The 56,996-nt window shown below is 69.8% G+C and carries 48 protein-coding genes, 1 tRNA gene and 1 pseudogene (1 of these 50 running past the window's edge); 17 read left to right on the plus strand and 33 right to left on the minus strand.

Going from position 1 to position 56,996, the window contains the following annotated elements; genetic code table 11:
- Positions 1-24: 24 nt before the first annotated feature.
- Positions 25-702 carry a class I SAM-dependent methyltransferase gene (locus ACF08M_RS24800; protein WP_392187470.1) on the minus strand — a complete coding sequence of 226 codons (678 nt, stop codon included), beginning with the start codon at positions 700-702 and terminating at the stop codon, positions 25-27.
- A gap of 217 nt (positions 703-919) precedes the next feature.
- Between ACF08M_RS24800 and ACF08M_RS24805 the strand changes: the two genes are divergently transcribed.
- Positions 920-2,440, plus strand: a complete 1,521-nt coding sequence (locus tag ACF08M_RS24805) for a DUF4157 domain-containing protein (protein WP_392187471.1) — start codon at positions 920-922, stop codon at positions 2,438-2,440.
- 174 nt (positions 2,441-2,614) lie between these two features.
- Here ACF08M_RS24805 and ACF08M_RS24810 read toward each other — a convergent pair whose 3' ends face one another.
- From ACF08M_RS24810 to ACF08M_RS24820, 3 genes are all read right to left on the minus strand, one after another.
- Positions 2,615-2,728: a CoA transferase gene (locus ACF08M_RS24810; RefSeq protein ID WP_392187472.1), complete on the minus strand. Its 114-nt coding sequence runs from the start codon at positions 2,726-2,728 to the stop codon at positions 2,615-2,617.
- Between the two features lie 340 nt (positions 2,729-3,068).
- A complete protein-coding gene (locus tag ACF08M_RS24815; protein ID WP_392187473.1) occupies positions 3,069-4,163 on the minus strand; it encodes a CU044_5270 family protein in 1,095 nt (364 codons plus the stop codon).
- Positions 4,160-4,831 (minus strand): RNA polymerase sigma factor, encoded by a 672-nt coding sequence (locus ACF08M_RS24820; protein ID WP_392187474.1) that lies wholly within the window; start codon positions 4,829-4,831, stop codon positions 4,160-4,162. Before ACF08M_RS24820 ends, ACF08M_RS24815 begins: the two co-directional genes overlap by 4 nt.
- Before the next feature lie 141 nt (positions 4,832-4,972).
- On the opposite strand from ACF08M_RS24820, the gene ACF08M_RS24825 reads away from it, so the two are divergent.
- The 5 genes from ACF08M_RS24825 (at position 4,973) to ACF08M_RS24845 (ending at position 9,263) form a co-directional block, all read left to right on the plus strand.
- Entirely contained in the window at positions 4,973-6,538 is a 1,566-nt protein-coding gene (locus ACF08M_RS24825) for a serine protease (protein WP_392187475.1), read from the plus strand.
- 154 nt (positions 6,539-6,692) lie between these two features.
- Positions 6,693-7,094: a hypothetical protein gene (locus ACF08M_RS24830; protein WP_392187476.1), complete on the plus strand. Its 402-nt coding sequence runs from the start codon at positions 6,693-6,695 to the stop codon at positions 7,092-7,094.
- A gap of 242 nt (positions 7,095-7,336) precedes the next feature.
- Positions 7,337-7,409 (plus strand) — tRNA-Ala (locus tag ACF08M_RS24835).
- A 733-nt stretch (positions 7,410-8,142) separates the two neighbouring features.
- Positions 8,143-8,721: a hypothetical protein gene (locus ACF08M_RS24840; RefSeq protein ID WP_392187477.1), complete on the plus strand. Its 579-nt coding sequence runs from the start codon at positions 8,143-8,145 to the stop codon at positions 8,719-8,721.
- 191 nt (positions 8,722-8,912) lie between these two features.
- On the plus strand, positions 8,913-9,263 hold the full coding sequence (locus ACF08M_RS24845; protein ID WP_392187478.1) for a hypothetical protein: 351 nt from the start codon (positions 8,913-8,915) through the stop codon (positions 9,261-9,263).
- Between the two features lie 569 nt (positions 9,264-9,832).
- On the opposite strand, the gene ACF08M_RS24850 is transcribed toward ACF08M_RS24845, so the two are convergent.
- Entirely contained in the window at positions 9,833-10,348 is a 516-nt protein-coding gene (locus ACF08M_RS24850) for a lytic polysaccharide monooxygenase auxiliary activity family 9 protein (protein WP_392187479.1), read from the minus strand.
- A gap of 471 nt (positions 10,349-10,819) precedes the next feature.
- Positions 10,820-11,461, minus strand: coding sequence for a TetR/AcrR family transcriptional regulator (locus ACF08M_RS24855; protein WP_392187480.1), 642 nt, complete (start codon positions 11,459-11,461; stop codon positions 10,820-10,822).
- 75 nt (positions 11,462-11,536) lie between these two features.
- Between ACF08M_RS24855 and ACF08M_RS24860 the strand changes: the two genes are divergently transcribed.
- Entirely contained in the window at positions 11,537-11,977 is a 441-nt protein-coding gene (locus ACF08M_RS24860; protein WP_392187481.1) for a hypothetical protein, read from the plus strand.
- A gap of 60 nt (positions 11,978-12,037) precedes the next feature.
- Here ACF08M_RS24860 and ACF08M_RS24865 read toward each other — a convergent pair.
- Positions 12,038-12,454: pseudogene (locus ACF08M_RS24865) on the minus strand (tyrosine-protein phosphatase); the annotation flags it as partial.
- Positions 12,455-12,770: 316 nt separating this feature from the next.
- Between ACF08M_RS24865 and ACF08M_RS24870 the strand changes: the two are divergent.
- Positions 12,771-13,400: a YoaK family protein gene (locus ACF08M_RS24870; protein WP_392187482.1), complete on the plus strand. Its 630-nt coding sequence runs from the start codon at positions 12,771-12,773 to the stop codon at positions 13,398-13,400.
- A 419-nt stretch (positions 13,401-13,819) separates the two neighbouring features.
- Here the strand turns inward: ACF08M_RS24870 and rpmG are convergent, their stop codons facing one another.
- The gene (gene rpmG, locus ACF08M_RS24875) at positions 13,820-13,984 is read right to left on the minus strand and encodes a 50S ribosomal protein L33 (RefSeq protein ID WP_392187483.1); all 165 of its coding nucleotides are present in this window, start codon (positions 13,982-13,984) and stop codon (positions 13,820-13,822) included.
- A gap of 422 nt (positions 13,985-14,406) precedes the next feature.
- On the opposite strand from rpmG, the gene ACF08M_RS24880 reads away from it, so the two are divergent.
- Positions 14,407-15,849 (plus strand): PP2C family protein-serine/threonine phosphatase, encoded by a 1,443-nt coding sequence (locus tag ACF08M_RS24880; RefSeq protein WP_392187484.1) that lies wholly within the window; start codon positions 14,407-14,409, stop codon positions 15,847-15,849.
- 157 nt (positions 15,850-16,006) lie between these two features.
- Here the strand turns inward: ACF08M_RS24880 and ACF08M_RS24885 are convergent, their stop codons facing one another.
- Positions 16,007-17,506, minus strand: coding sequence for a hypothetical protein (locus ACF08M_RS24885; protein WP_392187485.1), 1,500 nt, complete (start codon positions 17,504-17,506; stop codon positions 16,007-16,009).
- A gap of 231 nt (positions 17,507-17,737) precedes the next feature.
- Here ACF08M_RS24885 and ACF08M_RS24890 point away from each other — a divergent pair, with 231 nt between their 5' ends.
- A complete protein-coding gene (locus ACF08M_RS24890; protein WP_392187486.1) occupies positions 17,738-18,874 on the plus strand; it encodes an aminoglycoside phosphotransferase family protein in 1,137 nt (378 codons plus the stop codon).
- 69 nt (positions 18,875-18,943) lie between these two features.
- Here the strand turns inward: ACF08M_RS24890 and ACF08M_RS24895 are convergent, their stop codons facing one another.
- The 6 genes from ACF08M_RS24895 to ACF08M_RS24920 all read right to left on the minus strand — a co-directional run bounded on the left by ACF08M_RS24895 (position 18,944) and on the right by ACF08M_RS24920 (position 27,699).
- Positions 18,944-22,039 carry a ThuA domain-containing protein gene (locus ACF08M_RS24895; protein ID WP_392187487.1) on the minus strand — a complete coding sequence of 1,032 codons (3,096 nt, stop codon included), beginning with the start codon at positions 22,037-22,039 and terminating at the stop codon, positions 18,944-18,946.
- A 72-nt stretch (positions 22,040-22,111) separates the two neighbouring features.
- The gene (locus ACF08M_RS24900; protein ID WP_392187541.1) at positions 22,112-22,984 is read right to left on the minus strand and encodes a sugar phosphate isomerase/epimerase family protein; all 873 of its coding nucleotides are present in this window, start codon (positions 22,982-22,984) and stop codon (positions 22,112-22,114) included.
- On the minus strand, positions 22,984-24,201 hold the full coding sequence (locus tag ACF08M_RS24905; protein ID WP_392187488.1) for an ABC transporter substrate-binding protein: 1,218 nt from the start codon (positions 24,199-24,201) through the stop codon (positions 22,984-22,986). Before ACF08M_RS24905 ends, ACF08M_RS24900 begins: the two co-directional genes overlap by 1 nt.
- Positions 24,198-25,202 (minus strand): ABC transporter permease, encoded by a 1,005-nt coding sequence (locus ACF08M_RS24910; protein WP_392187489.1) that lies wholly within the window; start codon positions 25,200-25,202, stop codon positions 24,198-24,200. The genes ACF08M_RS24905 and ACF08M_RS24910 overlap by 4 nt, the downstream gene beginning before the upstream one ends.
- Positions 25,199-26,215 (minus strand): ABC transporter permease, encoded by a 1,017-nt coding sequence (locus tag ACF08M_RS24915; RefSeq protein WP_392187490.1) that lies wholly within the window; start codon positions 26,213-26,215, stop codon positions 25,199-25,201. The genes ACF08M_RS24910 and ACF08M_RS24915 overlap by 4 nt, the downstream gene beginning before the upstream one ends.
- Positions 26,212-27,699 (minus strand): sugar ABC transporter ATP-binding protein, encoded by a 1,488-nt coding sequence (locus tag ACF08M_RS24920; protein ID WP_392187491.1) that lies wholly within the window; start codon positions 27,697-27,699, stop codon positions 26,212-26,214. Before ACF08M_RS24920 ends, ACF08M_RS24915 begins: the two co-directional genes overlap by 4 nt.
- 165 nt (positions 27,700-27,864) lie before the next feature.
- Here ACF08M_RS24920 and ACF08M_RS24925 point away from each other — a divergent pair, with 165 nt between their 5' ends.
- Positions 27,865-29,052 carry an ROK family protein gene (locus tag ACF08M_RS24925; protein ID WP_392187492.1) on the plus strand — a complete coding sequence of 396 codons (1,188 nt, stop codon included), beginning with the start codon at positions 27,865-27,867 and terminating at the stop codon, positions 29,050-29,052.
- Between the two features lie 212 nt (positions 29,053-29,264).
- Here the strand turns inward: ACF08M_RS24925 and ACF08M_RS24930 are convergent, their stop codons facing one another.
- Positions 29,265-30,596, minus strand: a complete 1,332-nt coding sequence (locus ACF08M_RS24930) for an N-acetylmuramoyl-L-alanine amidase (RefSeq protein ID WP_392187493.1) — start codon at positions 30,594-30,596, stop codon at positions 29,265-29,267.
- A gap of 384 nt (positions 30,597-30,980) precedes the next feature.
- Between ACF08M_RS24930 and ACF08M_RS24935 the strand changes: the two genes are divergently transcribed.
- On the plus strand, positions 30,981-33,194 hold the full coding sequence (locus ACF08M_RS24935) for a germacradienol/geosmin synthase (protein ID WP_392187494.1): 2,214 nt from the start codon (positions 30,981-30,983) through the stop codon (positions 33,192-33,194).
- On the opposite strand, the gene ACF08M_RS24940 is transcribed toward ACF08M_RS24935, so the two are convergent.
- The 7 genes from ACF08M_RS24940 to ACF08M_RS24970 all read right to left on the minus strand — a co-directional run bounded on the left by ACF08M_RS24940 (position 33,170) and on the right by ACF08M_RS24970 (position 41,083).
- Entirely contained in the window at positions 33,170-35,572 is a 2,403-nt protein-coding gene (locus ACF08M_RS24940) for a glycoside hydrolase N-terminal domain-containing protein (RefSeq protein WP_392187495.1), read from the minus strand. The genes ACF08M_RS24935 and ACF08M_RS24940 overlap by 25 nt on opposite strands.
- Before the next feature lie 148 nt (positions 35,573-35,720).
- Complete coding sequence (locus ACF08M_RS24945) at positions 35,721-36,221, minus strand: hypothetical protein (protein ID WP_018550733.1); 501 nt, start codon at positions 36,219-36,221, stop codon at positions 35,721-35,723.
- 129 nt (positions 36,222-36,350) lie between these two features.
- The gene (locus ACF08M_RS24950) at positions 36,351-36,758 is read right to left on the minus strand and encodes an ACT domain-containing protein (protein WP_392187496.1); all 408 of its coding nucleotides are present in this window, start codon (positions 36,756-36,758) and stop codon (positions 36,351-36,353) included.
- Between the two features lie 343 nt (positions 36,759-37,101).
- Complete coding sequence (locus tag ACF08M_RS24955; RefSeq protein WP_392187497.1) at positions 37,102-38,268, minus strand: thiolase domain-containing protein; 1,167 nt, start codon at positions 38,266-38,268, stop codon at positions 37,102-37,104.
- Positions 38,261-39,313, minus strand: a complete 1,053-nt coding sequence (locus tag ACF08M_RS24960; protein ID WP_392187498.1) for a thiolase domain-containing protein — start codon at positions 39,311-39,313, stop codon at positions 38,261-38,263. The genes ACF08M_RS24955 and ACF08M_RS24960 overlap by 8 nt, the downstream gene beginning before the upstream one ends.
- Positions 39,314-40,267, minus strand: coding sequence for a Zn-ribbon domain-containing OB-fold protein (locus tag ACF08M_RS24965; protein WP_392187499.1), 954 nt, complete (start codon positions 40,265-40,267; stop codon positions 39,314-39,316).
- A gap of 15 nt (positions 40,268-40,282) precedes the next feature.
- Positions 40,283-41,083, minus strand: coding sequence for a crotonase/enoyl-CoA hydratase family protein (locus ACF08M_RS24970; protein ID WP_392187500.1), 801 nt, complete (start codon positions 41,081-41,083; stop codon positions 40,283-40,285).
- A gap of 167 nt (positions 41,084-41,250) precedes the next feature.
- Here ACF08M_RS24970 and ACF08M_RS24975 point away from each other — a divergent pair, with 167 nt between their 5' ends.
- The 3 genes from ACF08M_RS24975 to ACF08M_RS24985 all read left to right on the plus strand — a co-directional run bounded on the left by ACF08M_RS24975 (position 41,251) and on the right by ACF08M_RS24985 (position 45,316).
- Positions 41,251-42,879 (plus strand): acyl-CoA synthetase, encoded by a 1,629-nt coding sequence (locus ACF08M_RS24975; RefSeq protein ID WP_392187501.1) that lies wholly within the window; start codon positions 41,251-41,253, stop codon positions 42,877-42,879.
- 249 nt (positions 42,880-43,128) lie between these two features.
- Entirely contained in the window at positions 43,129-44,196 is a 1,068-nt protein-coding gene (locus ACF08M_RS24980; RefSeq protein ID WP_392187502.1) for a nitrous oxide reductase family maturation protein NosD, read from the plus strand.
- 34 nt (positions 44,197-44,230) lie between these two features.
- A complete protein-coding gene (locus ACF08M_RS24985; protein ID WP_392187503.1) occupies positions 44,231-45,316 on the plus strand; it encodes a methyltransferase in 1,086 nt (361 codons plus the stop codon).
- Between the two features lie 74 nt (positions 45,317-45,390).
- Here ACF08M_RS24985 and ACF08M_RS24990 read toward each other — a convergent pair whose 3' ends face one another.
- The 7 genes from ACF08M_RS24990 to ACF08M_RS25020 all read right to left on the minus strand — a co-directional run bounded on the left by ACF08M_RS24990 (position 45,391) and on the right by ACF08M_RS25020 (position 50,716).
- Positions 45,391-45,723 (minus strand): TcmI family type II polyketide cyclase, encoded by a 333-nt coding sequence (locus ACF08M_RS24990; protein WP_392187504.1) that lies wholly within the window; start codon positions 45,721-45,723, stop codon positions 45,391-45,393.
- Between the two features lie 76 nt (positions 45,724-45,799).
- The gene (locus ACF08M_RS24995) at positions 45,800-46,279 is read right to left on the minus strand and encodes an SRPBCC family protein (protein WP_392187505.1); all 480 of its coding nucleotides are present in this window, start codon (positions 46,277-46,279) and stop codon (positions 45,800-45,802) included.
- 1 nt (position 46,280) lies between these two features.
- Complete coding sequence (locus tag ACF08M_RS25000) at positions 46,281-46,538, minus strand: acyl carrier protein (protein ID WP_392187506.1); 258 nt, start codon at positions 46,536-46,538, stop codon at positions 46,281-46,283.
- Between the two features lie 15 nt (positions 46,539-46,553).
- A complete protein-coding gene (locus ACF08M_RS25005; RefSeq protein WP_392187507.1) occupies positions 46,554-47,804 on the minus strand; it encodes a beta-ketoacyl synthase N-terminal-like domain-containing protein in 1,251 nt (416 codons plus the stop codon).
- A complete protein-coding gene (locus tag ACF08M_RS25010) occupies positions 47,801-49,069 on the minus strand; it encodes a beta-ketoacyl-[acyl-carrier-protein] synthase family protein (protein ID WP_392187508.1) in 1,269 nt (422 codons plus the stop codon). Before ACF08M_RS25010 ends, ACF08M_RS25005 begins: the two co-directional genes overlap by 4 nt.
- Positions 49,066-49,518, minus strand: a complete 453-nt coding sequence (locus ACF08M_RS25015) for a cupin domain-containing protein (protein ID WP_392187509.1) — start codon at positions 49,516-49,518, stop codon at positions 49,066-49,068. Before ACF08M_RS25015 ends, ACF08M_RS25010 begins: the two co-directional genes overlap by 4 nt.
- A 76-nt stretch (positions 49,519-49,594) precedes the next feature.
- The gene (locus ACF08M_RS25020; protein WP_392187510.1) at positions 49,595-50,716 is read right to left on the minus strand and encodes a SchA/CurD-like domain-containing protein; all 1,122 of its coding nucleotides are present in this window, start codon (positions 50,714-50,716) and stop codon (positions 49,595-49,597) included.
- 266 nt (positions 50,717-50,982) lie between these two features.
- Between ACF08M_RS25020 and ACF08M_RS25025 the strand changes: the two genes are divergently transcribed.
- Both ACF08M_RS25025 and paaK read left to right on the plus strand, forming a co-directional pair.
- The gene (locus ACF08M_RS25025) at positions 50,983-52,620 is read left to right on the plus strand and encodes an FAD-dependent oxidoreductase (RefSeq protein ID WP_392187542.1); all 1,638 of its coding nucleotides are present in this window, start codon (positions 50,983-50,985) and stop codon (positions 52,618-52,620) included.
- Positions 52,621-53,075: 455 nt separating this feature from the next.
- Positions 53,076-54,365 carry a phenylacetate--CoA ligase PaaK gene (paaK, locus tag ACF08M_RS25030; protein ID WP_392187511.1) on the plus strand — a complete coding sequence of 430 codons (1,290 nt, stop codon included), beginning with the start codon at positions 53,076-53,078 and terminating at the stop codon, positions 54,363-54,365.
- A gap of 114 nt (positions 54,366-54,479) precedes the next feature.
- Here paaK and ACF08M_RS25035 read toward each other — a convergent pair whose 3' ends face one another.
- The 3 genes from ACF08M_RS25035 to ACF08M_RS25045 all read right to left on the minus strand — a co-directional run.
- Positions 54,480-55,979, minus strand: a complete 1,500-nt coding sequence (locus ACF08M_RS25035) for an acyl-CoA synthetase (RefSeq protein WP_392187512.1) — start codon at positions 55,977-55,979, stop codon at positions 54,480-54,482.
- A gap of 31 nt (positions 55,980-56,010) precedes the next feature.
- Positions 56,011-56,757 carry an alcohol dehydrogenase catalytic domain-containing protein gene (locus tag ACF08M_RS25040; protein ID WP_392187513.1) on the minus strand — a complete coding sequence of 249 codons (747 nt, stop codon included), beginning with the start codon at positions 56,755-56,757 and terminating at the stop codon, positions 56,011-56,013.
- A gap of 123 nt (positions 56,758-56,880) precedes the next feature.
- Positions 56,881-56,996 carry the end of a DUF3592 domain-containing protein gene (locus ACF08M_RS25045; protein ID WP_392187514.1) on the minus strand. It continues 313 nt past the right edge of the window, so the window shows 116 of its 429 coding nt (coding positions 314-429); its start codon lies off the right edge, out of view; its stop codon occupies positions 56,881-56,883.

Here is a 56,996-nt window from a genome sequence, read left to right on the forward strand (position 1 = left end):
TCGCTCTCTGCCCCGGACTCGAGATCAGCGCGGTCGGGTCTCCGAAACCGCATCCGGCTTGCGGGCCATGAAGGTGGCGATCGTCCTCGTTGCCCCCTGGTCGGGTTCCTCCACCAGTCGCGCGCTGACGGCCAGTCCGGCCCGGCCCAGCATTTCGGCGATCTGGGCAGGTGGCAGCAGGTGGGAGTCGTAGGTCACCGGATGGCCGCCGTAAGCCTGCGCCGGACGCCTGCGCTCGCCGTTTCCCACATGGCCGACCACCATCAGATGGCCACCGGGCGCCAGAGTGCGATGGAACTCGGCGAACACGACCGGGAGCAATTCAGGCGGTGTGTGGTGAGTGGAGTAGTAGGCCAGGATGCCGCCGAGTTGGTCGTCGTCGAGCTCCAGCCCGGTCATTGAGCCCACAGTGAACCGCAGGTCCGGATAGGCCTCTCGGGCCAGGTCGATCATCTTCGGCGACACGTCGATGCCGAAGGCCGGCACCCCCAGCTCGGCCAGGTGTGCTGTCACCTTGCCGGGACCGCAGCCCAGATCCGCGACTGGTCCTCGATCGGAGGTCTCCACGATCTCGGCGAACGCGGCCAGCAGCGCGCGTGACAAGGGATCAAGCTCGGCGGGGGCCGAGACGCGGGCGGCGTAGTCGGCGGCGACGGTGTCGTACGACTCTCGGACCGCGGCCAGGTAGGTGGGTTCAGTCACATCGCAAATCTAGATGGGAGCACTGACAGAGACCGAAGGGGCCCACGATCAATTCGGCGCCCTCCCCGGGAGAGCACAGATCAGCGCTCGACCCTCGATGCGAGGAGGTACCCATTGCCCCGGGGGGACAGTCAACAGTGCCTCGTCCTACCTACCGGGAAGTCCTGATGACAGGGTAATCAGAGGGAGTTGGCCCTACCCAAGGAAAGGCCCGCTCATGCGTGCAACCGACTTCGGCAGAACCTCGGACGAGAAAGCCGGCCCCCGCACCATCGCGCCCGTTGCTCAGTGCCGGCAGGGGCTCCTCCCGCTCCAGAGCGCCGTCGGCAACGAGGTCGTGCTGCGTATGCTCCAGCGCGTCGGCCACCCCTTCGTGCAGCATCAGCACGGCGTCGGCTGCGGCCCTCAGGCGACCCGGGACGCCGGGCGTGCCGAGGCTCCGGCGCCGGTGGTGCAGCGTTCCGCCGTTCACGACGTGGTGACGGGTTCGGGCCGGCCCATGGACGGCCTGCTGCGGGCGGAGATGGAAAGCAGGTTCGGCGCCGACTTCTCCGACGTGCGTCTGCACACCGGGGCAGCCGCTCAGCGCTCCGCGGCCGCGATCGGCGCCCGTGCCTACACCTCGGGGAACAATGTCGTCATCGGCGACGGGGGTGCCGACAAGCACACCCTGGCCCACGAACTCACCCACGTGATCCAACAGCGCCGGGGTCCGGTGGCCGGAACGGAGAACGGCGCGGGCCTGAGCATCAGCGATCCGTCCGACCGGTTCGAACGCGAAGCCGAGGCGGTAGCCACCGAGGTGATGAGGGCTCCAGCACGGGAGGCCGGTGCCTCCGGGCTCACGGGCGCACCAGCCGGCCTCGGTACCGCGGCCGCCGCACCGGTCCAACGGGTCAGCGACAAAATGTCCAGGCAGAAGGAGAAGGACCGTTGGAAGCCCGGCGGCGGAGCAGCGGACACCCCGGCCGGGAGCGGTTCGGTCAGTCTGAACCAGGAGAAGGTCCAGGAGCGGATGGGCTACGTCTGCCAGTTGCTCTACGCGGGCCATCTGAGCGGTGACGCAGCCGCCATCATGGAGGCGTGGCTCGGGCGGCTCAAAGTGGATGGGCTCTGCGGCGGCTGGGTGACGATCCACCAGCACGAGCCGATCTGGCTGGAGCCGTTGTGGGAGGCGCTGGTCGCCTGGGAGCCCGAGGGGAGGCGGGACACGCCCGATGCGAAGGACCTCGAACAGCTTGAAATGCTGCTGCGCCGGGGCGGCGTCGGCAACGTGGGCGAGGAGGTCAAGGAGGTGGTCGTCGCCATCAGCACGGCCTGGAACGTGATGCGCAGGCTCGAACCCGAAGCTGGGTACCTGGACGTGACGGACCTCCTCGGCGATTCGACGGTGGCGCCGAAGAACTACGACGGGTGGGAGTCCGGGGAGATGAAAGTGATCACGTGCAAGACGCAGCAGGCCGGGGAGAGACTGACCTCCCACATCATTTCCGCTACGCGATTCGACCAGGCCAAGGGCGGCAAGCAGTACTACGCGCGGATCGAGACGCCGACCCACCATATGGGTGTGCGGCTGGCGCGCGTCGAGAACTCCCGGCAGGTGAGGGTCTGCGAGACGGAGGCAACCGGCATCGTCCTCTGCACCTCATGGAGTGAGATGCAGACCGCTCTGCAGAACGGCTGTAACGGGCATTCTGAGGAGACGATCAGTCTGGAGGTCACCATCTCCAACTCGTAGCCACAGCCGGCCGATCCGGCCCTGCAAGTCTGTCTGCCCCTGGCAACACCAGCCCTTGTTGCCAGGGCGGAGCATCCCGGGCCGCCTGCCGGCCCTCCTCGTGTTGGTGGCGACCACCGCGGGATGGCCACACGTACCCCGACCCAAGACGCGGGATGGGAGCACGCCAGACGCTCACTCAAGCCTTCTCGGGCCTTCACCGTCGGCGCCGATGTCGGCGAGCAGCGGCGTGGCCCAGGGGCCGGGCAGGAGCCGGGAGAGGTCGAGGATGCGCGTGCCCGTCGGCACCGACCACGCGGGGGCCTTTCGCCAAGGCCGACGCCGGGCTCCCCGCTCAGCTTCCTCGGCCCCCGTGTCCGTCCCTAGGCTTCCGCTGCCGGCGCTCCTTCTGGTGGGCGGGGCCGCGGCCGACCGGTTCTCACGCCGGACCGTCCTGACAGCCGCCCATCTCGGCTCGGCACTCACGCAGGGCGGCGTCGCGGCGCTCCTGCTGTCCGGCCACTACTCACTCGTCCTGGTGGCCGTACTGGAGTTCCTCAACGGCGCACTGGCCGCGTTCATCACTCCGGCCCTGCGCGGGCCCCGGTGGAGCGATGCCGCGGCGCCGCCGGTGCGTATGGCTGCCGCGTTACGCCGTCGTCTGATCGGGGGTCTCGCCGGGGCGGTCGACTGCGGCCCTGGTCAGGATCGCGGAGGTACCGAGAACGGTCCCGGCCGGGCCCGCGTCGCCGGCTTCGGTGAGGACGGTGCGCTCACCGAGGAACTCGTACGTGGTCCGGTCGAAGACCCACTGCGTTTGCTGCCCTTGTGCCGTACGAGCCACGGCAACGCCCTGGCGTCCCGCGGCGTCGGAGGACTCATGGACCACCGTGACGCCGGGGATCTTCGCGGCGGCCCGGTAGAGCGCGGCGCTTACCCGCGGTGGCGCCCAGGTCTCGGCGAGCAGATCACCGATCGCGGTGAATGCGCGCTGGTCCGGGTCCTGGCCTTCGCCGCGGGTCTCGTCCCGGATCAGCTTCAGCAGGGCGTCCGGGTCGGTGGGCAGTGACGCAACGTAGGCGTGGGTCGGGTTGCCGATCGACGGATCCGTCCCGTGCAGGGTGCTCGGCCGGGGCGACGCCCCCCGGCCGTCGAGGTGGTACGCCGGTGCGTCGTCGCCGAGCCTGGAGTCGGGCTCGCCGGCCTCGCGCAGCAGGCCGGAACGGCTGCCGTCGGCAGACAACCACACCTGCCGCGTGTGCGCGGGAGCCACGGTCACCGGGCCTCCCCCGGCGCTCTGCCCGGCGTAGGCGACCTTGCTCTCGATGTACACGAACTGGTCGGCACGGACCGTCGGTTGCTTCGCTGCGGCGGCGGCGAGGGCGACGCGGTCCAGGAGTCGTGTCGCTGCCGGGCCGCTGGTGGCGCCGTGCTTCGTGACCGCGGTGGTGGCTCGCCCGGGTGAGTCCGCGAGGTTCACCGTCACGACGCCGCCGACCACCAGGGCGCAGGCCGCAGCCGGCGCCATGATGCGGACCAGACGTCGTCGCGGGCGTGAAACCCGGGTGGTGGGGTGGCCGGTCGATTCGGCCAGGACGGCCCTGCGCAGGAGCTCCTGCTTCAGCAGCAGTTCACGGTCGTGGCCCAGACCAGGGACCGGCGGCGGGGGCAGCAGACCGGTGAGACCGAGGCGTTCGGTCTCCTCGGAGCGAGGGTGCGTACGGCGCCACGGGGCGGTGTTCATCCGTTGTTCTCCTGGGTCGACGACCGGGCCGCAGGGATGCGGTCCGTTACTGGCGTGCCGGGGGTGGCGGAGGATTCTCTGCTTCCCTCCTCCGGGGGCCGTTCGGCTCCGGCCCGCGTGGGCTCCGAGCGTGCGCCGCGGGCTTCGGCGTCGGTGAGTTCACGCAGCCGGGTACGGGCACGGGACAGGCGCGACCGGACGGTGCCGACCGCCACACCGAGCGCCTCGGCCGCCGCCGCGTAGTCCAGACCGGCCCACACCACGAGGGTGAAGACCTCCCGGTCGCGGTGGCGCAGACGAGCGAGCGCGGCGTGCGCGGCGCGCAGTTGCTCGGCATCTGCGAGGTGCGTGACGAGATCGTCGACGAAGTCCGGGATCGTGCCGCGTTCCGGTACGCGGGCGAGTGCGATCTCGCGGCGTCGGCGTGCGCGTGCGTTGCGGCGCATGATGTTGGTGGCGATTCCCAGCAGCCACGGGCGCAGGCTGTCCCCGTCGGGGCGCAGTTTCTCCCGGCTGCGCCATGCCTCCAGGAAGGTCGCCGATACGACGTCCTCGGCCTCCGCCCAGTCGCCCGTCACCCGCAGTGCATAGCGGTACAGCACCTGGGCGTGCTCGTCGTACAGCTCTCCCAGGGCGTCGCGGTCTCCGCGGCGGAAGCGATTCCTCATGAGTGTTTCCACACTGTGCTCTGCCAGATCCGTTGCGCCGGTTCCGGTGACGTGTGCCACACGGGCCGTCCGTGGCCGCGATCCCATCCCCGTGTGACGCAGCTCACTGGAACGCCGATGCCCGGCAGCGCAGTGCAGGTCATGAACAGTTCTTCCGTAACCCGCCGGAGCGTCCTGCGGACTCTGACCCTCGCCCTGGCGTTGGTCGGCAGCGCGACGCCCGCATGGGACGCCACCGCCTTCGCCGCAGAGCCGGAGACGTATGCCCTCACCATCACTCACCTGGACCGCGCCGGCCACAAGACAGCGGACTACCTCACCCACGTCACCGGCATCTCCGGCCCGGGTGCCGACGAGGCCGTCCAGCCGTACGACGCTTCCGGCACGACGACCGTGCGCCTGCCCAAGGGCCGCTACCTGCTGGACAGTTCCCTGACCGCCGGCAACGGAGCGAGCGGCACGGACTGGATCGTCCAGCCGCGCCTCGACCTCGACCGCGACACCACCATCACCGTCGACGCGCGGACCACCGCCCCCGTCGACGTACGGCCGCCCGACAAGTCCGCGGGCTTCCTGTACAGCGCGGCGGTCGTCGAAGTGACGCACGGCGGCACCACTCGACTCGCCAATGTGATGAACTCCCAGCCGAACCTGCGCGTCGCACACCTGGGCCCGGACGCCGAAGCCGGATCGGTGAAGCAGTGGTTCGACACGTACTGGACGACCGAGAACCGCGGTTACGGGCTCGGCTACGCCTTCACCGGCACCCGCGCGCTGACCGGGCTCACCCGGCATCCCGCCCCGGAGGAGCTGGCCACCCTGCAGATCCGCGGCGCGGCCCGGCCGGGAACCGAAGGGACCGCGACGGTCGACCTGCAACCGAGTGCCGGGCTGACCATCGGCTTCTCGCAGAAGCTGCCGAAACCCGGCACCGCCACGTACCTGGTGACCCCCGAACGCGGCACCTGGGACGTCATGTACCACACCCCCAGCGCGCCCGGGGAGCCGGCCAACCGCTACCCCGCCAACGGCATCGTCGTGCGAGCCGGGCACACCACCACGCACACCTTCGACAACGCAGTCTTCGGCCCCGACCTCACCGGCCGCCCCGGTGTCGTGCGCGACGGCGACAACGTCAGCGTCGACGTCCCACTGCTCGCCGACGGTGATGGTCACGTGCCCTCGTCACCGCCGTACAGCACCGCCTCGACCACTCTGCACCGCGACGGCGTGCTCATCGGAACACGGTCCGGTGCCCCCGGACGAGCCGAGTTCACCGTGCCGCGGGGACGCGCGGCGTACCGGATCACCAGCACGGCGAAGCGGGACGGCGCGCCCGGTACCGCTACCCGTGTGACCGCCTCGTGGACCTTCACCTCGGGTACGACAACCGGCCCGGCCCCGATGCCGGTGAGCGTCGTGCGGTTCTCGCCCGCGCTCAGCCCGAACGGCACCGCGGCGGCGAACGCAAGTATCCGTATCCCCGTCACCGTGCTGGGCGCCGCCTCGGGCGGACGCACACGCTCGCTGGCCGTCTCGGTGTCCGAGGACAGTGGCGCCTCGTGGACCCAGGTCCCGGTGGAACGCGGTGCCGTCACGATCCGCAACCCACAGGCGGGCACTGGAGTCTCCCTGCGCGCGGAGCTGACCGACATCGGCGGGAACACCCTCACCCAGACCATCGTCGACGCCTACCGCACGCAGTGACCCCCACCACTGCCCGGGCCGGGACTCACCGTCGGCGATGAGGCAACGGTGCTGGTCGCAGTCCCGACGGAGCGACTGTGACCAGCACCCAGCGGTTCCTCGTGCCAAACTGCGGGGACAGCCTTCTTCCGCACGGCGTTCACTGGGGCCCACCATGGATCAATTCGTCCTCGGCAACACGGACTTCGCCGTGGACCGATCGGCATCGCCGGTCCAGGTGTCCCCGGACGGCCTCATTACGGTCGTCGTGTGCGGAACCGGCGAGGCCGTAGAAGCGCAGCGGGACACGGACCCGTTCGGCTGGGCGATCCATCCGCCGACGCTCCATCTCACGGCGGCTCCCGCCACGTGGGCCGGCGACGTGGCCACCGCGCGGATCGAGGACGCCACGTCCGATCTGTACGACGTCGGCCTCTACCGTCACGAGCACGGCGACGTCACCGTCGATCTCACACTGGATCCGGCGCGAACCCCGCACATCGGCGGTACGGCCCTGGTCAGCGGCCACGCGGAGCCCATCGGTCGTCAGGTGGGCCGCTCCCTGCTCCCGTCGTAGGGGGAAGGCCGCCCGACCACGGTCGCCGCATCTCCTCTCGGTCCCGGGCGGGCCGTGCCCGTGGCCGAGGCCGCTGTTCCGAGCGATTGCAGCAGCGCTCCACGATGTCGCGGAACCATGCGGACACCGGACTGTGGAGTCCTCTTCTCGGACCCGTCCGCGGCGACGCAGCACCGACCGCGATTCACCGCTGCAGATCATTTGACGACAAGCCACGGGCGGACAAGAATCACGGGCGGAATGGGGCCGTAGCGCAGAGGTCGTCGCGCCTTCACGGCATGTAGGAAGACGCCGGTTCGAATCCGGTCGGCTCCATTTCCCCGACAGATATCTCCGGCCGAGGCCATGGCCGCGCACGGAGATATCTGTCCGGTGGGACGGCACCAGTCCCGGCGGTTCGGACCGTGAACCGGAGGCCAGGCCAAGCCGCTGATTTCGCTCGCAGCCCGGAGAGGGCGGCGAGTCCTTGCGGGGTTTCGGGGAGCCCTGTCCCCGTCGGAGGAGACTCCTTCACAGCTGGACCTTCGCGCCGCTCTGTCCACATCTCTGTCGGATGTGGTTCCGGGCCAATCGCGCGGGCCCCCGCCCCGTTGTGAGCCGTTGGCCGGGACACGAAGCCCTGACCAGCCTCGCCGGAACTCTCCGGAACGCCTCGGCACGACGAAAGCGTGATCCTGATCCCGCCCGTGCCTGCACAGCCCGTCCGAGCAGGCAAAAGAGGGGATTGGGTGGTGATTGACAGGTGCTCAGGGCGGTGCCGTGCGGACGGCTGCTCGGAGTGTGTCAATGAAGGACACGCTGCCGTCGGGGTGAGCGCGTTTCAGGAAGTCGCCTGGACAGGCTAACCGGATTTCAAGACGCCTGAATTCAGAGCTAGTTGACTTTTCTTACGATTATAAGGAAATAGCATATGGCGTACCTTCCATACCCCGATCGGTGGTCCGGCACCTACACCCAATGCGTCCGATATGACAGGTATGGGGACCGTCAGTACGTTCAAGGCACGGGTCGGCTGCTCGGCCGGCCTCTCTGAGACAGGAGAAGTGACATGGCTACCCGTTCCACCATTGTTACGGCCGCTGTCGCGGCCGCCGCGGCCCTGGCCGCCACCGGCATCACCTATGCCTCGGCCGCCACCTCCGAGCCCCCCCAGGCCGCCCCCGTCGTCCAGCAGGCTCCCGCACCCGTCGTCCAGCAGGCCCCCGCCACCGACTCGGCCCTCAACGGCGGCGACTCCGGCAAGGGCAACGAGGGCGGGGGTTACGAGGGCGGGGGCAACGAGGGCGGGGGCAACGAGAGGGGCTTCGAGAAGAAGCGCGGGCACCGCGAGGAGGGCCGCATCCACATCAACGAGCGGACCTACTCCGCCAGGCCGGGCGGCTGCATCACCGTCGTCAGCGGCCTGGGCGCCAAGAGCCTCAACATCCGCAACGACAGCCGCCGCACCGTGGAGGTCTTCCGCGGTGCCACCTGCGACAACGGCGCCCCCATCGCCACCGTCGGCCCGCGCAGCTCCAGCGATGGCGTCTTCCCCGGCCACGTCCGAGGCGGCGTGTTCGTCAAGAACGGAGTGGTGGGCAGCTTCCGGGTGATCAAGCACAACTTCGAGGGCGGCGAGGGCCGGTGACCGAGTCATCCGCCTGACGCAGAACCCCGGCCCGCCGGAATCGGGCCGGGGTTCCGCCCCGGACGCCCAACACCCCGGGCGAAGCGCGCCCAGACCGCACATGCCCGATCAACTCTGTGGCCGAGGCTGCGCAAGTCATTTTGATCTTGTGCGGGTCCCCGGTCCGGTGGGGCATGCGCGATGCTGTAGACATGAACATCGAGATCCTTGTCGTGCCGGACTGCCCGAACACCGAGCCGGCGGCCGGTCTGCTGCGCCGGGTACTCGACGACGTCGGCCTGCACGACATGGCCTTCTCCACCCGGGTGATCGCGGACCAGGCCGGGGCCGAGGCAGCCGCGTTCACCGGCTCCCCCACCTTCCTGATCGACGGCCGCGACCCGTTCGCCGAGCCCGGCCGGATGCCGGGGCTCTCCTGCCGGGTGTACCGGGGCCCGGGCGGCCTGACCGGGCTGCCCGGGGCCGACCAGCTGCGACAAGCCCTGACCAGAGGCCTCCAGGCCGACCGGCGGGGCCCACGCCCGTCGGTGCGTGAGGAATGAGCAGCCGTGACGGACAGCGAGCAGGACCTGGCCGGCGCCCAGCGACGGCACTGGCAGAACACGTACACCGCCCACCCGGACATGTACGGCGAACAGCCCTCCGCACGCGCCGTCCACGCCGCCGGAGTGTTCCACTCCGCCGGAGCGCGGGACGTCCTGGAGCGGGACGTCCTGGAGCGCGGGTCACGGACGCCGGTTCGCCGACCAGGGCGTTCAGCGCGGAGTCGTGAGGTGTACGACCGGCCTCGCTGCGCGGCACGGCGACGTCTTCGCGGGCGTCGCGGGCCCGGGCCGTACCCCCAGCCATCCCCATCCCCATCGCCTCGTCGCGCGGTCAGCATGCTGTGGAAGCCCGCAGCCCCGGTGACGGGTTCCCCTGTGCGGCCCCCCGGCCCGGGCCACCGCGTGCCCCTCGGCAGAGGACCGGCCGTTGCCGCATCGCGCGGGGAAGCGGGTGTATGCCGAAGGCCTCACCGGGCTTGGTGAGGCCTTCGACGTATCACCGGCGGGACGCCGAACCGGGGCGGCCTCGGATCCCCCGGAGAGCGGCGCCGGCCCGGACTCGTCGGTCAGCCGACGTTCACGTCGATGCAGGCGTAGAACGCATTGGCGGTGTCCGCGATGTTCCATACCGCGAGGACCTTCTGCTTGCCCGTCAGGCCTCCGAAATTCACCTGGTGGGTGACGGTCGAACCGGGCTGTGCACCGTTGTCGTTGAACTCGGCGAACTTTTGTCCGCCGGCGAAGTACTGCCAGGTGCTGGTGGCATGCCGGGCTGTCAGGACCCATTGGAAGGACGTGGTCCGGCTCACCGGGGTGACCTTCCACCCCTTGGAGTCGTCGTCGAGTTCGGCGAACCGGCCGTTGCCGCCGCTACAGCTGGTCAGCCCCTTGGGGCCTTCCACACTCTGCGGCTCGTACTTGATGTCCCCGCAGCTCACGGTTCCCGCGGCACACTGAGCCTGGCGGCTCGGAGGCGACGAGATGTATCCGTGGGCGCTCGCGGAACCGGTCGGCAGGCTCAGGGCCAGTACGGGTGCGAGCAAGGCACCCATCGCTGCGGCCGTCTTCCTTTTCGCGTGCATGCTTCTCCTTCACATGAGGCGTCGCTGCACACGCTCGGGCTGTGGGGGCCCGGCGGTGGCAGGCCGGCCTCTCCAGTGTGGGGTCAAGAGGCGCGAAGGGCATGGCAAGTTCCACCACCGCGTACGCCATGAAATCGCAGGCGTCCGGAAGGCGGCCTTGCACTTGGACTAGACCATAACCACCGATCCGCCCGCGTCAAGAGCCCCGGTTCCTTGGAAGTTGACGACAGGAGCGACTTCCGGACACCTCTTGGCGACCGCGCGCCGGACGGTCACCCGGGGCCGGACGGCCAGTCGGACGAGCGGGCGGCCTCCGCGTCGGTCGAGGCCGGGCGCTTCGGCGAACCGCTGCGGCAACTGCGGGGCGCTGACCGCCCTGTTCCGGCCGGACACCATCCCATACGCCACCTTCCGCCTCAAGGCCGCATGGGCCCATCCGTGTCTATCAGCCTCGCGCCCTCGCCACCGCAGTCAATCCGAACCGCCGAGCTCAGGAGTATCCACGTCGTGAGCGACGAGGGTCGCGCCAGATGCCAGGGCGCGGGCGGCGTCGGCGAAGTACTGCTCGTCGGCACCGTGGGCGAGGCCGAGGATGACACCCTGGCTGAGGCCGACGAACAGCGCCCTGAGCGCGGTTGCCAGACGTTGTGCCTGATGCGATGTCAGGTCCCTCCCGTTGTGTGATCTACCAGTGAACAGTGCGATCACGTGGCTCTCCTGGGCCTGGATGGACGCGGCGAGCCGGGAGGCCAGATCGCTGTCGTGCAGGGCCATGTCCAACAGGGTGATCTGCAGCGACAGGCCGGATAGCGCCTCAGGGGTGTCACAGCTGCGCCGGTAGTACCGGGCAAAGGCGTCGACCGCTTCAAGGAGATCCAGTTCGGCGGGAATCGCTTGCTCGATCTCTTCGTAGTGCGGTCGCAGGTAGTCGGTGACCAGTGCGACCACCAGGCCGGCCTTGCTGCCGAACAGCGAGTAGACAGCACCCGTGGTCAGGCCGGCCCGCTCGACGATCTCCTCAAGCCTGGCGCGATACCCGTCTCGGGAGACGACGTCGAACGCGGCGTCCAGCAGTGCGCGGCGGTTGCGCTCCTTGGTCTCTGCTCTGGTCATTCTCATAGTTTCATTATTACCGTAATCTGATTACGGAATGAGGGAGTTGGCCGCAGCGCTCGAAAGGACCCCCACATGCCCCAGACCCAGACTGTGACAGCGACGGCCACAGCGAAACGGTGGACAGCAGGGATCGTCGCCGATGGCGTCTTCAAGGTGCTGCTGGCTGCCGCCTTCATCATCGGTGCCGCCCCGCTCGGTCATCGGCTCGGTGCAGAGACCTGGCTGATGATCACCTGCGGCGTGGCCTTGCTGGTCGGTGGCGGGACAGAGATCAGGTACGTGCGCAGCCGGCCCATGTCCACCTACCTGCGGCTGATGGTTGCCTACGACAGCGGCTGGGTGCTGGCTACGCTTGCCGGCCTGCTGATGGCGTGGCGAGGCAGCAGCGCCGGGGGCGAAGTGTGGATCGGATACCAGACGGCAGCTCCCCTCGCGCTCGTCGCACTGCTGGTGACCGCCACCCCTGTCCAACCGACTTCGGGCGCCCGCACACAACTCCGCACCCCGACGTAGGGCTCCTTTTTCCTGGCTGCCAGTCAAGACAGTGACGCAGTAGCTACCGGATTTACTGCGTCAGGATCGGGAGGGGCGGACGGGGGGGAATCGTACGGGCGGCCGCGCCGGACACCAGGGGCGCGTCGCGGTTCCCCGCACCCGCATCGCGCCCCTGTCCGACCCGCCCGGTCGTGCGCCGCAGCGGTCGGGCGGCACATCGCCGACACGGCCGGACGCGCGGCGGAGCTCGGTGACCCCGTCGTGTGCGACCTCCGCGTACCGGTCGGCCAGGTAGCGTCCGGTCTCCATGTCCGGGCCGAGTGCCGCCTGGTCATAGGGCCGGTGCTCGATGCTGAGGTGGTGGTAGCGCAGCCCCGGGGCGTCGGGCACTCGCCCCTTGGCGGCGATCTCCCAGCCGTAGCGCAGGTCGATAACGGTACGGACGCCGAGGGCCAGGAAGCGGTCCCAGTCCGCGCCCCGGAGCTTGCCCAGCGAGTCCGACCGGTAGAGCCGCCCCGAGCGGACCGCGCGGCCGCCAGGTCCCCGATATCCCCCACATCACGGAAGTTGTGCAGTCGATCGAACGCTACATGTCTGTTCACGTCGCCGAAGTCCAGGACGGCGCCCGCGCACCTATGAGCAAGGGATCAGTGATGCGACCTCGCCCGTCCGTGCCCTGCCGGTGCCGGGTGAGGGCACTCGGCGCGCCGGGCAGACCACGAGTCCGCGCCTTCGACGGGGCTCGGCCGAGAATGCAGGCGTGTGTACTCCTCCCCTCCCCGCCGGGCGCGATCCACGGGGCGCATGGTCCTTGTTGCTTCTGTCGGCGGCTTCCGGCGCGGCCGACGCGTTCGTCTTCATCTGTGTCGGTCAGGTCTTCGCCGGGGTCATGACCGGGAATCTCGTACTGCTGGGCGCTTTCGCCGCCGGTACCGGGGAGCGCGGGGTGGCTCTGCACGTGATCACAGCGCTCGTTTCGTACGCCGTCGGGGTCGCATGCGGTGCGCGGATGAGCGAACGGCTGCGTTGGCCACTGCCGGTGATGCTGCTGATCGAGGTGGCGCTGCTCGCGGCGGGGGCGGTGCTGTGGGCGCTGGGCGGGATCACCTCGGCCGGGGACCGGCTGGGGCTGCTGGTGATCATTGCCGTGGCCATGGGGATTCAGGGCCGTATCCTCGCGACGCCCACCAACTACTTCACCGGCACTCTGACGTCTCTCGTCGGACGCGTGACGCTGCGGTCTTGGAGCCGCGCGGACGTCTGGGTCGCCGGCCGGCTGATCGCTGTCGTGGCGGGCGCGGCCGCGACGGCGCTGGTGCTACGGCTCTGGCCGGGCGCCGCCGCCGTGGTGACCGTGATTCCGGCGGCGGGTGCGCTGCTGAGCGAGACGGTGCCCGGAAGGCCGCTCCGGGGCCGGTCGCACCGTTCCGGAGGTCCCTGACCCGTGTGGAACGCAGGACGGGGCGTCGCGTCGTGGCGCATCGCGGGGCCGGAGCGGATCCGGCCGTCACACATGGGCCGAGGAGAAGCCCCGGCCGGATCGGGGGAATCCAGCCGGGGCGGTCCGGGTGTGGAAGCCATGCACAGCATCCACTCATAGGTGAACGATAAACCATTACGTCCCGTTCCCAGGAACCCGCACCCGCACTGTGATTCACGGCACGCAATCGGGTCTCCCGGCCGCACGGACAGGCGCCCGTCCGGCGGATGCCCGATCGCCGCCGCGCCCGGCGGCCGACCCCCCACCCACGACCGGCCGCGCCGGCACCCGCCCGCACGCGCGGCCGAACAGGCCCGGAAGCCCACCCCCGCGACACCGCCACGGAAGACCGCCGCGCGCGATCGGGGGCGGGCCGGGGGTCAGCGCTCCTCGCGGAAGAGGACGTGCCGCCCCGCAACGGCGTCGAACTTGCGCAGGACCAGCCGGTCGGGGTCGTTCCGGCGATTCTTGCGGGTCACATAACTCTGCCCCGTACCGGCCGTCGACCGAAGCGTCACGACGGGACGGGTCTCACTGCGGGCCATGGGCGCCTCCAGGCTTCCTTCTCGACCCCACACCCCCGATGGGAATGGGTATCGTTTTCGTTCCGATTCCTGCAACGCGAGGGGGCGCCACCGCATTCCCGCCCCCAGGGCACGGGCCGACGCGCACGCCGGAGCATCCACACATGGCAGCGACCTCACATATGTCCCCTCCGACCGGATGCGGAGCGCAGGAACGGCGCACGGGCGCGCAACCACCCGCACGCACCGGGTGACTTTCGTCAACGTCCGTCACCAGCAAGGCTGTTCGACGAATCAATGTCCCGCCCAGCCCGTGGCATATGCCAAAAGCAACAGCGTATCGAGTGTTGCCAAATCCCTTACGGCCCCCCGCAGCCTGTGCAACAGTCGTCTACGGTCCACCTCTCAGACCTGGTCGTGCCGCGCCTGTATCGGAGTACGAGATGCCGTCCCCTCGGTCCGCGGACCGCCCCGCCCCGCAGCCAGCCGAACGCGATGCCGTCGACGCCTTGATCAACAGGGCCCTCCGGCTGCGTGGCGATGTGGATGCCGTACGGCGGGACACGCTGCTGATCGATGAGGAAGACGCGCAGATGCGCTGGCAGCGCGCGCTCTGCGAGCTGGCGGTCCACCACCTCGACGATCTCGGCACACAGCTGGGGCAGCTGAAGGAGGGCCTTCCGCCGGAGACCTCGGAACAGGCCACGGAGGTTTTGGCACCGGGCGTCTCGGACGAGATCTCCGACCCTCCACCCGGTTCGCTCATCGGCAGGGTGGGCAGCGCCGAGTGGAATCTGCTGACCGACGAGGTCACCTGGTCCGAGGAACTGTTCCAGATCTTCGGCAGGTCCCCCGACGCGGGGCCCCTCTCGCTGGACGAACTCCCGTCCATGCTCCTTCCCGAGGACCAGTCCCTGCTCACCGCCCTGGTGACGAGCTGCCTGGTCGACGGACGGCCGATAGACGGCGAATTCCGCATCCTGCGGGCCGACGGCCGGATGCGGACGCTCCACATGATGGGCGAGCCCGTCCTCGACCCGGACGGGTGCACCGCCTCCATGTGGGCGGTCCTGCGCGACGTCAGCGAGCTGCGGCGCAGCCAGCAAGTGGTCCGCCGGAGCCGTGATTCCCTCCGGCGCCGCCGGCACGTGGCACGGACGGAGCACCGGATGGCGGTCGAACTCCAGGAGGCCGTGCTTCCCCCCTGGCGGGGCTCGCTGCAGTTGTCCTCGCGGGGAGCGGGCGCACTGGACGTCGCGGCCCACTATCTTCCGTCGGAGTCGAGTTCCCTGATCGGCGGTGACTGGTACGACGCGCTGGAGCTGCCGGACGGCAGGACCGTGCTCACGGTCGGTGATCTGACCGGCCACGGCATCCAGGCCACGTCGGCCATGGCGATGCTGCTGGGGGCACTGCGCGGGATGGCCGTGGCCGGCATCGAGCCGGGCGCCCTCATGGGGCATCTCAATCAGTTACTGGAATCCTCGGCCCAGCCCGCCCTCGGCAGTGCGGTGTGCTGTCGGTTCGATCCGTCCACCAGGACTCTCGTCTGGGCGCAGGCGGGGCACCCCGCACCGCTGTTGTTCCGCAACGGAGAGGGGCGCCCCCTGCTGCCACCGGACGGGGTGCTGCTCGGCGCGGCCTCCGGTGTCGCGTACGAGCAGGACGACGTGCACCTGATGCCCGGCGATGTGCTCGTGCTGCACACCGACGGACTGAACCGTCACAGCGACCGGGGTGCGGGCCCGGATGTGCTGCTCGCTCTCGCACCGCACTTCGCGCGGGCCCGTACGGCACAGGAGTGCGTACGGACGGTCGTCACGGAGTTCGGCGGCACCGAGCGCCTGGACGACGCGTGCGTGCTGATCGCCCGCATCGGGGCGTAGGACACAGCGAACACGCGTACGGAGGAGCGGTACGCAGGAGGGCAAACCCCTGCGGGTGCGGTGCTCGGACAACCGACGGCCCGAGAGCCGGTACTCCGACGGCAGTCGGTGGTGGGGCGGTTGTTGTTCGGCGCCCCGTCATCGCGGCGCCCTCGTGTCAGATCTCCGACGAGCGCCTGCGCTGCTTGATGATGGAGCTCTGCGGCAGGGAGAGCTGAATCTCCTCGCGCAGGTCCTCGATCTTCGCGTAGCCCGCGAACTGCCCCGTCAGCCGGTACATCTCGCGCAACCGGTCCCAGGTACGGTGTGAGGAGGTCTCCCCCATCGTCACCAGGGCGAGCCGTGCGTAGCGGTCGGCCTGCTCGGGGTCATCGGCGATGAAGCACGCCGAGGCGAGCGAGATGTAGTCGAAGATCTTGGACCGCTGCCGTCCATTGACTCGGAGCTCCAGAGCCTGCTTGGCATGGCGCTGAGCCACGATCGCCGCCGAGGGCTCATGCTCGGCGAGCGTACGGAACGCCAGGGCCTGCATGCCGTGCAGATCCGCCTCGTCGAACATCTGCATCCAACTGGGGGGCGGTACTTCGCTCTTGTCCGAGACGAAGAGTTCCTCGGCCCTGCCGAGCGTGCGCCGCATCGCCTGCCCCCGGCCCATGGACGCCTGTGCCCAGGCCTCGATGGTGTGCAGCATCGCCTGGGTGCGCGGCAGAACCATGTCGCCGAAACCCGACTTGGCGAGCTTCATCAGGTCCAGGGCGTCGTCGGGACGGCCCAGGTGGATCATCTGGCGGGCCGCCCTGGAGAGCGCCTCGCCCGCGCGCGGGCGGTCGCCGCCCTCACGCGCCGCGTGCGCCGCGATGACGAAGTACTTCTGGGCGGTGGGTTCGAGGCCGATGTCGTGGGACATCCACCCCGCGAGGACTGCGAGGTTGGCGGCGACGCCCCAGAGGCGGCGCTGAAGGTGCTCCGGGTGACGGTAGGCGAGCATGCCGCCCACCTCGTTCAGCTGGCCCACCACGGCCTTGCGCTGAAGTCCGCCGCCCCGGGACGCGTCCCAGGCGCGGAACACCTCGACGGACCGTTCGAGCGCCTCGATCTCCTCCGACCCGATGGGCGCGGCCTCGTACCGGTCGAAACCAGCGGGGTCTGCGTGCAACGGGTCATCGATCCGTGGGGCATCGGCCGCCAGCACAGGGTCGGTGTGCAGCCAGTCGTGCATGGGTCCGGTGATGGTCGATCCTGCGGCGAGCGCGGCGCCCGCGCTCACCAAGCCGCGTCGGTTGAGCATGAGGTCCATTCCCGTGAATTCGGTGAGGACCGCTGCCGTCCGTTCGGGCGCCCACGGCAGTCCGTCGGGGTTGTTCTCCGTCCCGACCTCTCGCCGTTTCCCCACACGCCCGCGCCGGCCGAACCCGAGGTCCTCGATGGTCACGACACGACCGAGCCGCTCGGTGAACAGGGCAGCCAGCACCTTGGGCACGGGATCGCGGGGGGACTCCCCCATGTCGATCCAACGCCTCACCCGCGAGGTGTCGGTGGCCAGCTGCGGGTGGCCCAGGGCCGCCGCCTGCCGGTTCACCAGTCTCGCGAGTTCGCCCTTGGACCAGCCGGCGAGGCCGAACAGGTCGGACAGGCGGGTGTTGGGTTCTCCGGTCACGTCAAGCCCCCAGGTTCTCGGCTGTGTTGACAGTAGCCCCCTGTCAGACCCCTTGCGACTATTCGCCAGGGTTCGCCAGGGTGCGCCAGATGGTCTGCCACCCGCGCGCCGATGTCAGGTAGGAAAGCGCCACCCCGTCCGGCAGCCCTAGGTACTCCCCAGGGTGCCGAACGGCCGCCGGCCGGGGCGGTGCACGCAACTTGTCGGCGTGCGAAGGGATCTGTCTCGCCCATGTACACAGCATCGTCCTCCGTGACCGCCCCGCCCCGGCCACTCCGCCCCCTGGGGGCGGGCGGCGGGCCGTACCTCGCTCCGCATGCCGCTCCCCCGGCTCCCGGCACGGTCCGGCCGCGGCGGCCGACGGGGCTGGGCGGCCCCCAGCTCAGCGGACGACTGGACCTCTCCGGCCCGCAGGGCGCTCAGCTGAGGATGGCGATCGCCTCGGTACACCGGATCTGCCCGGAGTTCAACCCGGTGCAGGTGCTGCGCCGCAGCGGCCGTTCCGTGCTCCTCGTCGGCTCCACCGGGCGCGCGACCGCGGTCGCCAAGTGTCTGCTGGACCACTCGCCCGCGTGGTCGGAGCGGTTCCGTCACGAAATAGCTGCATACCGTGCGTTCGTCCGGCACCGCCCGCCCGTGCGGGTGCCTCGGCTCATCGCCGCCGACCCGGAGAACTGCACGCTGGTGATCGAGCGGATGCCCGGACGGGTGGCGGCACTCACCCGCCATCCGTCGGAGGCTCCGCCCCGTGCCGACGTGCGGGCCGCGCTCGGCGCGATCAGCCGGGTCAATGCCTGGAGGCCGGCTCCGGGGCTCTTCGACGCACCGCTGGACTACGCCTCCCGGATCTCCCGGTACCACGAGCTGGGGCTCTTCACCGACCGCGATCTGGGCGATCTGCAGAAGCTGCTGCACGGTCTGGCTCATGCCGGCGGTCGTCAGGCCATGGGGCAGTTCTGTCACGGTGACGCACTGCTCTCGAACATCCTGCTGTCGCCCACGGGTCCGGTGCTGGTGGACTGGGAGCACGCGGGCTGGTACCTGCCGGGCTACGACCTGGCGACGCTGTGGACGGTCCTGGGCGATGCACCGGCGGCGCGGCGTCAGATCAGCCAGCTGGCCCAGGCCAAGGGGCCGGCGCAGCGGGACGCGTTCCTGGTGAACCTGATGCTGGTACTGACCCGGGAGATCCGTACGTACGAGACGGCTGTCCAGCGGGCCATGCGTGAACCGGTGCCCGTGGGCGCCGGCAAGGACCGCCCCGGTGCGCTGTCGTCGAGCGAGGAGCAGCGGCTGCTGCTGCGTCGGCTGCACGACGACTGCGCGATGGCCCGCCGGGCCGTCCGTGCCGCGGTCGGCACTCGCTGACCCTGCCGGGGGGATGCGCGCTGCGGGGCCGGTGCCGACACACCGGTCCCGCAGCGCGCCGATGCGCTGTCAGGGGCTCGCGAAGTCGACCGCGTCCACGTCGAACGAGTTGTCCTGCGGGGACGTGAAGACGAGGTACAGCTGATGGGTGCCCTTCAGCTCCCGGACCGGCACGGCCGGGGTTGCCTGGTAGTTGTCCCAGCCCCCCGTATGAGGAACCGGGGTGGTGGCGAGCAGCGGGCCGTCGGGGGCGTCCGCGCGCAGTTCGATCGCGCCGACGCCGTACGGTGAGGACAGCCGGTATCCGACCGTGCCGATGCCTTCGACGCTCATCGGGTCGAAGGCGACCCAGTCTCCGTTGGACACGTCTCCGATCCGTTTGCCGTTCTCGGCTCCTTCCTGGGCGACGATCCGAGTGCCGGACTGGGCATCGAAGTACTCCGCCTGTTTGTGCTTCGGCTGGAGCACGGCGCGGCCGTATCCGGTGAGGGCCGAGACGCCGTCGCCGCCCCGGTCGGTGTACTTGGCGTTGAGTACGTAGGTCAGGTCCGCGCCTTCGGGGTGACCGCCGAGGTCACCGGTGTCCACGGTTCCTTCGCAGCCGGGGATGTCGGTGGTGGGATGTTCGTGGTCGTCGTGTCCCAGCGCCGGGTTGACGGTGACCTCGGAGCAGTCGACCGGGCCGTCCTCGGGGTCGGTGACCGTGACCTTGTACGGGATCTTGTCGCCGAACTCGATGAGCTTGCCGCTGACCGGGAAATCGATGGTCACCTCGGGTGCGGTGTTCCCGGCGGTGACGGGGATGTTGGCGTAGCCGGACTTGCCGGTGGAGTCGGTGACCTTGAGCTGGGCGGCGAAGTCACCCTTGACCGTGTAGGTGTGGCTGGGGTTCGCTTCGGTGGAGTCGTACGTGCCGTCACCGTCGAAGTCCCAGGCGTAGCTGAGTGTGTCACCATCGGGGTCGTTGCTGCCGTCGCCGGAGAAGTCGACCTTCAGCGGTACGGGTCCGTCGGTGGCGGAGGCTGCGGCCTTGGCGACCGGTGCGCGCTGTCCTTGCGCGTAGTCGATGCGGTAGAGCCCGGAGTCGTTGTTGCCACCGCCGAAGGAGCTGCCCCATTCGAGGACGTAGAGCGAGCCGTCGGGGCCGAACGTCATGTCCATCGGTTTGTTGAACTTCTGGGAGGAGAGGAAGTCATTGATCTTCAGGACCTTCTGGTCCCTGTCGAAGCGGACTTCCTTGACGAAGTCGCGCGTCCACTCGTAGAAGAAGCTCGCGCCCTCGAAGTAGGCGGGGAACTTCGTGGTGGACGGGTTCTTCGCGTCGTAGTGGTAGACGGGGCCGCTCATCGGGCCCGAGCCGCCGCTGCCGACTTCGGGAAACTCCTTCGACTCCCCGTAGCCGTACCAGATCTCCGGCTGCTGGATCGGCGGGAGTTCGGTCAGACCGGTGTTGTTGGGTGAGGGATTGACGGGGTTGGCGCAGTCGAACTTGGGGCCGACTTCCTTGGTGTCGGGGTTGTAGGGGGCGTATGCCTGGTTGTTGCCGTGGCAGAACGGCCAGCCGAAGTTGCCGGCCTTCTTGATGACGTTGTACTCGACGAGGCCTTCCGGCCCGCGGTCGGTGGTGGGCAGTCCGCGGTCGGGGCCGTAGTCGGAGGCGTGGACGTACCCGGTCCTCGGGTCGACGGTGAAGCGGAACGGATTGCGGAATCCCATCGCGTAGATCTCGGGGCGGGTCTTGGCGGTTCCCGGGGCGAAGAGGTTGCCCCGGGGAATCGTGTAGCCGCCGGAGTCCTTCGGTTTGATGCGCAGGATCTTGCCGCGCAGGTCGTTGGTGTTGCCCGCGGTGCGGGCGGCGTCCAGCATCTGCTTGCCCTCGCGCCAGTCGAGCGGGGCGTAGCCCTGCCAGTTCGGGTCGAGGTTGGGCGGGGTGTCGTCGCCGACGCCGAGGTAGAGCGTGCGGCCGGGACCGAACTCGACGGCGCCACCGGTGTGTCCGGGCTCGGGGAAGCTGCGGTCACGGTAGGCGGGGACGTCGAGGAGCTTCGTCTCGCTGGTGCGGTCGAGGGCGTTGCCCTTGACCGTGAAGCGGGAGAGCCGGTTGACGTCCTCGGTGGCGCCCGTGGGGGCGTAGTAGAGGTAGATCCAGTGGTTCTTCCTGAAGTCCGGGTCGAGTTCCATGCCGACCAGGCCGTCCTCGCCGCCGGTGTAGACGTCGAGTTTTCCTGCGGTGGTGGTGGCGTGGGTCGCCGGGTCGTAGATGTTCACTTCGCCACTGCGCTGGATGTAGAAGACGCGGCCGTCCGCGGCGACGTCGAGTTCCATCGGGTCGGCGGTGTTGTCGTCGAGGGTGACCTTCTCGTAACCGCTCCAGACGGTGCCGCCGCAGTCGCCGGGTTTGTTGCCGGCGGCCCATTCGACGCCGCCGAGGACATGGCTGCGGAAGGCGGCTTCGCTGTACGAGGCGGTGTCGTGGCCCATGGCGGTGGCCCAGACCCTGCCGCCCTCGGTGTTGCGGCACCAGGAGATGGGGTGGTCGGCGCCCATGGCGGAGCTGCCGGGGTTGTACGTGGTTTCGTCCGCGGTGACCAGGACGTGGACGTCGCCCCGGGGGTTCCGGTCGAAGTTGTACCACTCCTCGGGGCGCTCCCAGCGTTCCGGGAGTCCTGCGGTGGAGGGGTGGACGCGGTCGGCGACCTTGGCGGTGCCCTGGAGGACTCCGGGTGAGTGGGCGGGCATGTGGACGCCGCCGTTGATGGCCTCGTCCCACCAGGGAAAGGTGTCCTCGATGCCCATGTCGAGAGTGTTGTGGATGGCGACGACGCCACCGCCGCCTCGTACGTAGGCCTGCATCGCTTCGCGCTGGGCGTCGGTGTCCCAGACCATGCCGGAGTTCTGCAGCATGACGATGACGTCGAAGTCCTTGAGCTTCGCCGTGTCGAAGACCGCGGGGTCGGCGGTCTCGACGACGTCGAAGTTGTCGGCGGCCGCCTCCTCCTTGAACATCTGGATGCCGGCGGGGATGGATCCGTGCACATAGCCGACGGCGCGGGTGAAGAGCAGGGCGCGGAAGGCGGGAGCCTTGCCATGGGTGGCCGCGGTCGCGGGCAGCGTGGTCAGCGCGAGCAGCAGTGCGCCGGCCAGTGCGATGAGCATGTGGCGCATGTCGCGAGCATGACAGCGCAATCGTTGACGGCTCACGTGTGGGTCCTCTCTGCGGGTCGTGGACGAACGGGGTCAGGGGGTGGCGCCGAGGGCGCGGCGCAGAAAGGCCAGGCCGTCGGTCGCGATGGTGTCCTGGGTTTCGGCGAGCGGCCGCCAGACCGAGGCCGCGACCGCGATGGCGTCGTTGTGCGCGGTGAACGATTCGATGCAGAGCGGTCCGCGGTAGCCGCTCGTGGTGAGCGCGGCCAGGAAGCCGGGCCAGTCGAGGGCGTCGGCGCCGGGGGTGCCCCGGTCGTTGGCGCACACCTGCACGTGGACGATGCGGCCCGCGGCGCGGCGTACCGCGTCGGGCAGGGAACGTTCCTCGATGTTCTGGTGGTACACGTCGAGCGCGAGGCCGATGGTGTCCTCGGGGAGTCCGGTCAGTGCTTCGAGGGTCTGGTCGACGGTGTTGAGCAGACTCGTCTCGTACCGGTTGAGGGGTTCCACCGCGATGCGCACTCCGTCGGCGTGTGCATGGTCGAGGACCGGGGCGAGGTTCTCCCGTAACTCCTCGTAGGACGCGACGCGTTCGGCGCGGCTCATCCGCCAGGTGCGGCCGACCGCCGTGTAGACGGGTCCGGCTACGGCGCGGGCGTTCAGGACCCTGGCCGCGTCGATACAGCGGTGCAAGTAGTCCTGGGTATCCCGGACGGTGCGTGGATCGGCGCGGATCAGATTGCGGTGGGGCGGCATGACGGCGATCACCGCGGCAGGGAACAGCCCGGACGCGCCGAGGAGCCTGGCGACGGGTGCAGGGGCCCAGTCCCGTTCGTTCTCCAGCGGGATCTCGACGCAGTCGAAGCCCCACCCGGACAGGTGCGGCAGGACGTCCCGGAGCGCTTCGTACGTCACCGGCGAGTGCCAGATCCACGGATTCGCGCCGAGCGGGAATGTGGGGGCGATCACTTCTCGCCTCCCCACTTCTCCGGGAAACCGGGAAGGTTCTCGCACCCGCACATCGCGTAGTGCAGGGGCGGCATGCCGGGTTCGAGATACTGGTCGAGACTGTCCTGGGTGACGGTGGGCTGCGGAAGCTTCCACTCCTTCGGCACCTGCTCGCCCTTCAGGATCTTCAGCGCGGCGATGACGGGCGTTCGCCACTGGAAGGTGGGGTACGACGGGGCGATCGCGGTGAGCTTCTTCTCCTTCCATGCCTGGAGGAAGTCCTGCTGGTCCTCGCCGGTAATGGGCGGTACGTCCTTGCCGGCGTCCTCGAAGGCTTCAACGGCGGCGACGGAGGTCGCTCCGGAGTCCATCCAGACGCCGTCGATGGCGCCGTTGCGGGTGATCGCGTCGGTGACGACCGCCTTCGTCCTGGCGGGGTCGCCGTCGGTGAACTTCACGTCCACGACGTCGAGTTCACTCTTGTCCAGCGCGAGTTTCGCCGCCGACCAGCGGGTCTCCAGCACATCGACGCCGGGGGAGATCCGCAGGGCGAGGATCTTCCCTCCGGGTTTCACCTTCTCCACGAGGAAGTCGGCGGCGACCGCCCCGTATCCGTAACCGCCGATCGGGTTGATGAAGGTGACGGCGCAATCCGTCTCGACGCCCCGGTCGAAAACGATCACGGGCACCTTTCCGCAGGCCTGCTCGACCGCGGGGGTGAGCGTGGCCGTGGTGTTCGGCGAGACGATCAGTGCGTCGCACCCCCGGCCGGAGAGCTCCTGGACGTCGGAGATCTGTTTGTCGTCCTTGCCCTGCGCGTCGAGCACGGTGAAGTCGGTGATCTCCTTGTGGAGTCCGACTTCTGCCCGCATGTTCTTCAGACCGACCTGGCGCCAGGGGTTGAAGACTCCGGCATTGGAGAAACAGAGGTGGATTCCGCCGGAGCCGTTCTTCTTCCTGTACTGCGTGGTGTCGACGAGCCGTGGCCGCAGCATCTGCTCCCACGGCCTACCGGCCGGGCCCTGCGGCGTCTCCTCGGCCAGGGCCAGCTGCCGGTCGTACTCGGCGCGGTCGAAGAACGTCGACTGCTTTCCGGCACCCGGGTCGCCCGCGGTGCCGCTCGCCGCTCCGGTGGGAGCATCGGGCGGGACATCGCTCGTGCAGCCGGCGAGCAGGGCCGCGCCGAGCAGGGCTGCGAGGGGCACGAGGACGTGCCGGATCCTTCGCGTACTCATGAGGTTTTCGCTCCTGGGGGCTCGGTGCCGCGGCGGCGCGGCCGGGACCAGTCGGCTGCGCCGAGGGCGACGGCGGCGATGACAATGACGCCTTGCACGGTCGACTCCAGGGCACCGGAGACGCCCTGGAGGTTGAGCAGGGTGAACAGCGCCTGGAGCGAGAAGGCTCCGGCCATCGCCGCGACGACGGAACCGCGTCCGCCGCCGAGCACCACGCCCCCCAGGACGACGGCGGTGATCGCCTCGAACTCGTAGCCCCGGCCGGCCTGCGCCGAGACTCCGGAGAACCCGCCGACGAGTACGGCGGCGAGCGCGGCCGCAACGCCGGAGAGGACGAAGGCGACGGTGCGGACGCGCACGACCCGGACCCCGGCCAGGGCCGCTGCGCGTGCGCTGTCGCCGGTCGCGAGGAGCGTACGTCCGAAGTCGGAACGCATCAGCCGTACGGCGAGGAAACCCACGAGGACGCAGACGAGGACGGCCCAGGGCAGCCGGCCGAAGGCCGTGCCGCGTCCGAGCCCGCGGAAGGCCGCGGGCAGCGCGCCGTGCGGGGAACCGCCGGTCCAGAAGAAGACGGCACCTTCGAGGATCAGCATCATGCCGAGCGTGGTGATGAACGACGGCACGCGCAGCAGGGTGGTGATCAGCCCGCTGACGAGACCGGTGAGGGCTCCGCCGAGCAGCAGGACCACGGTGACGAGCGGCCAGGGCGCGCCCGGGAACGAGCCGTACAGTTCGGCGGCGACGACCACTCCGGCCGTGACGATCGCTCCGACGGACAGGTCGAACTCGCCGCAGACGATGACCAGGTACTGACCCGCGGCGAGGATGACGAGGGGGGCGGCGCGCTTGACGAAGGCGAGGAAACGGTCGGGCTCGTAGAAGCCCGGATCGGTGAGGGCGAGTGCGGCGAGGAGCACCACGAGCAGGACGTAGACGGGTGTGCCGGTGGTGAGGACGCGAAGGACGCGGCGGCGGGCGGGGGTCTGTGCGGTGGTCATGCGGTCCTCTCCCGCGGGGTGCGGCGGCCTCGCGCGTAGAGGGCGACGGCCGCGATGATGACGACGCCCCGGACGACGTTCTTGAAGAACGGGTCGACGGCGAGCTGGTTGAAGACGCTGTCGAGCACGGCGAGGACGAGGACCCCGCCGAGGGTGCCCGCCACTCCCCCGCGGCCCCCGGCAAGCGCGGTGCCGCCGAGTACGACGGCGGCGATGGACTCCAGGTCGTACCGGGCCTCCGTGCCGGCCCAGGGCGCTCCGGCGCCGAGCCGGGACGCGAGGAAGAGGGCCGCGGCGCCGGCGCAGAGTGAGCACAGGATGTGGGCGGTGACGACGGTGCGCCGGGTACGGACTCCGGAGAGCCGGGCGGCGTGCTCGTCGCCGCCGGTCGCGTACATGTGATGGCCGAGCCGGGTGCGGCGGGTGATCAGCCAGAGGGCGGCGGCGACCGCGAGGAGCAGGAGGAGCGAGACGGGAACGGGCCCGATCCGGTCGTAGCCGAGGTGCTGGAAGGAGGCGGGGACCTTGCCCGCGGGGCCGGTGTAGTTGTCCTCGATCCAGCCCCGCAGGATGAAGGCGGTGCCGAGGGTGGCGATGAACGCGTTGACCTTGAGGCCGGTGACGATCAGTCCGTTGGCGAGTCCGACGGCGGTGCTGAGCGCCAGGACGGCGAGGACCGCCGGGAGGACGCCGTCGCTCTCCATCGTCTCCGCTGCGACGAGGGTGCCCAGGCTGATGAGGTGGGCGACGGACAGATCCAGCGATCCGGTGAGGATGACGGCGGACTGGCCGACGGCAACGAGTCCGAGGGCGACGCAGTTCTGCAGGATCGTCACCACGTTGGTGACGGTGAGGAAGTCCCCGCCGCGGGCCGCGACGACGATCCAGCCGAGAACGGCGACGGCGAGGGCGGCGAGCCAGACTCCGGCCACGGGGCCGGGGCGGCGCAGCCCGGCAGTCCGTCCCGGGCCGGTGCGGGGCCGGGTCCTCGGGCCGGTCCGGAGTGTGGTCATGCGGCTCCCTCCCGCGCGCGGTCGCCGCCGGTGGCGATGTGCATGACGGCCTCTTCCGAGGCGCCGGCGGGGAGTTCGCCGGCCAGGCGTCCTTCCGACATGACGAGCACGCGGTCGCTCATGCCGATCAGCTCGGACAGTTCGGAGGAGACGATGAGCACGGCGAGGCCCTCGCGTGCCAGTTCCCGCACGAGGGTGTGGATGGCAGCCTTGGCGCCGACATCGACGCCGCGGGTCGGTTCGTCGAAGAGGAGCACCCGGGGGCGGGCGGCGAGCCACTTGGCGATGACGACCTTCTGCTGATTGCCGCCGGACAGGTACTGGACCTGCTGGTTGCCGCCGTGCGCGCGGAGGCGTACGCGTTCCAGCAGCGCGGTCACGTCGCGGCCGGTGGGCGGTGTGCCGCGGGAGGGCACGGCCCGGGTCACGAGCAGCGCGTTGTCGGTCACGGACTGGCGCAGGGCGAGGCCCTCGGCCTTGCGGTCCTCGGTGACCAGGGCGATTCCGGCCCGGACCGCGTCGCGAGGGCGGGCCGGGCGCAGGGGTCTTCCGTCGACGGTCATGGTGCCCGTGGTGAAGGGGTCGGCGCCGAAGAGGGCGCGGGCGAGGGAGGTGCGTCCCGATCCCTGGAGACCGGCGAGGCCGACGACCTCGCCGGCCCGCAGGGTCAGGTCGATGCCGGAGATCCGGGCGTTGCCGCCGCCAGTGACGGTGAGCCTCTCGGCACCCGTCTCGCCCGGTCGGGCCCTGGGCGGGTAGTAGGCGCCGAGCTCCCGTCCGACCATGGCGCGTACGACCGTGTCGGCGTCGGTATCACGCGTGGTGAGCGTGGCTACGCGGCGGCCGTCCTTGAGGACTGTGATGCGCCGCGACAGCGCGAAGACCTCGCGGAGCCGGTGCGAGATGTAGAGGATGCCGATCCCGCGGGTGGTCAAGCGACGTATGAGCGAGGCGAGTTGTTCGGCCTCGTGGCCGGCGAGCGCGGCGGTGGGTTCGTCCATCACCAGGATCCGGACATCGGATGCGAGGGCCTTGACGATCTCCACGGTCTGCATGCGTGCGACCGACAGCTCATGGACGGGGGTCCGGGGGGTGATACCGGTCTCGTCGAGCTCGGCGAGGAGTTCGGCGGTGCGCCGTTCCATGACACGCCGGTCGACAAGTCCGTACCGGGTCGGTTCGCGGCCGAGGAAGACGTTCTCGGCGACGGTGCGGTGCGGGAGGAGCGCGAACTCCTGGTGGATGATGCCGATTCCGGCAGCCTGGGCCTGCGCCGGATGGCTGAAGGAGTACGTGGTTCCGTCGATGCTGAGGGTCCCCTCGTCGGGTAAGTGCTCGCCCGCGAGGATCTTCATCAGGGTCGACTTCCCCGCGCCGTTCTCCCCCACCAGCGCGTGCACTTCTCCGGCCTCGAGGTCGAGCCCCACCTCGTGGAGCACACGCACTCCGAAGAAGCTCTTGGACACACCGTGCATCGTCAGCATCGAATGACTCCTCGCTCAGCGGTCTGCAGAGCAGAGTCGTGACACACCTTAGGACTGTCAAGGACTCAAGCACGTTTATTTTCAAGCGACTTGACCTGAACTTATGCCGATGACCGAACGCGGTACGCCTTGTGAGCAGCAAAAGTCGTCCTTAGGGTGACTGTCATGTCTTCGCCGCCGGATCGCACATCCGCTGCCGCCTCGCACTCGCCCGGCGAGGTCCTCGCGTTGATCAGTTCAGGGGCGGTGGCGACCCGTGCCGACATCGCCCGGATCACCGGGATGGCCCGTTCGACGGTCTCCCAGCGGGTGGACGCGCTGATCGCGCACGGTCTCGTCGACGAGGACGCCGACGGCGGTTCCACCGGCGGCCGCCCGCCGCGCCGGCTGGCGCTGCGCACCCGTGAACACACGGTGGCCGGGGTGGATCTGGGGGCCTCGCACTGCCGGGTGGCACTGATGGACATCGGCGGTTCCACCCTGGCGGTGCAGGAGGAGCCGCTGTCGATCGGTGACGGCCCGGACTCCGTGCTGCGGCATGTGGAGCGGACGGTACGCGCCCTGCTCAAGGAGGCGCATCAGGAGCCCGAAACGTTGCGGCGCATCGGCGTGGGCGTGCCGGGCCCGGTGGAGTTCTCCACCGGGCGTCCCGTCGATCCGCCGATCATGCCGGGCTGGCACCAGTACCCGATCCCGGAGTTCTTCGCCGCCCGGTTCGGCGTGCGGGCGCTCGTCGACAATGATGTGAACGTGATGGCGCTGGCCGAGCAGCGCCGCGCCTTCCCGGGCTGTCGTTACCTGTTGTACATCAAGGTCGGCACGGGGATCGGCTGCGGGATCGTCGCCGACGGGCAGCTGCACCGGGGTGCGCAGGGATGCGCGGGCGACATCGGCCACATCCGGGTGGCGGATCTGGACGACCCGTGCCGGTGCGGCAATTCGGGTTGTCTGGAGGCGGTCGCGGGCGGTGCGTCACTGGCGGCGAAGCTGGTCGGCCTGGGCCTGGACGCGGCGTCGGGCAGTGATGTGGTGCGGCTGGTGCAGTCCGGGAACCGGGACGCGGTGCGGATGGTTCGCGAGGCGGGCCGGGCGGTCGGCGAGGTTCTCGCCGGGCTGGTGAATTTCTTCAACCCGGACACGGTGGTGATGGGGGGTGCGCTGGCCGCCGTCCACGACCAGCTGCTCGCGGGGGTACGGGAGGCGGTCTACCGACGCTCGCATCCGCTGGCCACGCAACTGTTGCGGATCGAGCCGAGCCGTACGGGTGAGAACGCGGCCGCGGTGGGGGCGGGCATCCTCGCGATCGAGCACGCGCTCTCTCCCGCACAGGTGAACCGGCAGGTGGCGGGCTGATCCCGGGTGCCCCTGCGCACACGGACGCCGTTGGCGGAGGGGCACGGATCACGCGTTCACACCGTCACGGGTTCGCGCCGGGATCATCAGGCCCCGTCGGGAACGCCATGGCAACGCCCGCGGCAGGTCCTGGTCGGCGTGCGCATGCAGGGCCTTCTCCTGGTCGTACGGACACACGGTCCCGGCGCGGTCCCGACGGCTCGGGTGTGGTCTCAGCGGGTGCGCACGATGTCCACGTCGGATGCCTTCACGAAGGCGACCCGGTGGCCGATCTGCACCGTCACGTATTTCTCCTTGCCGCGGAAATAGGCGTGGTCGAACGGGTACGAGGAGTCGATCGTCGGGGCGTAGAAGTAGCCCGTGGGTGCTTCACCGCCGCCCGGGTAGGACTGGCCGGCCTTGATCGTGTACTGCAGCGGCGAGCCCGCCCGCTGGTCCGCGAAGCCCGCGGGGTACTCGGACTTCTCCGGGTATGCCACCCCGTACACCGGCACGTCCGTACGGCCGGCCTTCGGCCTGACCACGTAGCCGGAGGTGGGCGTGGTGGTGCGGGTGTGGGCCGGGGTCCGGAACCATGCCTTCTGGCCGTACCACCAGATCGCCGTCCAGCCGGGGGCGTGGTCCGCGACGACGGCCTGCTGGGTGGCGCTGATCTTGCTTCCCCAGTCGGCGACGCAGTTCGTGCCGGGCGAGCCGTCGGTGTGGAGGCCGGGGTCGGAGAAGAGCGGTGCGTCGTCGGACGGTGCGGTGTGGAGCGGGACGGCGCTGGATCCCTGGACCGGCAGGTCGACGCCCTTCTCGCAGTCGCGGAACGCCTGCTTGTTCTTCTTGAAGTACGGGCTGACGGTGACGAGTTCGCTGTTCTTCGGGGCGCTGGGCACGGTGGGCTTGCCGAGCAGCGCCATGAAGTGATTCCAGTCCCAGTAGGTGCCCGGGTCCCAGTGCATGTTCTTGGTGCCGGCGGCGCCGGTGGGTGGCACACCGTCGTGGCCGATGATGTGCTGGCGGTCGAGCGGTATGTCGTACTTGGCGGCGAGGTAGCGCACCAGCTCGGCGGTGGAGCGGTACATCTCGGGGGTGTACCACTTGGCGCCGTCGACGGCGACGCCCTCCTGCTCGATGCCTATGGAGTGGCTGTTGATGTACCAGTTGCCGGCCTGCCAGGCGACGTCCTTGCCCTTGACCATCTGGGTGACGTGACCGTCGCCCGAGCGCACCACATAGTGGGCGGAAGTCTGTTTCAGCGGGTTCTGGAAGATCTTCAGGGTGGTGTCGAAGTCTTCCTCGGTGTCGTGCAGAACGATGAATCTGATCTTGTTGGTGTGCGGCCGGTCCGAGGTGTCGTAGTTCCCGTACGTCTCCTTGTCGGCCGGGTCGCCGGTCTGCCGGTAGGCCGCCGGTACCCAGTCGCATACGAGACCGCGCGGGCATTCCGGCCGCACCCCGGCTGCACCGGCCTGCGCCGCGGGACTGAGCAGTGCCATGCTCAGCGCACCGACCGTGGTCAGCGCGAGTGCCAGTCCGGTCTTCTGCTTGGACGTCATGACAACCCTTCTTGGAGCCGTGCGTGATGGAGCCGTGCGTGATCCGATCCCACTGTTCCGCTGTGCGCGCACACTCTCCGACCTGAGGTGATGGTGCGTCAAGGGTCAAGTGGAGCTGATGGGTCGAGCCAGTGGACCAGACCACTGGCACGGTGTCTGACCTGCGGCCGGAAAGAAGCAACCGGCCGCTGACAACACCTCGTGGACCACGCCCCGCGGGCGGTCGGCCGACCGGTGACACGCGCGGACGCGCCACGGACGAGCACACCTTTTGTGTGACTAATCCAGGATGTGCGTGCCCCGCACGGCCAAGGGGTAGTGCTCGCGCGGACACCACCGGTCCGTGCGGCGAACGCATGGAGATCTCGGAAAGGCCGGACGCACATGGCTCAGCCCTTCACCCTGCCGGACTTCTACGTTCCGTATCCGGCGCGGCTCAACGCCCATGTCGAGGAGGCACGGCAGCACACCAAGAAGTGGGCGCGCAGCATAGGAATGCTGGAGGGTTCGGGCATCTGGGAGGAGAAGGACCTCGACTCCCACGACTACGCGCTGCTGTGCGCGTACACCCACCCCGACTGCTCGTCCGAGGCTCTCTCCCTGGTCACCGACTGGTACGTATGGGTCTTCTTCTTCGACGACCACTTCCTGGAGCTGTTCAAGCGCACCCCGGACCGCGAGGGCGGAAAACGGTATCTGGACCGGCTGCCGGCCTTCATGCCGATGGACCGCAACGCCCCGATGCCGGAACCGACGAACCCGGTCGAGGCGGGGCTGGCCGACCTGTGGGCACGGACGGTGCCGAGCATGTCCGAAGCCTGGCTGCTCCGGTTCGCCGAGGCGACGAAGAACCTGCTCAACGAGTCGCTGTGGGAGCTCGCCAACATCAACGAGGGACGCATCGCGAACCCCGTCGAGTACATCGAGATGCGCCGCAAGGTGGGCGGGGCCCCCTGGTCGGCGGGGCTCGTGGAGTACGCGGCGGGTGCGGAGGTCCCCGAGTCGGTGGCCGACGAGCGTGCGCTGCGCGTGCTGCGGGATGCCTTCTCCGACGGCGTACACCTGCGCAATGACCTCTTCTCGTACCAGCGGGAGGTCGAGGACGAGGGCGAGAACAGCAATGGGGTGCTGGTACTTGAGCATTTCCTCGGCTGCTCCACGCAGGAGGCCGCCGACGCGGTGAACGATCTGCTGACGTCGCGGCTCCAGCAGTTCGAGAACACGGCGCTCACCGAACTCGGTCCGCTCTGCGCGGAGAAGGGGCTCGACCCGGCGGACACCGCGGCGGTACTGGCGTACGTCAAGGGGTTGCAGGACTGGCAGTCGGGCGGTCATGAGTGGCACATGCGCTCCAGCCGCTACATGAACGGCGGCGGCGCCGGTGGCACAGGACCCGGTTTCGGCATGTCCGCGGCGTCGATCCGACTGACCCCCCGCTCCGAGTCGGCCCGGCTGCGCAGCCACACCCATGTGCCGTACCAGCATGTCGGCCCGTCCCTGCTGCCCGACTTCGAGCTGCCGTTCGGCACCACCCTCAGCCCGCATCTGGGCGGGGCGCGGGTACGGATCGTCGACTGGGCGAACCGCATGGGGATCCTGGAGGCGCAGCCGGGCGTGCCGGGATCGCACATCTGGGACGAGGCGCGGCTCGTCGCGATCGATCTGCCGCTGTGCGCGGCCGGGCTGCATCCGGATGCGACACCGGAGGAACTGGATCTTTCCTCCCAGTGGCTGACCTGGGGGACGTACGGCGACGACTGGTTCCCGGTGGTGCACGGCAGGCCGCGTGATCTGGCGGGGGCCAGGCTCGCCAATGAGCGGCTTTCGCTGTTCATGCCCCTCGACGGGGCCGGAACGCCCGAGCCGGTCAATGCCCTGGAGCGCGCGCTGGCCGATCTCTGGGCGAAGACCTCGGCCCCGATGGACGCGGGCGGGCGCCGCGCCTTCCGTACGGCGGTCGAGGACATGACCGCGAGCTGGGTGTGGGAGCTGGCGAACCAGGTGCAGAACCGCATCCCCGACCCGGTGGACTACATCGAGATGCGGCGCAAGACCTTCGGTTCCGATCTCACGATGAGTCTGTGCCGTCTTGGGCACGGCAGGAAGGTGCCGCCGGAGATCTACCACAGTGGGCCGCTGCGCTCGCTGGAGAACGCGGCGTCGGACTACGCGTGTCTGCTCAACGACCTGTTCTCGTACCAGAAGGAGATCGAGTACGAGGGCGAGGTGCACAATGGCGTCCTGGTCGTGCAGAACTTCTTCGGGGTGGACTATCCGACCGGGGTGGCGATCGTGCACGACCTGATGAAGTCGCGGCTGCGGCAGTTCCTGCACGTCGCCGAGCAGGAACTCCCGTTGCTGTACGACGACTTCGGGCTGGACGCGGAGGCGAGGAAGATCCTGGCCGGGTACGTGCAGGAGCTCAGGCACTGGCTCGCGGGGATCCTGATCTGGCACCGGGGCTGCCGGCGCTACCGCGAGGAGGACCTGCGGCGGGGCACCGGCACCCCGTGGTACCTCAGCGGTCCCACGGGGCTCGGTGTCTCGGCGGCGCGGGTGACCGCGCTGTTCGCTCAGCCCTCGGCCGTCAGCGTGTAGCGTCCGCCCGCACGCGCCTTGAAGACCTTCTCGCCGCTCGCGAACAGCGAGCTGCGGACGGTCACTTCGCGGCTGCGGCTCGCCGTGATCACCACACGGCGGGCCTGCCCCGCGGCCCATTCGATGTCGACGGTGAAGCCGCCCCGGGCGCGCAGACCGCGTACCGACCCGTCCGGCCAGTTCGCCGGGAGGGCCGGGAGGATCTCGACGGCGTCGTGCTGACTCTGCAGCAGCATTTCGGCGATGCCCGAGGTGGCGCCGAAGTTGCCGTCGATCTGGAACGGCGGGTGGGTGTCCCAGAGGTTGGGCAGGGTGGAATTCTTCAGCTGTTCGGCGAGCATCCTGTGGGCGTGGTCGCCGTCGCGCAGCCGCGCCCAGAAGTTGATCTTCCATGCCTTGGACCAGCCGGTGCCGCCGTCGCCGCGCGCGCCGAGGGAGACCTTGGCCGCTTCGGCCCACGTGCTGCCGGGTTCGATCTGCCGCCCGGGGTGCAGGGCGAAGAGGTGCGAGACATGGCGGTGGTCGTCGGCCGGGTCGTCGCGGTCGGTCTTCCACTCCTGGAGCTGGCCCCAGGAACCGATCCGCAGCCCGGGGTCGAGCCGGTCGAGGGCGGCCTCCAGGCGGCTGCGGAAGGCGGGTGCGTCACCGAGGGTGCGGGCGGCTTCCAGGGTGTTGGTGAGGAGGTCGTGAACGATCTGCTGGGACATCGCGGCACCGGCGGTGAAATCGCCGTGCTCGGGTGAGTAGCTGGGAGTGACGACGAGCAGTCCGTCGCGCGGGTCGGTGTGCAGGTTGGCCAGCCAGAATTCGGCGGCCTCCTTCATCGCGGGGTAGGCGGTGGAGCGCAGATAGCCGGTGGAGCCGCCGAACCGGTAGTGCTCGTACATCTGCTGGGTCAGCCAGGCGGCGGCCTCGGGGAACCAGAAGGCGGTGGACCAGTCGTGGACGCCGGTGAAGCCGTACGGATTGGTCTCGTTGTGCACGATCCAGCCGGCGGTCCCGAACATCTCCTTCGCCGTTCGCCGGCCCGGGGCGCGCATCGCTTCGACGTAGCGGTCGTACGGTGCGGTGGTCTCGGCGAGGTTGGTGGCCTCGGCGAGCCAGTAGTTCATCTGCAGGTTGATGTTGCTGTGGTAGTCGGCGGACCACGGCGGGGTGGTGGAGTTGTTCCAGACGCCCTGGAGGTTGGCGGGCAGCGAACCGGCCCGCGACGAGGCGATCAGCAGGTAGCGGCCGTACTGGAAGAACAACGCTTCCAGGGCCCGGTTCGCGGGGCTCGTACCGTCCGTGTACCGGGCGAGCAGCTGATCGGTGGGCAGGTCCGGCAGTTGCTGGCCGATGTCGAGGGCGACCCGGTCGAAGAGGGACCGGTGGTCGCGTACGTGGGTGCCACGGACTTTCTCGTACGCGGTGCGGGCGGCCGCGTCCACCGCGGCGGTGACCGCTGCGTGCGGGTCGTCGCCGCGGTAGGAGGGGTAGCGGTCGGCGTAGTCGGTGGCCGCGGCGAGGGCGAACCAGGCGCTGTCGGCGCCGGTGACGGTGAGAGTGCCGTCCGCACCGGCGGTGACGGTGCCGCCGCTGGTCCGGACGCGGATCTGGGCCTCGAAGCGCAGGCCGTTGTCCTTCAGCGCACCGCGCACGGTGAGCCGGTCCTGGTCGGCGGTGACGGTGCAGTCGTCGCGGGGTGAGGTGTAGCGCAGGGTGAACGACACCTGTCCCGGATGGTCGGCGGCGAGGCGCCCCACGATGACCCTGTCCGGGTGGGAGACGAAGAACTCCCTTGTGTGGACGGTGCCTTGGTGGGCGTACGCGACGGCGGCGAGGGCGTTGCGCAGATCGAGGGTGCGCCGGTAGGAGGCGTCGGGGGCGGCCGGGGCGTTCGGCAGATCCAGCCGCAGGTCGCCGAAGACCTGGTAGGCGCCGTAGCCGCGGCGTGCCTGGCCGAGCTCGGCGGCGACCATGTCCGGGTCGAGAGCGCCCTGACTGTCGAGGCGTTGTTGTACGCCGGTGAGGGCACCCGGCCTGGGGGTGGTCCAGTTCCCGAAGTCGTAGCCCTCGGCGGAACCGGGGCCGCCGGTCCACAGCGTCTTCTCATTGAAGGTGAGCCGCTCGGAGGCAAGTGTCCCGTACACGCTCGCACCGAGGGCACCGCCGCCGATGGGCAGCGACTCACGCTCCCAGTTCGCGGCCGGGGTGTCGTACCGGAGGGTGAGCCCCGCCGCTTCCTTCGCGTAGGCGGAGCCTGCCGCCATCGTCGATTCATCGGAGGTACCGACGGCCGCCGCCGTGCCGGAGAGAGCAGGAATTCCCAGCGCCAGAGCACCGGTTGCGCCAATCGCTGTCTTCACTGTGGTGCGTCGCGTCATCCCGGATGTCATGCGGCTGACGGTAGAGGTCGGACGACTGGCCCGACAAGGCACACGACGAAGCGGCCTCTTGGACAGAGGCCGCGAGCACTTGGACAGTTGGCTGTGTGTGCGCCCCGCAGCCGCCCGGTGCATACGGGCGGCCGGCGAAGGAACGTTTCTAGCCCTGCTGGAACAGCTCGGCGGGCAGGGGCTTCAGCAGGGTGTACAGATCGTCGGTGATCGGCCGGTCCCAGCTGGCGATGGTGACGAGCACGCCGTCGCTGCGGTCGAACTGGACGCAGGAGATCCGGCTCTCGGAGAGCTTGACGCGGCGGACGATCAGCAGGTTGTCGCCCTGCATCACGGGCATGTCCTCGGTGCCGGTGACCTCGACCGGTTCGTCGTTCTCGAGCGCGAGCAGCAGCTGGGCGACCTCGAACGGGACCTGGCCCTCCTCGGTCTCGCGGGCGGGCGATCCCTCCGGGAGATTGCCGATGATCATCGCGGGGCCGCGGCCGCCGAACAGGTCGTAGCGGAGAAAGACGCCCTGACAGCTCCCGTCGGGCGCGGGCAGCAGACCGGCACCGAGATTTCCGGGCCAGTCGCCCGGGTCCATGGCCAGGACGTCGAAGTCGGGGCCCGCGGGTGTGGCGGCGCTACGGCGGCGGAGGAAGGACATGCAGACATGTTACGTGTCCCGGCTCACGTTGCGGAGCCGGGTCCGCGCAGGGCGGGGCTCCGTCGGGCCCACGGCCCGGGCCCGACGGCCCCACGGACCGGCCGCCGACCGGGTTGCCCGGCCGGTGCCTCAGAGCCTGTCGGATTCCGCGGCCAGCGTCTCCAGCACTCCGACCGCCTCGGCGGCACGGTCATACGGAACGAACAGGTGATCGTGATGGAAGCCCGCCACCACGTTGCAGCTCAGCCCGGCGTCGGTGAGCGCCAGGGACACGGCCGCAGTGAGCCCCACCGCGTCGAGTGCGGAGTGGACACGGAGCGTGATCCAGCCCGCCACGTAGTCGTATCGCAGACCCGCCGAGACGGCTTGCTCCTCCGGCAGCACCAGGGTGAGCCCCTCGGGCTCGGTGACGGTGACGACCGGGTCGACGCCCTCGGGCGCCGCACCGTGGGGCGTGGTGATGAAGACGTAGCGGCCCGGGTTCAGCTCGGGTCGCATGCCGCTCAGCAGGGTTCGCAGATCGTTCTCGCCTGTCACGGTCACCACCGTACGTGGCGCGGCTCCGCTCGCGATGGCGGCCCCGGGCACCATGGCCACGGGACGGCTCGCATCACTCCTGGCGGGGGTGCTCCTCAGCGAAGTACCGCACACGACGCCGGGCGTGACAGGCGCGCAGCGCCGTGCGGTCCGGCCCGTCGAGGACTCCGGGGGCGGCGCGGGCAAGGGCGGCGGGCGACGCCCGATCCGCCGTTGCGCCGACCGGGTGGCGGCGGACGGCGGGTTCGCGGCCCGGTGCCCGGTGCGGGCGCACCCTTGGCCACCGTGAGCGGCCCGGGACAGGCCGCGTGAGGGGCTTCCTCCGGCCCCGGGCCGCCCGCGGTCAGCCGGTGGGGGGTTCGGCTCCGACCAGCCACATGGCGAAGAACTGCGCCCCGCCGCCGTAGGCGTGGCCGAGCGCCCTTCGCGCCCCCGCCACCTGGTGCTCGCCCGCCTGTCCCCGTACCTGCAGCGCGGCCTCGGCGAAGCGGATCATGCCGGAGGCGCCGATGGGGTTGGTGGAGAGCACCCCGCCCGAGGGGTTCACGGGCAGGTCGCCGTCGAGTTCGGTGACGCCGGATTCGGTGAGTTTCCAGCCCTCGCCCTCCTCGGCGAAGCCGAGGTTCTCCAGCCACATGGGCTCGTACCAGGAGAACGGCACATACATCTCGACGGCGTCGATCTCCCGCCGCGGGTCGCTGATTCCCGCCTGCCGGTAGACGTCGGCGGCGCAGTCCTTGCCCGCCCTCGGCGAGACGAAGTCCTTGCCGGCGAAGAGGGTCGGTTCGCTGCGCATCGCGCCGCCGTGCACCCACGCGGGCGGATGCGGCGCGCGGTCCGCTCCGGCACGGTCGGTGAGGATCATCGCGCAGGCCCCGTCGGAGGACGGGCAGGTCTCCGAGTAGCGGATCGGATCCCAGAGCATCGGTGCGGACTGGACCTTCTCCAGGGTGATGTCCGGGTCGTGGATGTGCGCGTACGGGTTTCTGAGCGCGTTGCGCCGGTCCTTGTAGGCGACGAGTGAGCCGATCGTGTCGGGCGCCCCGGTGCGGCGCATGTAGGCCCGGACGTGCGGGGCGAAGAAACCGCCCGCTCCGGCCAGCAGCGGTTGCTGGAACGGGATGGGCAGCGAGAGGCCCCACATGGCGTTGGACTCGGACTGCTTCTCGAAGGCGAGCGTGAGGACGGTGCGGTGCACCCGCGCGGAGACCAGATTCGCGGCGACGAGTGCTGTGGAGCCGCCGACCGAACCCGCGGTGTGCACCCGGAGCATCGGCTTGCCGACCGCGCCGAGGGCGTCGGCGAGGTAGAGCTCCGGCATCATCAGCCCCTCGAAGAAGTCGGGTGCCTTGCCGATGACGACGGCGTCGATGTCCGCCCAGGTCAGTCCGGCGTCCTCCAGCGCGCGGACGGCGGCCTCTCGGACGAGTCCGGCGATGGAGACGTCCCGGCGGGCGGAGACGTGCTTCGTCTGGCCGATGCCGACGACGGCCACGGGCTCCTCAGGCATGAGCACTCTCCCCTTCGAGTACGGCGACCAGGTTCTGTTGCAGGCAGGGACCGGAGGTGGCGTGGGCGAGAGCCCGGTCGGACTCGCCCCGGTGGATCCGGGCCGCGGCCTCGCCGAGACGGATCAGCCCGGCGGCCATGATCGGGTTGGCGGCGAGCGCACCGCCGGACGGGTTGACAGTGACGCCGGCATCGAGCCGCAGCGCCTTGCGCAGCACCACCTCCTGGGAGGTGAAAGGGGCGTGCAACTCCGCGGTGTCCACCGGCCGTTCGAAGACACCGGCACGGGTCGCGGCGAGCCGGGTGGACGGTGATTCGGTCAGCTCGCGGACGCCGAGGCCGTGGGCCTCGATGCGGTGGTCGATCCCGCGGATCCATGCGGGACGGGCGCACAGGGCCCGTGCGGTTTCCCCGGCGGCGAGGATCACGGCTGCGGCGCCGTCGCCGATCGGTGGGCAGTCACCGGTGCGCAGTGGCCGTACGACGTACTCACCGGCCGGGACCGGGCCGGCGAGCTGGACGTGCGGATGGTCCGCGGCGGCGGTGCGGCTGCGGGTGGCGATCGCGGCGAGGGCGGCCTCGTCGGTGTCGCCCGCGTCGATCAGTGCCTGCGCCTGGAGTGCGGCGAGGGCGACGGAGTCCGGCCAGAGCGGGCCGACGTAGTACGGGTCGAGCTGCCGGGTGAGGACGTCACGCACCTCACCGGGCGAGGACTTTCCGTAGGCGTAGACGAGCGCGGTGTCGGCGGCGCCCGTCTGGATCTTCACCCAGGCCTCGTACAGTGCCCAGGCGCCGTCCATCTCCACATGGGACTCGGATATCGGCGGGTACGCGCCGACGCCGTCGAGCGCCATGGTGAAGGAGAAGGCGCGGCCCGCGAGGTAGTCGCTGGAGCCGGAACAGGTGAAGCCGATGTCGCTCGTCCTGAGACCGGTCGTGTCGAGGACCTGATGGAGGATGGGCATCAGCATCTCGACTTCGGAGAGTTCGTCGGTGCGCCTCAGGTGGTCGGTCTGCGCGAAGGCGACGATCGCCACGTCTCGCATCTACAGCAACTCCTTGTACGCGTCGTAGTCGGCGTCCGGCTCGCCGGTCGGCCGGTAGTGATCGGGGTGACGCCCGCCCTCGGTCCAGACGGGTTCGACACGCAGCCCCATGCGCACCTGGTCGTACGGGATGCCGCCGATCCGGGCGTGCAGGGCGAGGTCGGCGCCGTCGAGGGCGATGTGCGCGTAGACGTAGGGCACTTCGATGTCGAGATTCGCCGTGTGAGCAGCCTTGATGTTGACGATGCAGTACGTGGTCACGGTGCCGCGCGGGCCGACCTCGACCTGTTCCGCGGTGGCGACCCCGCACGTGGGGCAGGCGCCGCGGGGCGGCACGTACACCTTGGCGCAGGACGGGCAGCGCTCCCCGACGACGCGCTGTTCGGAGAGTGCGCCGAGGTACGCGCTCTGCGCGCGGCCGGGGGTGTACCGGTAGTCGAGGCGGGCGGGGGTGACGATGCCGGTGACGGGATCGCCGGACTCGCCTCCGTGCGGGGCGGACCGGCCGGTGCCGCCGCCGTCGTACGGTTCGAAGCAGGCGATGTCCGTGATGGCGCCGGTCCGCTCGGGGGCCCAGCGGATCCGTACCCGCAGGCCGGTGCGGACGGCTTCCGGGCCGGGCACGTCCAGGGCGTGCAGCAGAGCGGTGTCGGCGCCGTCGAGCCGGACGAGGACCCAGGCGAAGGGGGTGTCGAGGGGCTGGCCGCGGCGCGGGGCGGGGTTCCACGCCCAGGTGGTGACCGTGCCGGTGACGGCGACCTCGGTCAGTTCGCGGATCTCCTCGGCGGTGACGGGGTCGTACTCGACGGGTGGGACGAGAACCTTTCCCCCGACGGTCCGGACGCCCAGGACGGTGCCTGCGCGCAGCCCGGTCAGGAAGGCGCTCTGGACCGGGCCGAGCGAGCGGGTGAAGGGGAATTCGACCACCAGCGGTGCGCTGAGGATGTCGGGCACGGTTGCCTCCTTGGCTCAGGCGCGCCGGTAGACGGGCGGGCGCTTCTCGGCGAAGGCGCGGGCGCCTTCCTTGGCGTCTTCGGTGGCGAAGACCGGCCAGCCGCGCTTCAGTTCGGCGGCGAGGCCCTCGGTCTCGGTCAGCTCGGCGCTCTCGTACACGGACGCCTTGACGGCCTCGACGGCGAGCGGTCCGCAGGCGTTGATCCGCTCGGCGACCTCGAGGGCCTGTGCCAGCACGGTGCCGTCGGGGACGACCCGGCCGATCAGCCCGATGCCGGCCGCCTCCTCGGCACTGTAGGGACGCCCGGTGAGCAGCATTTCGAGCGCGTGGGTACGGGCGATCTGGCGCGGCAGCCGTACCGTCGACCCTCCGATGGGGAAGAGTCCGCGGGCTACCTCGAAGAGCCCGAAGGTGGCGCTCGCCCCGGCGATGCGGATGTCGGTGCCCTGGAGGATCTCGGTGCCGCCTGCCACGCAGTGGCCCTCGACGGCGGCGACGACCGGTTTGCGAGGGCGGTGGTGGCGCAGCATCGCCTTCCAGTGCAGATCGGGGTCGGCGGTCATCCGGTCGCGGTACTGCTCGCCCTCCATCCCCTTGCCGGCCAGGGCTTTGAGGTCCATGCCGGCACAGAAACAGCCGCCCGCACCGGTGAGGACGACGGAGCGGACCGTGTCGTCCGCGTCCGCCGCCAGCCAGCCGTCGTACAGCCCGACCAGCATCGGCAGCGAGAGGGCGTTCTTCGCCTCCGGCCTGTTCAAGGTGAGCACCAGTGTGGCGCCCTCGCGCCGCACGGTGAGGTGTTCGGTACCACCCATTGCCTGCCTCCCGTCTCAAGACCTAGAACAGGTTGCAGTAGGCGGGGGGCCAGTTCAATAGTTTTCTGACAGTCAGTCAGATTTCTTCGGCGGCCCCTCTTCCCACTTGTGCCTCCCGGCGCTCTAATGACCGCCGGGCCAGTCAGCATCCGGGGTCAGGAGGAACGGTGGAGTACAACCTTGCCGACCTGTTCGAGTCGGTCGTCGACGCGGTCCCGGAACGCGAGGCGCTCGTCTACCTCGACCACCCCGGTACGGGTGCGGAGCGCCGGCTGACGTACGCGGAGCTGGACGCGGCCGCCAACCGTGTCGCCCACCATCTGATCGAGGCGGGCATCGCCCCTGGGGAACACCTGGGGCTGCACCTCTACAACGGGGTCGAGTATCTCCAGACGGCGCTGGCCTGCCTCAAGGCCCGCATCGTCCCCGTCAACGTCAACTATCGCTACGTGGAAGATGAGTTGGCCTACCTCTACCGGGACGCGGATCTGGCGGCGCTGGTCTTCGACGCCGAGTTCGACGAACGGGTCTCGGCCGCCGCCCCGCAGGCACCGACACTCCGTCACCTGGTCCGGGTGGGGGCCCCGGCCGCGGGCACCACCGGTCCGGACGCCGTGGCGTTCACGGACGCCGAAGCGGCCGGGAGTCCGGAGCGCGGCTTCCCCCCGCGCTCGGCCGACGACCAGTTCATCATCTACACCGGGGGCACCACCGGAATGCCCAAGGGCGTGATGTGGCGTCAGGAGGACCTCTTCTTCTCCGGCCTCGGCGGCGGCGCCCCGACCGGTGAGCCGGTGAAGTCGCCGCAGGAGCTGGCCGAGCGGGTGGCCGCCGGCGGTGACGGGATCACCTTCTTCCCCACTCCCCCGCTGATGCACGGCACGTCGACGCTCACCGCGTTCATCGGGTTCAACTTCGGGCAACGGGTGGTGGTCCACCGCAAGTTCGTGCCCCAGGAGGTGCTCCGTACGATCGAGAAGGAGAAGGTCACCAGCGTGTCCCTGGTGGGCGACGCGATGCTGCGGCCGTTGATCGACGCGCTGCGGGGACCGTTGAAGGGCACCGACTGCTCGTCGATGTTCTCCGTATCCAGCTCGGGTGCGATCATGTCGGACTCGGTGCGTGCGGAGTTCCAGGAACTGGTGCCGACGGTGATGCTGCTGAACAACTTCGGCTCGTCGGAGTCCGGATTCAACGGCACGGCGACGGCCGACTCCGGGCCGGAGAAGGGCTTCCGGCTGCGGGTCAACTACCGCACGGCGGTGGTCGATCCGGTGACCCACGCCCCGGTGGCTCCGGGCGAGCCGGGGCGGATCGCCCAGCGCGGCCATGTGCCGCTCGGGTACTACAACGACCCCCGGAAGACGGCGGAGACGTTCTTCCACAGGGACGGTCAGCGCTGGGTCCTGCTCGGCGACATGGCGACCGTCGACGCGGACGGCATCGTCACGGTCCTCGGCCGGGGTTCGCAGTGCATCAACACCGGGGGCGAGAAGGTGTATCCCGAGGAGGTCGAGCAGGCGCTGAAGGCCCATCCGGATGTGTACGACGCACTGGTCGCCGGGGTGCCCGACGAACGGTGGGGAAACCATGTCGCGGCCGTGGTGCAGCTGCGTGAAGGGGCTGCCGCGCCCTCGCTGGACGACCTCCAGGCGCATTGCAGGACACACCTGGCCGGCTACAAGATCCCCCGTCGGCTGGTGATCGCCGGGCAGATCCGGCGTTCGCCGAGCGGCAAGGCCGACTACCGGTGGGCCCGCTCGGTCGTCGCACCTCGGCCCGGGCCCGAGGACTGAGACCGGGCACCGGGGTCCGGGGCCGACGAGACACCCGAACGGCGGCCGGACCGGCTCCCCCGAGGAACACCCGAACGGCGGCCGGACCGGTTCGCCCGCGACAGAGCCGCTCCGGGTCGCCCGGGCGCGCCGTTGCACGTCCTCCCCGGCACCGTGTGGCCCACCCCGGCGTAAGCCATTCGGGCACGCCAGGTCCCCATCCGCTCACCCTATGTGGCAATGGGGGGAAATCGCCCATAGCTTCGGCTCATGAGGAAACGACACATCAAGAGCCTTGTCCCGGTCGCGGTCGTCTCCGCCGCCGGAATCGGCGCGGCAATCCCCGCCGCCTCAGCCACGAGCGCCCACGTGGTGCAGCCCGGTCAGTCGATCCAGAAGGCGGTGGACGCCGCCCGGCCCGGTGACACCGTCGTCGTCATGCCCGGCACGTACCGGGAGACCGTCCTGATCACCAAGCCGAATCTCACCCTGCGTGGCTTCGGAGGCCGGACCGTCATCCAGCCGGCGGCGAAGGCCCCGCGGTCCGCCGACGCCTGCGCGAAGACCGGCAGCGGTGTCTGCGTCCTGGGCCGGTCCGGCGGGACCGTCGACGGCGTGAGCATCGACTCGCTGACCGTCTCCGGATTCAAGAAGAACGGCGTCTGGGCCTCCTGGACGGACCGGCTGTCCGTGCGGCGGGTGACCGCCGAACACAACGGCGTCTGGGGAATCGCCCAGGAGCGCTCGACCCGCGGCATGTTCATGGGCAACACCGCCCGCGCCAATGGCGACGCGGGCATCTTCGTCGCGAACACCGTCGACGAGGAGGGCGGTGCCACCGACACCCGGGGCACCGAGCTCCAGGACAACACGCTGTCGGGCAACCGGATCGGCTTCACGGCCAGGCGCGTCAGAAACCTCTCCGTCCACGACAACACCTTCACCGCCAACTGCAGCGGTGTGTTCGTCGTGGGCGACGAGGGCAAGCCGCAGGCCGGAGCGATGACGATCCGGTCCAACCAGATCACCGACAACAACAAATTCTGTGCCAAGACCGAACGCCTGCCCGCCATCCAGGGCTCCGGCATCGTGCTCACCGGCGCCGCGGACACCCAGGTGCGCTCGAACACGATCAGCAACAACGTGGGCGCCACGCCGCTCTCCGGCGGCGTCGTGCTGTTCAAGAGCTTCGTGGGCACGAAGAACACCGGCCACACCATCAGCGGCAATGTCGTGCTCGGCAACAAGCCGGCCGACCTGGCCAATGGGGACACCGGTAAGGGCAACACCTTCGTCGCCAACGTCTGCACGAAGTCCACGCCGGCCGGGATGTGCTGATCGGCGCACCCCCGCACGAGGAAGGCGAAACAGCATGACCACTGTGAGTCCCACCCCCGCCACCGCCCCATCGACCTCCGTCCACACCGTCGCCCCGCACCCCGTCCCGCCCCCTCAGCCGGCCATGCAACTGCGCGAGATCGTCTTCGGGGCGGCCCGTGCGGCCGCCGTGCGCGCAGTGGCCCGGCTGGGTGTCGCCGATGTCCTGGGCGAGACGCCCGCGACCGCACAGGAGCTCGCGGCGCTGGTGAAGACCGAGCCGGTGCCCCTGCGCCGGCTGCTGCGCGCGCTGTCCTGCTACGGGATCTTCACCGAGACCCCGGACGGGGACTTCGCCCACACGGAGATGTCCCGCCTGCTGCGCGAGGACGACCCGAACAGCCTGCGCAGCATCTCCCTGTGGTGCACCGAGCCCTGGACCTGGGACGTCTGGCCGCGCCTCGACGAGGCGGTACGCACCGGCAAGAGCGTCTTCGCGGACGTGCACGGCAAGGGTTTCTTCGACTACCTCCACCAGGACGCCCACGAGTCGGCCCAGATCTTCAACCGGGCCATGACCACCTCCAGCATGCAGTCCGCACTGGATGTCGCCGAACTCCTCGACCTCACCGGGGTGTCCGTGGTCGCGGACATCGGCGGCGGCCAGGGGCACGTACTGGCGAGTCTGCTGGAGAAGCACCCATCGGTCCGCGGCACCCTGATGGACCTGCCGGGCGTGGTGGCGCGGGCCGACGCCCGGCTGCGGGACGAGGGACCGCTCGTCGGCCGGACTCGTATCGTGGCCGGGGACTGCCGCGAGGCGATCCCCGTCGAGGCCGATCTCTACATCATCAAGAACATCCTGGAGTGGGACGACGACAGCACGCGCCGGACATTGCGCAATGTCGTCGCCGCGGCCCGCCCGGGAGCCAGGGTCGTCATCATCGAGAACCTCGTCGACGACACCCCCTCGATGCGGTTCACCACCGCGATGGACCTGCTGCTGCTCCTCAACGTCGGCGGCGCGAAACACACACGGGAGAGCCTGGTCGCCCGGATCTCGGACGCCGGCCTGCTGATCGGCGAGGTCGTACCGGTCAACGCCTACCTCCACGCCTTCGAATGCGTGGTCCCGGACTGATTCCCCTCCCCCGGGAGCGATGGAGACCGCCCCGGGTCCGGCCGACTGGCCGGACCCGGGGCGGTCTCCATCGCTCAAGCGGTGACGCCGCGTTCCCACCGGTAGAACTCGTGGGCCATGGCGTCCTTCGGGCTGCGCCAGGTCTTCGGGTCGTACGCGCTCACATACGCGGTGAGCTTGTCGCTGATGTCCTTGAACTCCGGGTGCTCCGTCATCTTGGCGATCTCGGGGCCCGGCGGGCGCTCCGATTCGATCAGGTGCAGATAGACGTCGCCGAACTGGAACAGCTTGCGCCCGGTGACGCCGATGAGGTGCGGCAGTTCGGTGCTGTCGGAGGCCGCGAACAGGTCGGCGATGTCCGGCGCCGAACCGGGTGCCATCCGGGCGACGATCAGAGCGTGGTGCATCGTGGGATGCCTTTCTGGTTCCCGGCCCGGCACCCGGCCGGACGGCGGGGTGCCGGACCGTGGGGCGGACGGCGGGTCAGCGGGCCGAAACCGAGGCGGTACGGCGCTCCCGGTCACGCTGTTCGATCTTGTCCCGGATGAGTTCCATCTGGACCTTGGAGTTGCGGTTGATGTTGTCGGTCATCCACGCGTCGTCGACCGGTGCGTCGGGCCGCATCGCGAACTCCTGGGTCCAGCGCATCTTCGTACCGCCGGGGACCTCCGAGTACTCCCAGTGGATGTTCATGTGCTGGAACGGGCCCGGCTCGACCCGGCGGGCGCGGACCGCGCGGCCGGCCCGGTCGACGGTCCGCTCGGAGACCCAGCTCCATACCTTGTCGTTCTCGTCGGGGTGCATGGTCAGGCGGAACTTCGTCCTGTCGCCGTCCCGTTCGATGACCTCGACCGCGGCGTACTCGCTGAACAGCCGCGGCCAGTTCTCCAGATCGTTCGTCACGTCCCAGACGAGATCAAGGGGGGCGGCGATGGTGATCTCGTTCTCGGTGCGTCCAGGCACGTCAGGCTCCTTGCATGAGGGTGTTGTTGACGAGGTCCAGGAATTCCTGGGGGGTCTTGCAGCGGTCGGCGTCGGTCGGCAGCGCCCTGCCGTGCCGGTTCTCCAGCACGCCCACGATGCCGAGCAGGCCCAGCGAGTCGAGGCCGAACTCGTCGAAGGCGGACCCGGGGCGCTTCTCCATGTCGCGCGGGTCCACGGTGAGTCCGGCGCCCTTCTTCATCAGGGAGGCGAGTTCCGCGTAGGTCAGTCGATCGGTCATGAGGACTTCTCCTTCTCACATGTGGGTGTCGGTGGAACGCCGCAGCACCATCGCCGCGTTCGAGCCCATGAGCCCGCGGCTCAGTACCAGCGCCGTGCGCAGGTCGGCGGAGCGCGCACTGCCGGTGACGACATCGAGGTCGTGGCACACCTCGAAGACGTTCGGCGTGGGCGGTATCAGTGCGTTCTCCATGGAGAGCACGGCGGCGGCCACATCCAGCACCGGTGCCCCGCAGTAGGCGCGCCCGATGCCGGTCTTGGGCGCCGTCACCGGTACCCGTCGGCCGTGCGCGCCCAGTGCGTCGGCGATCGCGAGTGCCTCGGCACGGTCGGCCGCCGGTACGCCGAGGGCGTCCGCGAAGACGACATCGATCTCGTCCGGTGCGCAGTCGGCCTCGCGCAGGGCGCCGATGATCGCCTGGGCGAGGCCCTCCCGGGACTCCTCCCATCGGGAGGCTCCGGTGAACGTGGCGGCGTGCCCGGCGACTTCGGCCCGGACACGGGCCCCGCGCCGACGGGCCGACTGCTCCTCCTCGACCACCAGCATGGCGCCGCCCTCGGCCGGCACGAAGCCGTGGGCGTCCGAGGTGAACGGCCGGTAGGCGCGGGCGGGGTCGTCGCCGGTGCTCAGGTCCTCGTACCCGAGCTGGCAGACGACCGAGTAGGGCGCCAACGGGGCCTCGGCCGCACCGACCACCACCGCTTCGGTTCCGCGGCGGATCGACCGGGCGGCGTGCGCCAGCGCGTCCAGGCCGCCGGCCTCGTCGCTGGCCACGACCGCACACGGCCCCTTGAAGCCGCCACGGATCGAGATCTGGCCGGTGCTGGCCGCGTAGAACCAGGCGATGGACTGGTACGGACCCACATAGGTGGATCCCTGTCCCCACAGCCGTTGGAGTTCGCGCTGCCCGAACTCGCCGCCGCCGGATCCGGCCGCGGTCACCACGCCGACGTCGAACGGTGAGTTCTCGTAGTCGGCACGGCCCAGCCGGGCGTCGTCCAGGGCGATGTCCGCTGCGGCCATCGCGAAATGCGTGAACCGGTCGGTCTGGACGATGAAGCGCTCTTCGATCAGCTCGACCGGCTCGAAGCCCCGCACCTCGCCCGCGACCCGCAGCGGAAGGTGCTCGCACCCCTCGCGGGTGACCCGGTCGAGGACACTGTCGCCTTCATGCGTCCTCTTCCAGAATGCCTCCGTGTTGGTTCCGTTGGGGGCGACGACACCGATGCCGGTGACGACGGCGCGCCGGGCTCTACGGGTTCTCATGGTGTCCTCCCACCTGTTCGTGTCAGGGCCACCGCAGACTGGAAGCCGCCGAATCCGCTGCCGACCGAGAGGACGCTGCGCAGCTTCAGGGGACGTGCAGTGCGTGGCACATAGTCGAGGTCGCACTCCGGGTCCGGGCTCTCGTAGTTCGCCGTCGGGGGCACCGTCTGGTGGACCAGGGCGAGTACGCAGGCCGCGATCTCTATGGCCCCGATCGCCCCCAGCGAGTGGCCGACCATGGACTTGATGGAACTCATCGGTACTTTGTAGGCGTGTGCGCCCAGTGCCCGTTTCACGGCGGCCGTCTCGTGCCGGTCGTTCTGCTTGGTGCCCGAGCCGTGTGCGTTGACGTAGTCGATCTGCGAACCGTCCATCCGGGCGTGGTCGAGGGCCCGGTTGATCGCCTCGGCCATCTCCAGTCCTTCGGGGGTCAGCCCGGTCATGTGGTACGCGTTGCCGAAGGTCGCGTAGCCGGCGATCTCGCAGTAGACGGTCGCTCCGCGGGCGCGGGCATGCTCCAGTTCCTCCAGGACGAGCACCGCTCCGCCCTCGCCCATGACGAAGCCGTCGCGGCGGGAGTCGAACGGCCGGGAGGCGTGCTCCGGGTCGTCGTTGTTCGCCGAGGTGGCCTTGATCGCGTCGAAGCACGCCACCGTGATCGGGGTGATGGGTGAGTCGGAGGCCCCGGCGATGCAGACGTCGACGCGGCCCTCCTCGATGGAGTGGAAGGCGTACCCGATCGCGTCCAGGCCGGAGGTGCAGCCCGTGGAGACGGTCTGCACCGGGCCGTGCGCGCCGACCTGTTCGGCCACCGCCGAGGCGAGGGAGCTGGGTGAGAAGGCCCGCTCCAGATGCGGGCCGGCCGGCCGGTGGTCGACATCCCAGCGGGCACCGCTGCCGCTGACGGCGACGTAGTCGTGCTCCAGTCGGGTGGTGCCGCCGACCGCGGTGCCCAACGACACCCCCATGCGCCAGGGGTCCACCTTCTCCGGGTCGAGACCCGCGTCGCCGAGTGCCTCCCTGGCGGCCACCATCGCGAACTGGACGTACCGGTCGGACCTGGCGACCTGGTCCGCGTCCAGTCCGTGCGCCGCCGGGTCGAAGTCGCACTCGGCGGCGATACGGGAGCGGAAGCCGGCCGGATCGAAGAGGGTGATGCCCCGGGTCGCGGTGCGTCCGTTCGCGAGGAGGTCCCAGAACGCCGGTGCGCCGACGCCGCCGGGGGCCACGACACCGACGCCGGTGACCCCCACGCGGCGGGTCATGAGGCGGCCTCCGTTCGTTCCGGCGGCGCGACGCGACCGGCGGACTGCGCGTGCTCGGCGGATTCCGTGTGCTCGGTGTCGACATGGCCGAGTTCCGGGCGCGGGGCGAGCGGGCCGAGGTGGAAGACCATGCGTGCCTCGACGTCGCCGACGTTCCGGAACCGGTGGCGTACATGGGGAGGGATCAGCAGGCCCTGGTCGGGGCACATCCGGTACGGTTCACCATCCAGGTCCACCTCCAGGAGGCCGTTCACCACGTACACGAACTCCTCGGAGTACGGGTGGTAGTGCTCGCCGATGCGGTCGCCGGGCTGAACGATGGCGAGCCCCATGAAACCGCTGGTGGCTCCCACCGCTGTCGGCGTGAGCATGGCGCGGAGATCGCCCCCGCGCCTGCGGTTGGGCTGCGTCTCGCTGAGGTCCACGATGCGTGGCCGGTGCATGGTCATGACTGCTTTCCTCCTGGCGCGTTGCGCGTTGTATTGACGGGTTGAGCGAGAACCCCCCAGGGTGCGGATGCGCGGTTCAGGACTCCATGGACCGCCGATCGGTGATCAGGGTCATCTCGGACTGCGCGAGGAACTGCGCGATCCCCCGGTCGTTCGTGGGCACGGCGCTCGCGCCGCCGTCGAGGAGGCGTCCGAGCCTGGCCAACTTGCCGGGGCCGTCGATGCCGACCGCCTGGGCGGCCTGGGCGTCGATGGGTTCGACCGCTTCGAGGAGGCGGACGACGACGTCGTCGCGCTGGAAGATGGTGCTGCTGTCGATGATGCTCGCGGGATCGTCGGCCGCCTCCTCGTCGTGGCTGGCGAGCAGCCGGGCGAGTGCCATGCCGCAGCCCTCCTTGGCCTGGTAGAAGAGCGCGTGCCGACGGATGTCCTCGGCCTGATGCCGGCCCGCGGTCACATGGTGGACGGTGGGGAGCGCCGCCCGGGTGAAGAACATCCGGGCCGAGTCCGGGTCACTGAGGTCCCGGTCCTGCTCCAGGTACGGATTGATGGCCTCTTCGACAGCTCTGACCTCGGGCTGCCGGGCGACGTGGCGCAGGGCCGCGAGGAGGTCGCCTTCGACCTCGACCGCCCGCACGACGCGGTTTCCGTGCATGAAGAGCGAGGTGCGGCGCAAACGGGTGTCTTCGTCGACACGAGCGTTCGGCGACTCGTAGTCGGCCAGGATCTTCGCCACGATGTCCTCGGTACCGGGCTTGACGGTGAAGGTCAGCGCGTGGCGCACTACTCCGTCACCGAGACGGGGAGAAGACTGGAGCCGGCCCTTGGCCGACTCGACTGCCGACTCGAATGCCTTCCCGGTTTCCCGCAGGACGCTGAACCGAAGCGAACGGGTGTCGCGCACGCAGTTGTGCAGCGGCTGCACCGTTGCGACGTGCTCCTCGCTGTTGACCCAGGCGAGGAAAGGAGGTGCGCTCTCCCATTCACTCGTGATCAGCCACTGCGAGGGGTTCTCGATGGACTGGCACAGTTGGTCGCTGATGTGCCCGGGAACGGATGCCACCTGATTGCGCAGGTGCTCATACGCCTCCAGGAACTGTTTCTGGGCCCCGTCGTACAGGTCCAGCAGCAGGACGACCCGCAGCCTGGAGCCGTCGAAGGCGGACTGGGAAATCCGTTCCGAGAGGGTGGTGGTCATCTTTCGATCTCCTTCGAGACGGTGTTGTGGACAGGCCGGATGGCATGCCGTCAACCGTCGGTTGGCGAGTGGTTCGGAGCGGGGACTCCTCCGGCGGATGTGAGCGGTCCGCCCCCGTTACCGCGGGCATCGTCTCCGTGACCGATCGTGAAACGCTGGTCCGGGCGGCGCGAGATTTATGAACCGTTCAGGTGAGCGGCCGTCCGAACCCCTCCGACAAGGGCATGGAACAAGGCAACAGAACAGCGTCCGAGCTGGAGCAACTGATGAACGAGAACGTCGACACCCGAGACATTCGCGTCCCGGTCCTCATCGTGGGCGGCTCCTTGGTGGGCCTGTCCACCTCACTCTTCCTCGGCCGGCTCGGCATCGAGCATCTGCTGGTCGAGAAGCACCGATCCACCTCGACGCATCCGCGTGGGCGCGGCAACAATGTGCGCACGATGGAGGTGTTCCGTACGGCGGGCGCCGAGCCGGGCATCCGGGAAGCTGCGTCGGTACTCGCCGACAACCACGGCATCCTGCAAGCCGGTTCCCTCACCGGGAACGACCAGGAGTGGCTGTTCAAGGAGATCGACCCGGGTGGCGGGCTCGCCCGTTTCAGCCCGAGCGGCTGGTGCCTGTGCAGCCAGAACGATCTGGAACCCGTGCTGGTGAAGCTGGCCCGCGAACAAGGGGGTGACCTGCGGTTCTCTACCGAATTGCAGAGCTTCGACCAGGACGGGTCGGGGGTGGGGGCGACACTCAAGAACCGGGAGACCGGGGAGCACATCGGTGTGCGCGCGGACTACCTCGTCGCGGCCGACGGGCCGCGCAGCCCCATCCGTGAGCAGTTGTGCATCGGCCGGACGGGGCCCGGCGACCTCTTCCACAACGTGAGCATCACCTTCCGTTCCCATCAGCTCGCCGATGTGCTGGGCGACCGGCGCTTCATCGTCTGCTACCTGACCAACCCCGCCGCGGACGGTGCCCTGTTGCCGGTGGACAACAAGAAGGAGTGGGTGTTCCACGCCCCGTGGCAGCCCCAACTCGGCGAAACTCTTGAGGACTTCACCGACGAGCGGTGCGCCGAGCACATCCGCGCGGCGGTCGGCGCTCCGCACATCGACATCGAGATCACCGGCAAGGCCCCGTGGCATGCCGCGGAGCGCGTCGCGGATCAGTACTCGTCCGGCAGGGTGTTCCTCGCCGGGGACTCGGCCCACGAGATGTCCCCCACCGGGGCGTTCGGTTCCAACACCGGTATTCAGGACGCACACAACCTGGCCTGGAAGCTCGCCGCCGTACTGCGGGGAGAGGCGGGTCCGGGACTGCTGGACACCTACGGGGCGGAGCGAATGCCGGTGGCACAGGTGACGAGTGCGCGGGCTTCGGCGCGTTCCAGCGAGCACAGCCACCCGGGATACGCAGCGGCGCCGGGCGTGGGGGGCGGGAAGCAGGGCGGCATGCTCACCGTGGCACTGGGCTACCGCTACGTCCGCGGTGCCGTGCTGGGCGCCGATCCGGAGCAGCCGGTGGTGCCGCAGGGAATGCAGCTGAACGGTCAACCCGGAAGCAGGGCACCGCATCTGTGGGTCCGTCAGGCCGGTGATCGCAAGTCCACTCTGGATCTCTACGAGCAGACCTTCGTACTGCTCACGGACGGTGAGGACACAGTGTGGCGGCAGGCGGCAGCACGGGTTGCCGACCGACTGTCGGTAAGCCTTCCGGTGTACGGCATCGGCCCGGGGGCGGATCTGGAACCGGAGAACGGGGCCGACTGGGCCGAGGTCCACGGCACGACACCCGAAGGCGCCGTGCTGGTGCGTCCCGACGGATTCGTGGCCTGGCGTTCGACGGGGTCCGTGGCCGATGCGGAGACCACTCTCCAGGAGGTCCTGACCTCGCTGCTGCACCGGATCTGACCTCGCCGCCGACATTCCGGGAGTAGCTCGGGCCGGGCCGAACGCCTTGAGCTCCGCGAGGAATTCGTCCGGCCGCACGGTGTGCACGAGGTGTCCGGCGTCGATGGTGACAAAGCGGCCAGGGGTATCCGTCCCGCCATCCGGACGAGCCCGTCCCGGGCGATCCGACGGGCAGGACCACCGCCGATGACGAGGATCGGGACGGTGATCCCGCCGATCCGTTCCCACCGGGCCGGGCCCGGTTCGTCCAGCTGGGCGTTGGCCGACGGCACCGCCAACCAGCCGAAACCACCAACCGGACCACTCGGCGTTCAGGAAGAGCGCAACCGCGATGCGGTGCGTACGCGAGCAGATACGGTGCGTCACCCCTCTTGCCAGGATGCGGGCCACCTGAATTACTACTACCGAGAGATCGACCGAATGGTCGGTCGTCTGCTCGGGAGAGGAAGATCCGGATGACGGCTCTGCTGGACGCGGCGGAACGACTGGGCCGGGACGAGCTGGAGGCACTCCAGCTGGAGCGGTTGCGGGCCACGCTGCACCACGCGTACGAGAACGTCGGCCACTACCGCGCCGCGTTCGACAAGGCCGGGGTGCGCCCGGACGACTGCCGTTCGCTCGCCGATCTTGCCCGCTTCCCCTTCACGGCCAAGGCGGATCTACGGGACAAATACCCCTTCGGCATGTTCGCCGTCCCCGAGGAGCACGTGCGGAGGATCCACGCGTCCAGCGGGACGACGGGCCGTCCGACCGTCGTCGGCTACACCGAGCGGGACCTCGACACCTGGGCGGACATGGTCGCCCGCTCGATCCGGGCGGCCGGCGGCCGTCCCGGCCAGAAGGTCCATGTGGCGTACGGATACGGGCTGTTCACCGGCGGACTCGGCGCGCACTACGGAGCGGAACGGCTCGGCTGTACGGTCATTCCCGCCTCCGGTGGCATGACGGCCCGTCAGGTCCAGCTGATCCAGGACTTCCGGCCCGAGATCATCATGGTGACTCCGTCCTACATGCTGACGCTCCTCGACGAGTTCGAGCGGCAGGGCGTCGATCCGCGGACGACCTCCCTGAAGGTCGGGATATTCGGTGCCGAGCCCTGGACGGAGGGGATGCGGCGCGAGATCGAGGAGCGGTTCGCGATCGACGCGGTCGACATCTACGGCCTGTCGGAGGTGATGGGGCCCGGTGTCGCGCAGGAGTGCGTGGAGACCAAGGACGGGCTGCACATCTGGGAGGACCACTTCTATCCCGAGGTCGTCGACCCGTTCACCGGTGAGGTGGTGCCGGACGGCGAGGAGGGCGAGCTGGTCTTCACCTCGCTCACCAAGGAGGCCATGCCGGTGATCCGTTACCGGACGAGGGACCTGACCCGGTTGCTGCCGGGCACGGCCCGGGTGTTCCGGCGGATGCAGAAGGTGACCGGGCGCAGCGACGATCTGGTGATTCTGCGCGGGGTGAATCTCTTCCCCACCCAGATCGAGGAGATCGTGCTGCGCACACCGGGGGTGGCGCCACATTTCCAGCTGCGGCTGACCCGCGAGGGCCGTCTCGACGCGCTGACGGTGCGGGTGGAGGCCCGCGCGGGGGCCACCCCGGAGCAGCGGTCGGCCGCCGCGGAGTCGATCACGGCGGCCGTCAAGGACGGGATCGGGGTGTCGGTCGGGGTCGAGATCGTCGCCCCCGGGACACTGGAGAGGTCCGTGGGAAAGTTCAAGCGGATCGTGGACGAGCGCGGCGGCCGATAGAGCCTCTCCCCGCCCGGTTCGTGCCGGGCGGGGCCCGCTCGCTCCTGCCGTGGGCTTCCGAAGGGTCCAAACCATCGCGTCGGCGGGCGCGCACACGGCACCTGCCCGGATCCCCTACGCGAACCGTTCGCGCAGCTCCCGCTTGAGGATCTTCCCGCTCGCGTTGCGGGGCAGTCCGTCCACGAAGAGGACCTGCTTCGGGGCCTTGAAGTGGGCGAGCCGCTCGCGGGCGTGGTCGATGAGTTCGGCCTGTGTCGCCTCGCCGCGCAGGACGACCACGGCGGTGACCGCCTCGATCCAGCGGTCGTCGGGCAGGCCGACGACCGCGGCCTCGGCGACGGCGGGATGGGTGTAGAGGGCGTCCTCGACCTGGCGGGAGGCGACGAGGACGCCGCCGGAGTTGATGACGTCCTTCACCCGGTCGACGACGGTGAGGAATCCCTCCGTGTCGCGCACGGCGAGATCCCCGGAGTGGAACCAGCCGTCGCGGAAGGCCTCCGCGGTCTCCTCGGGCTTGTCCCAGTAGCCCTCGCACAACTGCGGCGAGCGGTAGACCACTTCACCGGCCGTGCCGTCGGGGACCTCGTTGCCGTCCTCGTCGACGACCCGGGCCTCGACGAACAGGACGGGCCTGCCGCAGGAGTCCATCCGGCCCTCGTGTTCGTCCGGCCCGAGGACGGTGGCGAGCGGGCCGATCTCGCTCTGCCCGAAGCAGTTGTAGAAGGCGAGCGCGGGCAGCCGGTCCCGGAGCCGTTCCAGTACGGGCACGGGCATGATCGACGCGCCGTAGTAGGCCTTGCGCATCCCGCCGAGTTCACGGGTGGCGAAGCCGGGGTGCCGGGAGATGCCGATCCAGACGGTCGGCGGAGCGAAGAGGCTGTCGGCCTGCCCCGTCTCGACGAGTTCGAAGATCCGGTTCGCATCGGGTGCGTCGAGGACGATGTTCTGTGCGCCGACCGCGAGACAGGGCAGCAGAAACACGTGCATCTGCGCGGAGTGGTAGAGCGGCAGTGAGTGGACCGGCCGGTCGGTGGAGCGCAGGTCGAGCGCCGTGATCGCGCTGACGTACTCGTGGACGAGCGCGCCGTGGGTCATCATCGCACCCTTGGGGAGTGCGGTGGTGCCCGAGGTGTAGAGCAGCTGGACGAGGTCTCCCGCGGCCGGTTCGCGCTCCGGGACGAAGGGGCGGGGCGTGGCGGTGGCGTCGAGGAGGGAGTCCGGTGCGTCGCGCAGCGGGCGTACGGAGAGCGGGGCCGGAATTCGGCCGGCGAGGTCCGGGTCGGTGAGGACGAGGGTGCTGCCGGACTGTTCGAGGATGTAGGCGAGGTCGTCGCCGGTGAGGTTCTGGTTGACCGGCACATGGACCAGGCCCGCGCGGGCACAGGCGAGGAAGCCGATCAGGTACGCGTCGGAGTTGTGCGCGTAACAGGCGACCCGGTCGCCGGGGCGCAGCCCGTGCTCACTCGTGAGGAACGCCGCCGCGGTGCTGACGGCCGCGTCGAGTTCCGCGTAGGTCCAGGACCTCTCCGCGTACCGCAGGGCGGTGCGCTCGGGGGTGCGCCGGGCGCTTCGGGCCACGACACCGTCGACTGTGCTGCTCCGTACACCGGTCATGGCGTGATCCTGTGCGGCCGGAACCCGGTGGTCAAGAGCTCGGGCACCGGTCGGGAGACCGGCAGGGCTGAGGGGTGCCGCGGGTTCGTTCACGTGCGGCGGGTGCGGGTGGCGAGCAGGGCGGCGAAGGTGCAGGGCACGAGCAGCAGCCCGCAGGCGGAGCCGTAGTCGGCGTGGTCCGTCGCGCCGGCCGCGGGACAGGCGTTCGTCGGCCGCGAGCCGGACGTTGTAGTGGTCGACGATCTGCTCGAAGACCAGAATCCGGACGAACACCAGGAAGTTCTCGACCGCCGCGTCCCGTGGGGTCTCGGGCAGCTTCAGTTTCTTGTCGGGGTAGATCCTGCCGGCGTACTTGAGGCAGAACGTGGCGAAGAACCACATGTGGTCGTTCTCCTCGCCGACGAAGTGGTGGAAGAACTCCGAGGGAGTCTCGAAGCCGGGCGTGTGGATCCGCCGCATGACCTCGATGAGCAGTTCCCTGAAGCGACCGCACCCCGGCGCCCACCTCCTGGACCAGACCCACCGACTCGTGACCGAGCACCACCCCCGGCCTGGCCGGGAAGCGGCCGAGCAGGATCTTGCGGTCGGTCCCGCAGATCCCGGTGCCGACGGCCTTCACCACCACGTCGTCGTCGGCGCCGACGCGTGGCGCCGGGCGCTCCTGAAGCACGATGGAACCGGGGCCCAGGTAGACAAGTGCGCGCACAGGTACCTCCCTATCGGTGTCGCGGCAGCACCTGCTGCCGACGCCGTGCAAGGCAAAGCTGTGTTCGGTCACCGACGTCAACCCAGGGGCATCTGCTGGGAAACAGCGCTTCTGAGCCGTGGACGCACCCTGCCGACGACGCCCGAAGGGGCCGCGGCCGGTACAGCTCCCGGAGAGCCGCGGCCGGGACGACGGTCAGAGAACCAGGGCCAGGACGGTCGCCGTGACCGCCGCCAGCACGCTGCCCACGGCGGCGGTCACCGCCCTGGCGTGACGCGGAAGGAACGACGGGGCGCGGGTGGTCGCGGCCT

Origin of the sequence: Streptomyces sp. NPDC015032, assembly GCF_043080425.1 — a bacterium.
GTDB lineage: Bacteria > Actinomycetota > Actinomycetes > Streptomycetales > Streptomycetaceae > Streptomyces.

Coding starts and splice junctions, on each gene's coding strand:
- ACF08M_RS24805 (WP_392187471.1), top strand. CDS start 920: ATGCGTGCAACCGACTTCGGCAGAACCTCGGACGAGAAAGCCGGCCCC.
- ACF08M_RS24815 (WP_392187473.1), bottom strand. CDS start 4,163: ATGAACACCGCCCCGTGGCGCCGTACGCACCCTCGCTCCGAGGAGACC.
- ACF08M_RS24820 (WP_392187474.1), bottom strand. CDS start 4,831: ATGAGGAATCGCTTCCGCCGCGGAGACCGCGACGCCCTGGGAGAGCTG.
- ACF08M_RS24825 (WP_392187475.1), top strand. CDS start 4,973: ATGAACAGTTCTTCCGTAACCCGCCGGAGCGTCCTGCGGACTCTGACC.
- ACF08M_RS24830 (WP_392187476.1), top strand. CDS start 6,693: ATGGATCAATTCGTCCTCGGCAACACGGACTTCGCCGTGGACCGATCG.
- ACF08M_RS24840 (WP_392187477.1), top strand. CDS start 8,143: ATGGCTACCCGTTCCACCATTGTTACGGCCGCTGTCGCGGCCGCCGCG.
- ACF08M_RS24845 (WP_392187478.1), top strand. CDS start 8,913: ATGAACATCGAGATCCTTGTCGTGCCGGACTGCCCGAACACCGAGCCG.
- ACF08M_RS24850 (WP_392187479.1), bottom strand. CDS start 10,348: ATGCACGCGAAAAGGAAGACGGCCGCAGCGATGGGTGCCTTGCTCGCA.
- ACF08M_RS24855 (WP_392187480.1), bottom strand. CDS start 11,461: ATGACCAGAGCAGAGACCAAGGAGCGCAACCGCCGCGCACTGCTGGAC.
- ACF08M_RS24860 (WP_392187481.1), top strand. CDS start 11,537: ATGCCCCAGACCCAGACTGTGACAGCGACGGCCACAGCGAAACGGTGG.
- rpmG (WP_392187483.1), bottom strand. CDS start 13,984: ATGGCCCGCAGTGAGACCCGTCCCGTCGTGACGCTTCGGTCGACGGCC.
- ACF08M_RS24880 (WP_392187484.1), top strand. CDS start 14,407: ATGCCGTCCCCTCGGTCCGCGGACCGCCCCGCCCCGCAGCCAGCCGAA.
- ACF08M_RS24890 (WP_392187486.1), top strand. CDS start 17,738: ATGTACACAGCATCGTCCTCCGTGACCGCCCCGCCCCGGCCACTCCGC.
- ACF08M_RS24895 (WP_392187487.1), bottom strand. CDS start 22,039: ATGCGCCACATGCTCATCGCACTGGCCGGCGCACTGCTGCTCGCGCTG.
- ACF08M_RS24905 (WP_392187488.1), bottom strand. CDS start 24,201: ATGAGTACGCGAAGGATCCGGCACGTCCTCGTGCCCCTCGCAGCCCTG.
- ACF08M_RS24910 (WP_392187489.1), bottom strand. CDS start 25,202: ATGACCACCGCACAGACCCCCGCCCGCCGCCGCGTCCTTCGCGTCCTC.
- ACF08M_RS24915 (WP_392187490.1), bottom strand. CDS start 26,215: ATGACCACACTCCGGACCGGCCCGAGGACCCGGCCCCGCACCGGCCCG.
- ACF08M_RS24920 (WP_392187491.1), bottom strand. CDS start 27,699: ATGCTGACGATGCACGGTGTGTCCAAGAGCTTCTTCGGAGTGCGTGTG.
- ACF08M_RS24925 (WP_392187492.1), top strand. CDS start 27,865: ATGTCTTCGCCGCCGGATCGCACATCCGCTGCCGCCTCGCACTCGCCC.
- ACF08M_RS24930 (WP_392187493.1), bottom strand. CDS start 30,596: ATGACGTCCAAGCAGAAGACCGGACTGGCACTCGCGCTGACCACGGTC.
- ACF08M_RS24935 (WP_392187494.1), top strand. CDS start 30,981: ATGGCTCAGCCCTTCACCCTGCCGGACTTCTACGTTCCGTATCCGGCG.
- ACF08M_RS24940 (WP_392187495.1), bottom strand. CDS start 35,572: ATGACATCCGGGATGACGCGACGCACCACAGTGAAGACAGCGATTGGC.
- ACF08M_RS24945 (WP_018550733.1), bottom strand. CDS start 36,221: ATGTCCTTCCTCCGCCGCCGTAGCGCCGCCACACCCGCGGGCCCCGAC.
- ACF08M_RS24955 (WP_392187497.1), bottom strand. CDS start 38,268: ATGCCTGAGGAGCCCGTGGCCGTCGTCGGCATCGGCCAGACGAAGCAC.
- ACF08M_RS24960 (WP_392187498.1), bottom strand. CDS start 39,313: ATGCGAGACGTGGCGATCGTCGCCTTCGCGCAGACCGACCACCTGAGG.
- ACF08M_RS24970 (WP_392187500.1), bottom strand. CDS start 41,083: ATGGGTGGTACCGAACACCTCACCGTGCGGCGCGAGGGCGCCACACTG.
- ACF08M_RS24980 (WP_392187502.1), top strand. CDS start 43,129: ATGAGGAAACGACACATCAAGAGCCTTGTCCCGGTCGCGGTCGTCTCC.
- ACF08M_RS24985 (WP_392187503.1), top strand. CDS start 44,231: ATGACCACTGTGAGTCCCACCCCCGCCACCGCCCCATCGACCTCCGTC.
- ACF08M_RS24990 (WP_392187504.1), bottom strand. CDS start 45,723: ATGCACCACGCTCTGATCGTCGCCCGGATGGCACCCGGTTCGGCGCCG.
- ACF08M_RS25000 (WP_392187506.1), bottom strand. CDS start 46,538: ATGACCGATCGACTGACCTACGCGGAACTCGCCTCCCTGATGAAGAAG.
- ACF08M_RS25005 (WP_392187507.1), bottom strand. CDS start 47,804: ATGAGAACCCGTAGAGCCCGGCGCGCCGTCGTCACCGGCATCGGTGTC.
- ACF08M_RS25010 (WP_392187508.1), bottom strand. CDS start 49,069: ATGACCCGCCGCGTGGGGGTCACCGGCGTCGGTGTCGTGGCCCCCGGC.
- ACF08M_RS25015 (WP_392187509.1), bottom strand. CDS start 49,518: ATGACCATGCACCGGCCACGCATCGTGGACCTCAGCGAGACGCAGCCC.
- ACF08M_RS25020 (WP_392187510.1), bottom strand. CDS start 50,716: ATGACCACCACCCTCTCGGAACGGATTTCCCAGTCCGCCTTCGACGGC.
- ACF08M_RS25025 (WP_392187542.1), top strand. CDS start 50,983: ATGAACGAGAACGTCGACACCCGAGACATTCGCGTCCCGGTCCTCATC.
- paaK (WP_392187511.1), top strand. CDS start 53,076: ATGACGGCTCTGCTGGACGCGGCGGAACGACTGGGCCGGGACGAGCTG.
- ACF08M_RS25035 (WP_392187512.1), bottom strand. CDS start 55,979: ATGACCGGTGTACGGAGCAGCACAGTCGACGGTGTCGTGGCCCGAAGC.